52 protein-coding genes are annotated in these 56,972 nt (G+C 63.3%); 37 read left to right on the top strand and 15 right to left on the bottom strand.

Going from position 1 to position 56,972, the window contains the following annotated elements:
• Nucleotides 1–94: 94 nt before the first annotated feature.
• The 3 genes from GWK18_RS04690 to GWK18_RS04680 all read right to left on the bottom strand — a co-directional run bounded on the left by GWK18_RS04690 (nucleotide 95) and on the right by GWK18_RS04680 (nucleotide 3,921).
• Nucleotides 95–1,513 carry a hypothetical protein gene (locus GWK18_RS04690; RefSeq protein ID WP_123824332.1) on the bottom strand — a complete coding sequence of 473 codons (1,419 nt, stop codon included), beginning with the start codon at nucleotides 1,511–1,513 and terminating at the stop codon, nucleotides 95–97.
• 136 nt (nucleotides 1,514–1,649) lie between these two features.
• The gene (locus GWK18_RS04685; protein WP_166833546.1) at nucleotides 1,650–3,305 is read right to left on the bottom strand and encodes a lipid II flippase MurJ; all 1,656 of its coding nucleotides are present in this window, start codon (nucleotides 3,303–3,305) and stop codon (nucleotides 1,650–1,652) included.
• A gap of 115 nt (nucleotides 3,306–3,420) precedes the next feature.
• Complete coding sequence (locus GWK18_RS04680; RefSeq protein ID WP_166833544.1) at nucleotides 3,421–3,921, bottom strand: NUDIX hydrolase; 501 nt, start codon at nucleotides 3,919–3,921, stop codon at nucleotides 3,421–3,423.
• A gap of 95 nt (nucleotides 3,922–4,016) precedes the next feature.
• Between GWK18_RS04680 and GWK18_RS04675 the strand changes: the two genes are divergently transcribed.
• From GWK18_RS04675 to GWK18_RS04635, 9 genes are all read left to right on the top strand, one after another.
• A complete protein-coding gene (locus GWK18_RS04675; protein ID WP_166833541.1) occupies nucleotides 4,017–5,480 on the top strand; it encodes a CCA tRNA nucleotidyltransferase in 1,464 nt (487 codons plus the stop codon).
• On the top strand, nucleotides 5,477–6,853 hold the full coding sequence (locus tag GWK18_RS04670; RefSeq protein WP_166833539.1) for a glycosyltransferase 87 family protein: 1,377 nt from the start codon (nucleotides 5,477–5,479) through the stop codon (nucleotides 6,851–6,853). The genes GWK18_RS04675 and GWK18_RS04670 overlap by 4 nt, the downstream gene beginning before the upstream one ends.
• Nucleotides 6,846–8,102, top strand: a complete 1,257-nt coding sequence (locus tag GWK18_RS04665; protein WP_167739285.1) for a glycosyltransferase 87 family protein — start codon at nucleotides 6,846–6,848, stop codon at nucleotides 8,100–8,102. The genes GWK18_RS04670 and GWK18_RS04665 overlap by 8 nt, the downstream gene beginning before the upstream one ends.
• Before the next feature lie 15 nt (nucleotides 8,103–8,117).
• Complete coding sequence (locus GWK18_RS04660) at nucleotides 8,118–9,329, top strand: hypothetical protein (RefSeq protein WP_123824337.1); 1,212 nt, start codon at nucleotides 8,118–8,120, stop codon at nucleotides 9,327–9,329.
• A 138-nt stretch (nucleotides 9,330–9,467) separates the two neighbouring features.
• Nucleotides 9,468–9,809 carry a 30S ribosomal protein S6 gene (gene rpsF, locus GWK18_RS04655; RefSeq protein ID WP_123824338.1) on the top strand — a complete coding sequence of 114 codons (342 nt, stop codon included), beginning with the start codon at nucleotides 9,468–9,470 and terminating at the stop codon, nucleotides 9,807–9,809.
• A gap of 102 nt (nucleotides 9,810–9,911) precedes the next feature.
• Nucleotides 9,912–10,538, top strand: a complete 627-nt coding sequence (locus GWK18_RS04650; protein ID WP_166833537.1) for a single-stranded DNA-binding protein — start codon at nucleotides 9,912–9,914, stop codon at nucleotides 10,536–10,538.
• A gap of 146 nt (nucleotides 10,539–10,684) precedes the next feature.
• On the top strand, nucleotides 10,685–10,921 hold the full coding sequence (gene rpsR / locus GWK18_RS04645) for a 30S ribosomal protein S18 (RefSeq protein WP_047688597.1): 237 nt from the start codon (nucleotides 10,685–10,687) through the stop codon (nucleotides 10,919–10,921).
• Between the two features lie 20 nt (nucleotides 10,922–10,941).
• Nucleotides 10,942–11,391: a 50S ribosomal protein L9 gene (gene rplI, locus GWK18_RS04640; protein ID WP_166833535.1), complete on the top strand. Its 450-nt coding sequence runs from the start codon at nucleotides 10,942–10,944 to the stop codon at nucleotides 11,389–11,391.
• A gap of 201 nt (nucleotides 11,392–11,592) precedes the next feature.
• A complete protein-coding gene (locus tag GWK18_RS04635) occupies nucleotides 11,593–12,054 on the top strand; it encodes a nuclear transport factor 2 family protein (protein WP_166833533.1) in 462 nt (153 codons plus the stop codon).
• Between the two features lie 152 nt (nucleotides 12,055–12,206).
• Here GWK18_RS04635 and GWK18_RS04630 read toward each other — a convergent pair whose 3' ends face one another.
• The 3 genes from GWK18_RS04630 to GWK18_RS04620 form a co-directional block, all read right to left on the bottom strand.
• Nucleotides 12,207–12,914, bottom strand: coding sequence for an FMN reductase (locus GWK18_RS04630; protein ID WP_166833531.1), 708 nt, complete (start codon nucleotides 12,912–12,914; stop codon nucleotides 12,207–12,209).
• Complete coding sequence (locus GWK18_RS04625; RefSeq protein WP_166833529.1) at nucleotides 12,911–14,080, bottom strand: LLM class flavin-dependent oxidoreductase; 1,170 nt, start codon at nucleotides 14,078–14,080, stop codon at nucleotides 12,911–12,913. Before GWK18_RS04625 ends, GWK18_RS04630 begins: the two co-directional genes overlap by 4 nt.
• Nucleotides 14,081–14,236: 156 nt before the next feature.
• Complete coding sequence (locus GWK18_RS04620; protein ID WP_123824351.1) at nucleotides 14,237–14,758, bottom strand: MarR family winged helix-turn-helix transcriptional regulator; 522 nt, start codon at nucleotides 14,756–14,758, stop codon at nucleotides 14,237–14,239.
• 122 nt (nucleotides 14,759–14,880) lie between these two features.
• Between GWK18_RS04620 and GWK18_RS04615 the strand changes: the two genes are divergently transcribed.
• From GWK18_RS04615 to GWK18_RS04590, 6 genes are all read left to right on the top strand, one after another.
• Nucleotides 14,881–15,243 carry a hypothetical protein gene (locus GWK18_RS04615; protein WP_166833527.1) on the top strand — a complete coding sequence of 121 codons (363 nt, stop codon included), beginning with the start codon at nucleotides 14,881–14,883 and terminating at the stop codon, nucleotides 15,241–15,243.
• A gap of 451 nt (nucleotides 15,244–15,694) precedes the next feature.
• Nucleotides 15,695–18,037 carry a replicative DNA helicase gene (gene dnaB / locus GWK18_RS04610; RefSeq protein WP_166833525.1) on the top strand — a complete coding sequence of 781 codons (2,343 nt, stop codon included), beginning with the start codon at nucleotides 15,695–15,697 and terminating at the stop codon, nucleotides 18,035–18,037.
• A gap of 42 nt (nucleotides 18,038–18,079) precedes the next feature.
• Complete coding sequence (locus tag GWK18_RS04605; RefSeq protein WP_166833522.1) at nucleotides 18,080–18,916, top strand: nucleotide-binding protein; 837 nt, start codon at nucleotides 18,080–18,082, stop codon at nucleotides 18,914–18,916.
• A 746-nt stretch (nucleotides 18,917–19,662) separates the two neighbouring features.
• A complete protein-coding gene (locus GWK18_RS04600; protein WP_166833520.1) occupies nucleotides 19,663–20,586 on the top strand; it encodes a hypothetical protein in 924 nt (307 codons plus the stop codon).
• Between the two features lie 295 nt (nucleotides 20,587–20,881).
• Nucleotides 20,882–21,253, top strand: a complete 372-nt coding sequence (locus tag GWK18_RS04595) for a hypothetical protein (protein ID WP_166833518.1) — start codon at nucleotides 20,882–20,884, stop codon at nucleotides 21,251–21,253.
• Between the two features lie 105 nt (nucleotides 21,254–21,358).
• Complete coding sequence (locus tag GWK18_RS04590) at nucleotides 21,359–22,153, top strand: hypothetical protein (protein ID WP_166833516.1); 795 nt, start codon at nucleotides 21,359–21,361, stop codon at nucleotides 22,151–22,153.
• Between the two features lie 55 nt (nucleotides 22,154–22,208).
• Here GWK18_RS04590 and GWK18_RS04585 read toward each other — a convergent pair whose 3' ends face one another.
• Together GWK18_RS04585 and GWK18_RS04580 are read right to left on the bottom strand one after the other, a co-directional pair.
• Nucleotides 22,209–23,921 (bottom strand): BCCT family transporter, encoded by a 1,713-nt coding sequence (locus GWK18_RS04585; protein WP_166833514.1) that lies wholly within the window; start codon nucleotides 23,919–23,921, stop codon nucleotides 22,209–22,211.
• A 30-nt stretch (nucleotides 23,922–23,951) separates the two neighbouring features.
• Nucleotides 23,952–24,929, bottom strand: coding sequence for a flavin reductase (locus tag GWK18_RS04580; protein ID WP_166833512.1), 978 nt, complete (start codon nucleotides 24,927–24,929; stop codon nucleotides 23,952–23,954).
• Between the two features lie 128 nt (nucleotides 24,930–25,057).
• On the opposite strand from GWK18_RS04580, the gene GWK18_RS04575 reads away from it, so the two are divergent.
• From GWK18_RS04575 to GWK18_RS04545, 7 genes are all read left to right on the top strand, one after another.
• Entirely contained in the window at nucleotides 25,058–25,753 is a 696-nt protein-coding gene (locus tag GWK18_RS04575) for a GntR family transcriptional regulator (RefSeq protein ID WP_166833510.1), read from the top strand.
• Nucleotides 25,737–26,381 (top strand): amino acid synthesis family protein, encoded by a 645-nt coding sequence (locus GWK18_RS04570; RefSeq protein WP_166833508.1) that lies wholly within the window; start codon nucleotides 25,737–25,739, stop codon nucleotides 26,379–26,381. The genes GWK18_RS04575 and GWK18_RS04570 overlap by 17 nt, the downstream gene beginning before the upstream one ends.
• The gene (locus GWK18_RS04565) at nucleotides 26,378–26,929 is read left to right on the top strand and encodes an amino acid synthesis family protein (RefSeq protein WP_123824361.1); all 552 of its coding nucleotides are present in this window, start codon (nucleotides 26,378–26,380) and stop codon (nucleotides 26,927–26,929) included. Before GWK18_RS04570 ends, GWK18_RS04565 begins: the two co-directional genes overlap by 4 nt.
• 5 nt (nucleotides 26,930–26,934) lie before the next feature.
• On the top strand, nucleotides 26,935–27,669 hold the full coding sequence (locus GWK18_RS04560; protein ID WP_166833506.1) for an alpha/beta fold hydrolase: 735 nt from the start codon (nucleotides 26,935–26,937) through the stop codon (nucleotides 27,667–27,669).
• Between the two features lie 25 nt (nucleotides 27,670–27,694).
• Nucleotides 27,695–29,176 carry an aldehyde dehydrogenase gene (locus GWK18_RS04555; RefSeq protein WP_123824363.1) on the top strand — a complete coding sequence of 494 codons (1,482 nt, stop codon included), beginning with the start codon at nucleotides 27,695–27,697 and terminating at the stop codon, nucleotides 29,174–29,176.
• 6 nt (nucleotides 29,177–29,182) lie between these two features.
• The gene (locus GWK18_RS04550) at nucleotides 29,183–29,392 is read left to right on the top strand and encodes a tautomerase family protein (RefSeq protein WP_166833504.1); all 210 of its coding nucleotides are present in this window, start codon (nucleotides 29,183–29,185) and stop codon (nucleotides 29,390–29,392) included.
• A 74-nt stretch (nucleotides 29,393–29,466) separates the two neighbouring features.
• Nucleotides 29,467–30,513 carry an LLM class flavin-dependent oxidoreductase gene (locus GWK18_RS04545; protein ID WP_166833502.1) on the top strand — a complete coding sequence of 349 codons (1,047 nt, stop codon included), beginning with the start codon at nucleotides 29,467–29,469 and terminating at the stop codon, nucleotides 30,511–30,513.
• A 67-nt stretch (nucleotides 30,514–30,580) separates the two neighbouring features.
• Here GWK18_RS04545 and GWK18_RS04540 read toward each other — a convergent pair whose 3' ends face one another.
• On the bottom strand, nucleotides 30,581–31,030 hold the full coding sequence (locus tag GWK18_RS04540; RefSeq protein ID WP_166833500.1) for an alpha/beta hydrolase: 450 nt from the start codon (nucleotides 31,028–31,030) through the stop codon (nucleotides 30,581–30,583).
• A gap of 64 nt (nucleotides 31,031–31,094) precedes the next feature.
• Between GWK18_RS04540 and GWK18_RS04535 the strand changes: the two genes are divergently transcribed.
• Nucleotides 31,095–31,463 carry a MerR family transcriptional regulator gene (locus GWK18_RS04535; RefSeq protein WP_123824367.1) on the top strand — a complete coding sequence of 123 codons (369 nt, stop codon included), beginning with the start codon at nucleotides 31,095–31,097 and terminating at the stop codon, nucleotides 31,461–31,463.
• Here the strand turns inward: GWK18_RS04535 and erm are convergent.
• The gene (gene erm, locus GWK18_RS04530; RefSeq protein WP_166833498.1) at nucleotides 31,453–32,226 is read right to left on the bottom strand and encodes a 23S ribosomal RNA methyltransferase Erm; all 774 of its coding nucleotides are present in this window, start codon (nucleotides 32,224–32,226) and stop codon (nucleotides 31,453–31,455) included. The two genes, GWK18_RS04535 and erm, sit on opposite strands and share 11 nt — an antisense overlap.
• Before the next feature lie 413 nt (nucleotides 32,227–32,639).
• Between erm and GWK18_RS04525 the strand changes: the two genes are divergently transcribed.
• Genes GWK18_RS04525 through GWK18_RS04515 form a run of 3 tightly spaced genes read left to right on the top strand, consistent with a single transcriptional unit; the run spans nucleotide 32,640 to nucleotide 36,330 of the window.
• A complete protein-coding gene (locus GWK18_RS04525; protein WP_166833496.1) occupies nucleotides 32,640–34,073 on the top strand; it encodes an SLC13 family permease in 1,434 nt (477 codons plus the stop codon).
• 59 nt (nucleotides 34,074–34,132) lie between these two features.
• Entirely contained in the window at nucleotides 34,133–35,389 is a 1,257-nt protein-coding gene (locus tag GWK18_RS04520) for a CaiB/BaiF CoA-transferase family protein (RefSeq protein ID WP_166833494.1), read from the top strand.
• Nucleotides 35,386–36,330 (top strand): hydroxymethylglutaryl-CoA lyase, encoded by a 945-nt coding sequence (locus tag GWK18_RS04515; RefSeq protein ID WP_123824371.1) that lies wholly within the window; start codon nucleotides 35,386–35,388, stop codon nucleotides 36,328–36,330. The genes GWK18_RS04520 and GWK18_RS04515 overlap by 4 nt, the downstream gene beginning before the upstream one ends.
• On the opposite strand, the gene GWK18_RS04510 is transcribed toward GWK18_RS04515, so the two are convergent.
• Complete coding sequence (locus GWK18_RS04510; protein WP_166833492.1) at nucleotides 36,327–37,124, bottom strand: IclR family transcriptional regulator; 798 nt, start codon at nucleotides 37,122–37,124, stop codon at nucleotides 36,327–36,329. The genes GWK18_RS04515 and GWK18_RS04510 overlap by 4 nt on opposite strands.
• Nucleotides 37,125–37,166: 42 nt before the next feature.
• Nucleotides 37,167–37,931 carry an SUMF1/EgtB/PvdO family nonheme iron enzyme gene (locus GWK18_RS04505; protein WP_245192849.1) on the bottom strand — a complete coding sequence of 255 codons (765 nt, stop codon included), beginning with the start codon at nucleotides 37,929–37,931 and terminating at the stop codon, nucleotides 37,167–37,169.
• A gap of 142 nt (nucleotides 37,932–38,073) precedes the next feature.
• Between GWK18_RS04505 and GWK18_RS04500 the strand changes: the two genes are divergently transcribed.
• Both GWK18_RS04500 and GWK18_RS04495 read left to right on the top strand, forming a co-directional pair.
• A complete protein-coding gene (locus GWK18_RS04500) occupies nucleotides 38,074–38,826 on the top strand; it encodes a 3-hydroxybutyrate dehydrogenase (protein ID WP_166833490.1) in 753 nt (250 codons plus the stop codon).
• Nucleotides 38,827–38,898: 72 nt separating this feature from the next.
• Nucleotides 38,899–40,008 (top strand): alcohol dehydrogenase catalytic domain-containing protein, encoded by a 1,110-nt coding sequence (locus GWK18_RS04495; protein ID WP_166833488.1) that lies wholly within the window; start codon nucleotides 38,899–38,901, stop codon nucleotides 40,006–40,008.
• Here the strand turns inward: GWK18_RS04495 and mmsB are convergent.
• Together mmsB and GWK18_RS04485 are read right to left on the bottom strand one after the other, a co-directional pair.
• Nucleotides 39,989–40,921 carry a 3-hydroxyisobutyrate dehydrogenase gene (gene mmsB / locus GWK18_RS04490; protein ID WP_166833486.1) on the bottom strand — a complete coding sequence of 311 codons (933 nt, stop codon included), beginning with the start codon at nucleotides 40,919–40,921 and terminating at the stop codon, nucleotides 39,989–39,991. The genes GWK18_RS04495 and mmsB overlap by 20 nt on opposite strands.
• 54 nt (nucleotides 40,922–40,975) lie before the next feature.
• A complete protein-coding gene (locus tag GWK18_RS04485) occupies nucleotides 40,976–42,370 on the bottom strand; it encodes an MFS transporter (RefSeq protein ID WP_166833484.1) in 1,395 nt (464 codons plus the stop codon).
• A gap of 162 nt (nucleotides 42,371–42,532) precedes the next feature.
• Here GWK18_RS04485 and GWK18_RS04480 point away from each other — a divergent pair, with 162 nt between their 5' ends.
• The 3 genes from GWK18_RS04480 to GWK18_RS04470 are packed head-to-tail and all read left to right on the top strand — an operon-like array spanning nucleotide 42,533 to nucleotide 44,797.
• A complete protein-coding gene (locus GWK18_RS04480) occupies nucleotides 42,533–43,444 on the top strand; it encodes a LysR family transcriptional regulator (protein WP_166833482.1) in 912 nt (303 codons plus the stop codon).
• Nucleotides 43,445–43,490: 46 nt separating this feature from the next.
• On the top strand, nucleotides 43,491–44,078 hold the full coding sequence (locus GWK18_RS04475; RefSeq protein ID WP_166833480.1) for a flavin reductase family protein: 588 nt from the start codon (nucleotides 43,491–43,493) through the stop codon (nucleotides 44,076–44,078).
• Nucleotides 44,075–44,797, top strand: a complete 723-nt coding sequence (locus GWK18_RS04470; protein ID WP_166833477.1) for an MOSC domain-containing protein — start codon at nucleotides 44,075–44,077, stop codon at nucleotides 44,795–44,797. The genes GWK18_RS04475 and GWK18_RS04470 overlap by 4 nt, the downstream gene beginning before the upstream one ends.
• A gap of 12 nt (nucleotides 44,798–44,809) precedes the next feature.
• Here the strand turns inward: GWK18_RS04470 and GWK18_RS04465 are convergent, their stop codons facing one another.
• Nucleotides 44,810–45,328, bottom strand: coding sequence for a pyridoxamine 5'-phosphate oxidase family protein (locus GWK18_RS04465; protein ID WP_166833475.1), 519 nt, complete (start codon nucleotides 45,326–45,328; stop codon nucleotides 44,810–44,812).
• 96 nt (nucleotides 45,329–45,424) lie between these two features.
• Between GWK18_RS04465 and GWK18_RS04460 the strand changes: the two genes are divergently transcribed.
• The 6 genes from GWK18_RS04460 (at nucleotide 45,425) to GWK18_RS04430 (ending at nucleotide 56,903) form a co-directional block, all read left to right on the top strand.
• On the top strand, nucleotides 45,425–45,865 hold the full coding sequence (locus tag GWK18_RS04460) for a VOC family protein (RefSeq protein WP_166833473.1): 441 nt from the start codon (nucleotides 45,425–45,427) through the stop codon (nucleotides 45,863–45,865).
• A 1,270-nt stretch (nucleotides 45,866–47,135) separates the two neighbouring features.
• Nucleotides 47,136–49,193, top strand: a complete 2,058-nt coding sequence (locus GWK18_RS04450) for a class I SAM-dependent DNA methyltransferase (protein WP_166833469.1) — start codon at nucleotides 47,136–47,138, stop codon at nucleotides 49,191–49,193.
• On the top strand, nucleotides 49,190–50,476 hold the full coding sequence (locus GWK18_RS04445; protein WP_166833467.1) for a hypothetical protein: 1,287 nt from the start codon (nucleotides 49,190–49,192) through the stop codon (nucleotides 50,474–50,476). The genes GWK18_RS04450 and GWK18_RS04445 overlap by 4 nt, the downstream gene beginning before the upstream one ends.
• A complete protein-coding gene (locus GWK18_RS04440) occupies nucleotides 50,473–53,598 on the top strand; it encodes a type I restriction endonuclease (protein ID WP_166833465.1) in 3,126 nt (1,041 codons plus the stop codon). Before GWK18_RS04445 ends, GWK18_RS04440 begins: the two co-directional genes overlap by 4 nt.
• Nucleotides 53,599–54,950: 1,352 nt before the next feature.
• Nucleotides 54,951–55,766, top strand: a complete 816-nt coding sequence (locus GWK18_RS04435; RefSeq protein ID WP_166833463.1) for an NAD-dependent dehydratase — start codon at nucleotides 54,951–54,953, stop codon at nucleotides 55,764–55,766.
• A gap of 102 nt (nucleotides 55,767–55,868) precedes the next feature.
• Nucleotides 55,869–56,903, top strand: coding sequence for an NAD(P)-dependent alcohol dehydrogenase (locus GWK18_RS04430; RefSeq protein ID WP_166833461.1), 1,035 nt, complete (start codon nucleotides 55,869–55,871; stop codon nucleotides 56,901–56,903).
• Nucleotides 56,904–56,972 lie beyond the last annotated feature (69 nt).

Here is a 56,972-nt window from a genome sequence, read left to right as displayed (position 1 = left end):
ATTTCCGCGCTTCCAAGGGGTCAAACCCTGCGCGGTGTCGATCTATTCCGTTGCGGAAGGTCGCCGACCGGCGGCCACAGGAGCGCGTCCTGGGTCAGGAGACGGTGATGTCGCTGATGCGCAGGCCGTAGTTGTAGCCGGCGATCGGTTCGGTCAGGGTGGGCAGTTCGGTCCACTCGACGATGAGGTACTCGTGTTCCTCCGACTGGGCCGCCTCACCGAGTTCCACGGTGGTCTGTTGGCCCTGGAACGTTCCCTTGCCCACCTCTGTGGCGTTCTCGAGGGAGGGGTCATCGGCCACGTACACCGTGAAGGAGCCGCCCGTACCCGATTCCTGCGAGATCGAGACCCGCTGCATCCGGGTCGGTTCTTCGAAGCGCACGCCGAGGCTCACGGAATTCGCGAGCTGGCTGAAGTCGGGTGAATCGAAGCCGTAGCTGACCCAGGCGCTGGAGGGGTCCTCGTCGATGACCTGGTTCAGGGTGGAGTCCTGATCGGCCATGAACGTGGGATTGTCCGGGACCAGCCGGATCGCCGACGCGGGCTCGGCCACCGGCACTTCCTGCGTGGCGCTTTCGGCCGGGGAGGCGGATTCGCCCCCGCCCGGGCCGCCGGCGTTGGTGAAGAGGTTGCCGAGGCCGCCGAAGATCAGGGCGGCACCGAGTGCCAGGACGGCCAACAAGCCGAGCAGGAGGGCGATCAGGCCGCCCTTTCCACGGGAGTTGCCGCTCTCCTTCCGGGACCGGGTGCTCGAGGACGAGCGCTGGCCCGTCGTACGGTTCGCGTTCTGCCACGGGCTCGCGGTGGCCGCGGCACCGGCGGCACGGCCCTTGGACCCGGAGGTGTACTCGTATTCGTAGGAGTCGTAGCGGTTGTCGCCGTCGTAGGTCGGATCGATGCGGTGAGTGTCCCGCACCGGGGTCTTCTGCGCGGAGCTGCCGCGTCCGGCGGCGGCGCGGTCGAACAGCGTGGCGCGGGTGGAGGACTCGGGGGCGCGGCGCGCGCGACCCATGTGCTTCTCGACCTCGGGCGCCGCGGGGGCGGAGTCGATCTCGTCGTCGTCCCAGTTGTCGTAGAACTCCTCGGAGGTTTCCTCCCCCTCCGCTTCCGGTTCGCCGTCGTCGACGACGTACGTGCCCGCTGCGGTGGCCGAGCGAGGCCGACCGAAGATGTCGTCGGAGAGCGTCTCGTCGTCCACCGACCCGGGTTCGGCCAGCAGCTCTTCGATCAGGATCGACGGGGCCGCGAAGGATGTGACCAGGTAGGTGGTGTTGCCCGACTGGCCCAGGTCCAGGATGTGCAGATCCGCGTCCACGGCACCGATGGCCATGGCGCGTGCGTTCTCGACGACGCGGGACGTGTGACGTTCCGAGGGAACAAGAATGGTGACCTCACGGCCGAGGATCTGGTCCTGGCCCCCCAGGACGTGGTCCTGTTCGGGTGTCGTGAGCACTTCGTCCAGCACCTTGTAACGACCGCCCAGAACGGTCCCGAGACTGATCGGCTGGGGCACTTGTTCTCCTGAAGTGTTGGGTGTCCTCGCGGGGGACCCTGAGGGGTTTCGGCAGTGACTCTGACGTGTAGTGCGGACTGTCGCAGTGTACCCGGGACAGTGCCCTCCGGACCGGCGATCCGACGGGTCGGGGCGCTCAGCGCTTGAGGCGCGCGAGGATCGGCCGCGCCAGTTCGGGCAACTCCTTGAGGCCCAGCACCTTGAGCATGATCAGGTAGACCACTGCGGTGACGATTCCCAGTACGGCCAGCGTGGACAGGGCGGTGAACAGGTTGCTCCACGGCCAGCCGTCGGTGCTCCAGCCGCCCATGAGCCACAGCACCCCGGTCCCCAGGCCGGCGGCAACGACGGCTGCCCCCAAAGAGCGGACGTGGGTGTCCAACACCTCACCCAGTCCGTAGTCGCCGATCCGGCGCACGGCCAGGAAGTGGTAGATCACGGTGGACAGGATGTTCTGTCCTGCGTAGCACGCGGCGATCGCAAAGATCATGTGGTTGGGCGCCACCCAGTGCTGGATCGCGAGCGCGGCCGCCACGGTGAGCACGGAGATGAACAGCTGCACGGCGAACGGAGTGCGAGCATCCTCCTGCGCGTAGAAGACACGCCCGAACAGGAACGCGCAGGTCAGGAAGGGTGCTCCGATCGCGATCACGACGACGACCTGCCCGATCACCGCACCGGATTCAGGGATCCCACCCGAGAACAACATGCCGAGCGGGCCCGCGTAGGCGATCAGGCAGGCCATGAAGAACACATTGGCGATGCCCGAGTACCGCAAGGCCTTGGACAGAGCGGCGTTCACGCCCGCGGTGTTGCTGTCCGCGGCGGCCGCGGCCATCGTGTTGAACAGCACCGTGGCGATGGACAGCCCGATCACACCGTGCGGCAGCGCGTAGAGCATGGTCGCGGTGTCCAGGGCGAAGTTGCCGGCGATCATCTGAGGCGGATCGGCGTCCAGGTACTGCTGTGTGTACCCGTTGGGGATGTTGGCGGTGCGTGCCAGGGCAAGGAACGCCAGGTTGGCCACGACGCCGGTGACCAAGGTCCACCCGGAGAGCTTGGCGGCCTGGGAGAGCCCGATGCCCCGCCACCCGAACTTGGGCCGGATGTCCAGCCCCAAACGGCGCAGCGGCCAGATCAGCACAACGGCCTGCGAGGCCACGCCCACGGTGGACATCGTCGCCAACCAGAAGGTCTGGCCGTTGGTCCATGTGTCCACGCCATGCTGCGCCTCGGCGTACGTCCCGAACTGCTGGATGAAGACCAGCAGGCCCAGGATCGCGATGACGTTGTTCAGCGCGGGGGCCCACATGAACCAACCGAAGGCGCCCTTGGCGTTGAGCACCTGCCCCATGACCGTGTAGACGCCGTAGAAGAAGATCTGCGGCAGCGTGAAGGAGGCGAAGGTGATGGCCAGGGACCGCTGAGCCTCCCCCCAGCCGGGAGTCATCACAGTCATGATTGGGACTGTCAGCAGCACAATCACGACCGTGATCAGGGCCATGGCCAGCACGGCCAGGGTGGTGAGTCGGGAGATGTAGTCGGCGCCGTCGTCGTCGGAGTTCTTGGAGGCCTTGATGACCTGCGGTACCAGGACCGAGTTGAAGACGCCGGCGGCGATCAGCACGTAGAGCAGGTTCGGCAGGTTGTTGGCCGCGTTGAAGATGTTCGACGGGTCGGTGGTGCTGCCGATCGCCACGGCGATCAACATGAGCTTGACGAAGCCCAGGATGCGGGAGACCAGGGTTCCCGAAGCCATGATGGCGCTGGAAACCGCACCTGAGCGTGCCATTCGCGTTCCTTAGAGTTCTGCTGAGCGTGTCCGTGAAACAACCCGCGCGAGTACGCGGCCCCATGCAGGGTATATGCGTAGGTGCGGGTGTCACGGCCCCGCCGCGGGTCAAAGCCTAGAGCTGGTGAATGATGTACTCACGAGCGATGTCGGCGATGCGCCGTTCGTTGGGAAACGACAGCTTGCGGCCCAGATCGTCGATGTTGACCCAGGCAACGTCGACCGCCTCGTGATCGGGGTCCTTCTCCGTGGTCAGGAAGCCCCCGACGGCCTTGAGCAGGAAATGGTGCACGGTCTTGTGCACCCGGTGCCCGGACACGGAGAACCAGTAGTCGATGCTGCCCAACGGTGACAGGATCTCCCCGGCGATGCCGGTTTCTTCCTCGATCTCACGGACGGCCGCCTGCGCGTCCGTCTCCTCGCCTTCCGGATGTCCCTTGGGGAGGCACCATTCCAGGCGACCACCACGGTTGACCCGGGCGATGATCGCCACCGGGTGACCGGGGGTTTCGAGATCAACCGCGACCCCGCCTGCCGAGACCTCTTCCACCGTGGGCAGCGCCGTCGACGCGGCCACCGGCCGCTTCTTGGGAGCGCTGGGAACGGGGAAAGTCATGCCAACCAGCCTATCCTCACTCGACGGGCAGACCTCTGAAGGTGTGAGGCCCAGCGCGCGTGAACGGGGGCCGGGGTCTGGAATGATGGGCGGCGATGACCCAGTTGCTCGATACCTCCGCCGTGCCCGATGTGGTGCTCGAAGCCGGGCGCCTCTTTCAGGCGGCCGGGCACGACCTGTCCCTGGTGGGCGGTCCCGTTCGTGATCTGTTCCTGGGGCGTGTTTCCACGGACCTGGACTTCACCACCGATGCCACACCGGACCAGACGCTAGCCGTGATCAAGGGCTGGGCCGATGCCGTGTGGGAGATCGGCCGCGAATTCGGCACGATCGGTCTTCGTCGCGGTGACATGCAGCTGGAGATCACGACCTACCGTGCCGAAGCTTACGACCCCGCTTCGCGGAAGCCCGTGGTGGCCTTCGGGACGGAGCTGGCCGATGACCTGGTCCGCAGGGATTTCACGGTCAACTCCATGGCGCTGCGTCTGCCGTCCCTGGAGCTCGTGGACCCCCACGGCGGCGTCCGAGACCTCCACGCCCGGTTGCTGCGAACCCCGGGGACCCCGCAGTCCTCCTTTGACGACGACCCGCTGCGCATGATGCGCGCCGCCCGCTTCGCCTCCCAGCTCCGGATGGACGTGGCCCCCGAGGTCTTGGCGGCCATGACGGACATGGCCGCGCGCCTGGAGATCGTTTCCGCGGAACGGGTGCGTGACGAACTGGTCAAGCTGATCAACGGGGCTGACCCGCGCCGCGGGGTCGAGATCATGGTCGACACGGGACTGGCCGACGTCGTCCTGCCCGAAGTTCCTGCCTTGCGGCTGGAGACCGACTCGGCCCATCACCACAAGGACGTCTACCAACACTCCTTGACGGTGATGGAGCAGGCCGTGGACCTCGAACGGCCGGGGGGCCCGGTGATCGGTCCCGACTTCCCGCTGCGGTTCGCAGCGCTGATGCACGACGTCGGCAAGCCCGACACGCGCCGCTTCTCCGACGACGGCGCCGTGAGTTTCCGGCATCACGACGTGGTGGGCGCCAAGCTGACGCGTAAGCGCATGAAGGCCCTGCGCTTCGACAACGAGACCATCAAGACGGTGACGCGCCTGGTCGAACTGCACATGCGGTTCTACGGCTACGGGGAGGCCGGATGGACCGATTCGGCGGTCCGCCGCTACGTCCGTGACGCCGGCGACCAGCTCGACCGACTCCACCTGTTGACCCGATCGGACGTCACCACAAAGAACAAACGCAAGGCCGGACGCCTGGCCCGGTCTTACGACGACTTGGAGCGCCGCATCCTGGAGTTGGCGGAGCAGGAGGAACTGGCGGCGGTCCGTCCCGAACTGGACGGGCAGCAAATCATGGAGATCCTGGGGATCGGGCCGTCGAAGACCGTGGGTGAGGCCTACAACTTCCTGCTCGAACTCCGTCTGGACGAGGGCGAGATCGGCCGTGAGTCCGCGGAGGCGCGGTTGCGTGAATGGTGGGCGGCCAACCGCCCGGATGACGATTCCGCGAAGAACGCAGCGCCGAACGAGAGTGAGACAGGTCTGTGAGTACTGGTACTGGCGCGGTCGTAGGCACGGAAGCACCGCTGGGTAACACCTCGCGGTTCTGGACCTGGTCCTTGGTGGGTCTGGCCGTGTGGACCATGGCCGTGGCCTGGTTCCTCCGTCTGCCGTGTCACCAGATGAAGTGGAGCGGGAACATTCCTTACCAGGGAGCCTGCTATTCGGACCTCCCGACGCTGTACAAATCGACGGGGATGATTGACGGGAGTTTCCCGTACCTGTCCCCGGACGCTCTCTTGGAGTATCCCGTCCTGCAGAGCCTGATCGCCACGCTGACCGGGGTGATCGCCTGGGCCATTACGCCGGTGACAAGTGTGCATGTTGCTCAGAGCATATACTTTGACGTCAATGTGGTGACCCTTGCCGCGGCCTGGGTGGTCACGGTGCTCTTGCTGTCCCGCCTGGTGGTGGCCCCGCGCTACGCGGTGGTGGCAGCCTTGGCCCCTGCGGTGGCCGCGACCGGCGTTATCAACTGGGATTTGTGGCCGGTACTGACCACGGTGGCCGCCCTCCTGTGTTTCCGACGGGACCGGTGGATCCTGGGCGGTGTGTTCCTCGGCCTCGGGACCGCTCTCAAGCTGTGGCCGTTCCTGATCCTGGGTGCTCTGATCGTCCTGGCCCTGCGCCGCCGGGAATTCGGACCTTTGTTCCGTACGGCATTGGCTACGGCGCTCACGTGGTTGGCCGTCAACGTGCCGTTCATGCTCCTGGACCCGACGCAGTGGGGGTACTTCTGGAGCTTCTCCTCGGAGCGCGGTGCCGGCTTCTCCTCCGTCTACCACGTGTGGAACAGGGCCCTCGCTCCCGCGTTCGGTATGGGTGAGCTCAGCCCACACACCATCAATCTGATCGCCTACGGGGTCTTCGCACTGTGCTGCGTGGGAGTCCTGGTCATCGGTCTGCTGGCACCGAAGGCGCCGACCATCGAACAGTTGAGCCTGTTGATCGTGGCTGCGTTTGTCGTGACCAACAAGGTCTACTCACCACAGTTCGTGTTGTGGTTGGTGCCGCTGGTGATCCTGGCGCGACCGCGGATCGTCGAGTTCCTGGTCTGGCAGGTCATCGAGGTCTTCCACTGGTTCGCCATCTTCTCGTGGCTCTACGCCAACGGTGCGCAGACGCCCACGCTCGGGATGTGGACCACCGTCTACGTGGGGGCCGTCCTGCTTCACGTGGTCGCCGTCGTCGCGATCTGTGGTGCCACGGTTGGGGACATCCTGCGCGGCCGCGCCCCCCGGGACGTGGCCGGTGAAGCCGCTAATCTGAGCCCGGAACAAGCGTCACCCGGCGGACTGGATTCGTCGGCTGAGGGCGTTCGGGGACGGAATCGCAGGCAAGGGGAGGTGACGCATGGCTGAGGGAAAGAAGGGCAGACGCGGGGCCAACGGATTCGTGGTCTTCGTGATCGGCATCCTGGCCGTCCTGCTCTCCTTCCTGCTGCGCGTCCCGTGCCGGGTCCCCGAGTGGAACGTCTCCGAGCGCTTCCCTGGCCTGTGCTCGGCCCAGCTGGATCCGGGTGATCTCAGCGTCACTCCGAACACGATGCTCGAAGGGTTCTTCACGGGCGGGCCCTCGGGGGACCAGCCGATCGTGGTCGGCATGTTCACCTCCGTCCTGGGGTGGATGACCACGGGCCTGGCACAGGCCTTCAACGTCGAACTCAGTGCCAACACGGTGCTCGACCTGACCGTGGTGCTCACCGCCCTGGTGTGGGTGGTCATCATCGCCACGGTGGCCGGGCTCTCCGGCAAGCAGCCGTCCGACCCCGTGGTCATGGCTTTCGCGCCCACCGTCCTGCTGGTGGGGTTCAGCGCCTGGGACCTGTGGGCCGTGATGTTCATGATGCTCGCGGTCGCCTCCTACATCCGCGGGTCGCCGGGTATCGCGGGACTCTGGATCGGACTGGGAGCCACGGTCAACCTCCTGCCGGTTCTGGTTCTGGTGGCGATCCTGTTCATGGCTGCCCGGTACCGCTACATCGGCGACTTCTTCATCGCGCTGCTGTCCTCCGTGATCTTCTTCGCCGCGGTCAACGGGCCGTACATGGTCACGGAGTTCGACCGGTGGCGGGAACAGTTCTCCGGCGCCTTCGACGGGCCCGCGGAGGGCACCACCGTCTGGGACGTGTGGAACACCGTGCTGGCCGGACCCACCGGCCTGTCGGTGGACACCGCGGCGGTGGAGAACCTGTCGCTGGTCGTGGTCCTGCTTGCCGTCGTCGCCGTCCTGCTGGTCACCGTGCTGGCGGGCAAGGACCCCAGCATCGTCCAGGTGCTGTTGTTGCTGCTGCTGGTCTACGTCCTGTTCGGCCGGGACTGGTCTCTGCTCCAGTCCGTGTGGCTGGTGCCGCTCGTGGTCCTGGCGCGGAGGTCGTGGATCGAGTTCTTCGTGTGGCAGGCCGTTGAAATCGGGTACTGGGCCACGCTCAACGCCCCGGGCGGCGGCTGGGAGACCCAACCGGTGTTCCAGCAGTGGGGCTGGACCCCTCAGGATGCGTTCGCCGTGCTGCGCGTGCTGGTGCTCCTGTGGTTCCTGATCGCCGTCAGCGTGGACATCCAGCGCGGTAAGCGTGCCCTGTTGATCGGTGTGCACGCCAAGAACATGTGACCGGTCGAGCGTTCGATGAACCCTGGTCAGCACGACGAGCACGAGGACGGCCATCACGCGTGGTCCGTCCTGCCCAAGCTCGTCGCGCTCGGGGACAAGGAACGGACGCGGAAACTGCGCCGTTCCCTTTGGGGGTGGTTGGCGGTGGTCGTCGTCGTCGTGACGGTGATTGGTGTGGTGGTCAACTGGACCCTGGTGGACCGCAACCCCGAGGACCCCGTGGAGAACTGGCTGGATTCGATGGTCGACGGCCGGTCGCGTCAGGGCCTGGCCACGTTCTCCACCGGATTCGGGTACTCCGGCGCGGATGCCCTCCCCAACCGTGCCTACCGCGCCGCCCAGGGCCGGATCGAGCGCTGGGAGGTCACCGATGTGGCGGTCAACGGGAACACCGCCGAGATCAGGGCGAAGGTCTGGTGGGCCGAAGGTCAGGTCCCGGAGGGCAGTACGCAAGGCGAGGAACACACCTGGAAGGTGGCCAAGGAACACCGGACGGGACCGTTCAACGACGCCTGGGTGATGCAGGACCACGAGGCCGCCACCCTGTCCGTTCGGGCGCCGGGAGTGGCGGAGATCGCGATCAACGGAGAGACCGAGCGACTGAATCCTCGGGACCGTGCTGCGGCCGACGGCACCGGTGGAGTGTGGGACTGGGAGGCGATGCCCGGCCGGTTCACGGTCGACCTCCCGGAGGACAGCGACTACGTCCTGAGTGATCCCGTGCAGCCCGTGACCGTTGACCTCAACGATCCCGGCCCACACGAGGTGATCGTCGCCGTCGAACCCTCCCCGAAGCTGTGGGAGGAGGTCGACGGCCAGATCCGCGCCGAGATCGAGGAGTGCATGGGCTCGAACTCCGTGGCCCCGGAGGGCTGCCCGAGTTCGAAGCGATGGGCCGAGGGCAACGTGCCCGACGCGCAGGCGCCCGAGAGCCCCATGGCCACACCGAGCGGTGGCGGCAAACCCACCCCGCTCGAGGCCCCGAAGCGCGGTGCCGAAATCAAGGACGTCGAGTGGGAGCTGGTCTCCCGTCCCGCTCTGTGGCTGGTCCCGGACGAGGACAGTGACAGCCCACTGGACTGGAAGGCCTCCGAACACAGGGCCGCCGAGGCCAAACTCACGTACTACGAGGACGGGCGCCGCGTGGAGGAACTGATCGACTTCCCCGTGCATGTGGATGTGACCTCGGACGGAAAAGCCGCGGAGACCACCGTCAGCCTCGACTGAGCACGGGCACCTGTAGTAGCGTTGCCAGGTCTGTGTGCCGAGGCTGCCCGAACGGGTGGGGCGCGGCGGCAGGCACGCATTGAACCTCCTGCTGTGGAAACGCCACAGCCGCTTAGCCCGAAGGAGGTGGGTTCTTACATGCGTGAGTACGAGCTGATGGTCATCATCAACCCCGAGGTTGACGACCGTGCGGTCGACCCGACCCTGAAGAAGTTCCTCGAGGTCGTCACCCGTGAGAACGGCACCGTCGACAACGTCGACATCTGGGGCCGTCGTCGCCTTGCCTACGAAATCCAGAAGCAGTCCGAGGGCATTTACGCCGTCGTGCGCTTCCACTCCGAGCCCGCTACCGCTCAGGAGCTTGACCGCGTGCTGAACCTCAACGAGGCCATCATGCGCACCAAGATCATCCGCCCTGAGGAGCAGCGCATCCACCCCAACCACGACGTCAACGGCGAGCCCGTTCCCGCCGAGGCCTGAGGTTTCGACTGACGCCCCTGTGGCGTCGGACCACGGTGTGATGATGGGCTGGGAACAGTCATCGTCATCACCCCAACTGCGACTCGATCCGGAGGAACCCCCATGGCTGGCGACACAGTCATCACCGTCATCGGCAATCTGACCGCAGACCCCGAACTGCGCTTCACCCCGTCGGGTGCGGCCGTTGCGAACTTCACGATCGCCTCGACCCCGCGCCAGTTCGACCGCCAGTCCAACGAGTGGAAGGACGGGGAGACCCTGTTCCTGCGCTGCTCGGTGTGGCGGGAAGCGGCGGAGAACGTTGCGGAGACCCTGACCAAGGGCACGCGCGTGATCTGCCAGGGCCGTTTGCGCTCCCGGTCCTTCGACACGAAGGAAGGCGAGCGGCGCACGGTCATGGAGCTCGAGGTCGAAGAGGTCGGCCCGTCGCTGCGCTTCGCCTCCGCCAAGGTCAACCGCAACTCCCGCGGGGGTGGCGGCAACTTCGGCGGTGGTCAGGGTGGCCAGGGCGGCGGTTACGACGACGGCGGCTTCGGTGGGAACCGCGGCGGCCAGGGCGGCAACCAGCAGGGTGGCTTCAACCAGTCCGGTGGCGGCCAGGGCGGCTTTGGTGGGAACCAGGGCGGCCGTGGACGCCAGCAGGCTGCACCGCAGAACGACCCCTGGGGCCAGTCCTCCGGCGGCAACTACGACTGGGGAACCGGCCAGGACGACGAACCGCCGTTCTGATCGGTGGCCCGCCCGGGACATCACTCCCGGTTGGGCGGACACCGGCCCGGTGCCCGTCGTCGCCGATCCACGGATCGAAGATCCGCATCAATCCATTCCATCCCGCAGGACACCTGCGGGCTCCACGCTTCAGAAGGAGCACCAAGATGGCGAAGAACGAAATTCGCAAGCCCAAGCCGAAGGCTAACCCCCTCAAGGCTGCAGGCGTGACCGAGATCGACTACAAGGACGTTGCGTTGCTGCGCAAGTTCATTTCCGATCGCGGAAAGATCCGCGCCCGCCGGGTCACCGGCGTGTCCGTCCAGGAGCAGCGCAAGATCGCCCAGGCGATCAAGAACGCCCGTGAGGTCGCTCTGCTTCCCTACGCCGGCTCCGGCCGCTGATCGGAAAGGAAACAGAACTCATGGCAAAGATCATCCTGACTCACGAGGTCTCCGGGCTCGGTTCGGCCGGTGACGTGGTCGAGGTCAAGAACGGCTACGCCCGTAACTTCCTGTTCCCCCGCGGGTTCGCAACCCCGTGGACCAAGGGTGCGGAGAAGCAGGTCGAGTCGATCAAGGCTGCCCGCGCTGCACGCGAGCTCGCTTCCCTGGAAGAAGCTCAGGAACTGGCCGCCAAGCTCAACGGCTCCACCATTCAGGTTCCGGCCAAGACCGGCACCGAGGGTCGTCTGTTCGGCTCCGTCAAGGCCGAGCAGGTTGCCGACGCGGTTGAGGCCGCCGGCCTGGGCTCGATCGACAAGCGCCGCGTGGAGATCCGCGAGCAGGTCAAGACCGTTGGCACCTACTCCGCCAACGTCCGCCTGCACGAGGACGTCAACGCGACCGTCCAGTTCGAGGTTGTCCCCGCCTGATTTCAGGCGATCGACTGACGGAAGTGCCCCCGACCTCTGATGGTCGGGGGCACCTCTGCATCTGCTTCCCCCCCGCCGAGTTCGGGGTTGTTCCGCCTATTCGGCCGAATAGGCGGAACAACCCCGAACTCGGCGGTAAATTAGGTGAGGGCGGGACCGCGGAGTCCCGGATGAGGTGACGGAGTCCAGGAACGGGGCGACATGATCTACGCGATGATGGTCGAGAAGAAGGTCCGGCGAACGTTCGAGGCCATCAACGACGGAAATTATGGCGCCATGCTCGACGGGTTGGCGGGAAACTTCACGTACCACTTCCACGGCAAACATGCGCTGGGCGGGCGCCGTCGTACCCGGACATCAATGGAGGCGTGGTGGCAGCGCGTGTTCAGACTGTTGCCAGGTGCCATCTTCGATGTTCGGGAGGTTTTTGTCTCCGGGGGTCCCTGGCGCACCAGGGTGGTGGTCAACTCTCGGGTCCAAGGCGATCTGCCGGACGGGTCGACATATCGGAACACCGTCTTGCAGCTCATGACACTGCGTTGGGGCAAGGTGGTCGACGTCGAGACCTTGGAGGACCTTCAAGAACTCGAACGTGCCCTGAACGTGGTTTTCGACTACGGGAATCCGGAGGCCAGGGCGGAGCCCATCGAGGATGGACTGTGATGGCTACGGTCGACACTGCCGGGCTCAGCTGACCGATTAAGTGTGGCCGCCCTGTCCGCGACGTGCCGATTTCGGGGTTGTTCCGCCTATTCGGCTCTATAGGCGGAACAACCCCGAACTCGGCGGAGGGGTAGGGGCCGTGGCGGATGGGGTCAGGAGCCGTCGTGGCCGGCCAGGAGGGTGGAGAAGTCGGTGACGGCCGGCTTCAGGTCCACACCGGAGGTCCGCGAGCTTGCGCTGCCCGAGCCGGACGACGACGCCCCGCGGTCCGCGGGTGCCGCACCCAGCCCCTCCTGCATGAACCCGGCGACGCCGGTCTGCGTGGACACCATTGCGGTGGCCAACTCCCTGGCGGCCCGGTTGATGCGCCGCTCCAGCCCGGCTTCATCCGAGCCGAAGTCCTCCGTTGCTGCGAAGACACCCGTGGGCAGCACCGTGGCGTGCATGTACGTGAACAGTGGCCGCACCGCGTGGTCCAGGACCAGGCTGTGCCGCGGTGTACCGGCGGTTGCCGCGATCAGCACGGGCATGTCCACCAGGGCGTCCTGGTCCAGGACGTCGAAGAAGCTCTTGAACAGCCCCGCGTAGGAGGCCTTGAACACCGGGGTCACGGCGATCAGACCGTCTGCGGCCGACAGCTTGCGTTTGACGTCGTCCAAAACCGGGTCGGGGAGCCCGCCCGTGGTCATCGCATGGGCCAGGTTGACGGCAAGATCGCGCAGTTCGACGTATTCGACCTCCACGCTCTCACCCCGTCCACCCACCTGCGCGGTGACGGCCTCGGCCAGGCGTTCACCCAGCAGGGACGTGGTGGACGGGTTGGACAGTCCAGCGGCCACGACGACGAGGTGGCGGGTCATCGGGATACTCCTTCGGTCTGGGACGACGCGGCGGTGGCGTCGTCGTCGGATTCGGGGACCACGGCGTTGATCACCTTCCGGTGCGAGGACTCCGGACCTTCGGCGACCAGCGATGCGTGGGTGGGCGGGTCCGAGGGCACGTGGGCCGGACGACGACGCTCGAACTCCGTGCGCAGGACGGGGGCGATCTCCTTGCCCAGGATCTCGATCTGCTCCAGGACCAACTCCTCCGGGAGGCCGGCGTGGTCCAGGAGGAACAGCAGTCGCTGGAAGTCACCCACCTGATCGGCGTAGCCCAGGTAGCGCTCGATGATCTGATCCACGGTGCCCACGGTGAGCGGGGTGGCTCGCGTGAAGTCCTCCATGGACGGGCCATGGCCGTAGACGGGGGCGTTGTCGAAGTACGGGCGGAAGATCCGCTTGGCCTCGGCCTCCGTGTCCGCGGCGAAGAACTGGCCGCCCAGACCCACGATGGCCTGATCGGCGGAACCGTGCCCGTAGTGCTCGAAGCGTTGGCGGTACAGGTTGACCATCGCGGCGGTGTGCTCGATGTTCCAGAAGATGTTGTTGTGGAAGAAGCCGTCACCGTAATAGGCGGCCTGCTCCGCGATCTCCGTGGAACGGATGGAACCGTGCCACACGAACGGAGGCACGCCGTCCAGGGGGGCAGGGGTGGACGTGTAGTTCTGCAGCGGAGTGCGGAACTTGCCCGACCAGTTGACCACGGGCTCCCGCCACAGCTTGCGCAGCAGGTGGTAGTTCTCGATGGCCAGCGGGATGCCGTCCCGGATGTCCTTGCCGAACCAGGGGTAGACCGGGCCGGTGTTGCCGCGACCCATGGTCAGGTCCACGCGGCCGCCGGAGATGTGCTGCAGGAACGCGAAGTCCTCGGCGATCTTGACGGGGTCGTTGGTGGTGATCAGCGTGGTGGCCGTGGAGAACTTGAGGTTCTTGGTCTGCGCCGCCAGGTACCCAAGGTGGGTGGTGGGTGACGACGGCACGAACGGCGGATTGTGGTGCTCGCCGGTGGCAAAGACGTCCAGGCCGACCTCTTCAGCCTTGAGGGCGTACTTGGTCATCGCCTGGATGCGGCGAGCTTCCGAGGGGGTGGTGCCGTTGGTCGGGTCCGTGGTGACGTCGCCGACGCTGAAGATGCCGAACTGCATGATGTCTACTCCTTGATCAGACCCGCCACGTTCGGGCCCTGTGGTCCGTCTGTGCCAATACGTGACGTATCACGTATTACTATGGACCTGTATAGGTGATATGTCAACCAATGGTGGTGGGGTGAATGTCTGTGCTGGTCAACCCTGGGGAGGCGGTCAGCCGCGACGGGCGAGCCCGCACTCCTGGGCATTCAGGTGGTCCGAGATCAAGGCGGTGATGCGCCCGAGTTCGGCGGCGTCGTCGTCACTCAAGGCGTCAAAGAGCACGGAGCGGACGGCACGGACATGGCCCGGGGCTGCGGCCTCCAGGGCGGTTCGGCCGGCGTCGGTCAGTTCGACGAGCTGCGCGCGCCCGTCGTCCGGGCAGGCTCCGCGACAAACCAGGCCCCGCTTCTCCATCCGGGTGAGGTGGTGGGACATGCGGGAGCGTTCCCACTCGAGCAGGCCCGCCAATTCGGTGATCCGGCAGGAACTGTTGGTGGCCTCGTTGAGCGTGACCAGGACCTCGTAGTCCTGCAGCGAGAGTCCGGAGTCCTGCTGGAGCTGTTGGCCCAGGCGTGCCGGCACGCGCGAGCTGGCGGAGAGCCAGTTGCGCCAGATGCGCTGTTGGCCGTCCGTGAGCCAGGCGGGTTCCGGGGAGGTGCCGGGGGAGTCTTCGAGGGGAGTTGCTGCGGCCATGCACCCAGTCTAGTAATAAGGTGACATGTCACTCAAGGTGATCTGTCAACAAGCTGGTAGATGACGGCTGACTGCCGCTGCGCTCCCGTCCACGCGGTGAGCCGTGTGTCAGGATGCAGGGCGTGAGCCCTTCCCGCCCCATGATCCGCAAGAACGACGCCGGTCACCGCTCCGGCGCGCGCCGCCCTCGAAAGCCCGAGCAGCGGCTTTTTCCGATCTCTCTGGGGCTGTGGGTGCTGGCGTTGGTGAGTTTCGTGTTGGCATTCGTGTTGGGGAACACGGGATCCGGAGCAGTGATGTCCCTCAGCTTCATCGGGGGTCTGCTGCTGTCGACCCTGGCGGACGTGGGTGCGTTCCTCACGGCGCTGGCCAGCTCCGTGACCTACCGGAAGCACCGTCCCTGGAACATCGTTCTGCTGCTGGCAACCGTGCTCATCTCCCCGGCCACGTTGCTGGTGGTGCTCCAGGCTGCTCTGACCATGTAGTTGCCGGCCTGGCGCCTGTGGCTCGTGGCCTGGGCCTTGTGGTGGGCCTTGCACTGGGGCATGTAATCGAGCTTGTACTCGGGCATGTGGGAGTTTTCCGCAGATCAGGATCAGCCTTGTGGACAAACCCTGTGGAAAGGTGGGGGACAGCCCGTGGTTTCGGGGCCGACACCGGTGTGACCTGCGATTTCATGTGTTTCAAGCCCCGGTTGAGGCCTGGGTTTGTCCACAGGCGTCCACATGTTGTGCACCGTCTACCCACATCTGACCGCGGCGATCCCCACACGTGTTCCACAAGTTGTCCACAGGCTGTGGGTATTCATTCGAGTCGATCGAGTTCCGGGGCTGCATTGAGTCCCCGACGGTCATTGTGCGGTCGGTGCCGTGGTCCACAATGGTGGTCTGACCGGCGCGCGTCGTCGTCGATCCCGAACCCCTCGAAAGGTCCAGCGTGTCCGAAGATCTCGTGCGCACACCCCCGCATGACAACGTGGCCGAGCAGTCCGTGCTGGGCGGCATGATGCTGTCCAAGGACGCGATCGCGGATGTGGTCGAGGTCGTGATGGGGGCGGACTTCTACCGGCCCGCGCACGAATCCATCTACGAGGCGATCGTGAGCCTCTACGGCAAGGGTGAGCCGGCCGACGCGATCACCGTGGCCGACGAACTCACCAAGCGCGGCGAGCTGGACAACGTGGGTGGTGCGGCCTACATCCACTCCTTGATCTCGTCCGTGCCCACCGCGGCCAACGCCGGGTTCTACGCGGAGATCGTGCAGGAACGGGCTGTGCTGCGGCGCCTGGTGGGGGCCGGGACCAAGATCGTGCAGCTGGGGTACTCGCAGGACGGCGAGGTGGAAACCCTGGTCAACGAGGCACAGTCCGAGATCATGACCGTGGCCGAACGCCGCAATTCCGAGGACTACGTGGCCCTCAAGGAGGTCGTGGAGTCGACGGTCGAGGAGATCGAGGCCGCCGGTGGGAAGTCGGGCATGCAGGGCGTGCCGTCCGGTTTCACGGAGTTCGACGAGCTCACGCACGGTCTGCAGGGCGGGCAGATGATCGTGGTGGCGGCCAGGCCGGCCATGGGCAAATCGACGTTCGCAATCGACATCGCCAGGTCAGCGGCCATCAAACACAACATGACCACGGCGATCTTCTCGTTGGAGATGGCGCGCAACGAGATCGCACTCAAGATCCTGTCGGCCGAAGCGACCCTGAACCTGCAGGATCTCCGCAAGGGCACGTTGCGGGACGAGCAGTGGCAGAAGATCGCCTCCACCATGGGCAAGTTGGATTCGGCGCCGCTGTTCATCGACGATTCCCCGAACATGTCGCTCATGGAGATCCGGGCCAAGTGCCGACGGCTCAAGCAGCGGCATGACCTCAAGCTGGTGGTCCTGGACTACCTGCAGCTCATGAGTTCGGGCAAGAAGGTCGAGTCCCGCCAGCAAGAGGTCTCCGAGTTCTCCCGTGCGCTGAAGCTGTTGGCCAAGGAGCTGGACGTCCCGGTCATCGCGTTGTCCCAGCTCAACCGTGGTTCCGAGCAGCGCACGGACAAGCGGCCGATGGTGTCGGACCTTCGTGAGTCTGGCTGCTTGACCGGGGACACTCGAATCCTGCGGGCAGACACGGGTGCTGAGACCACCATGGCGGACCTGTACTCCTCCGGCGCTCGAGATATTCCCGTGTGGACTCTCGACGACGACATGCGCTACGTGGAGAGGCCGCTCACGCATGTGTTCTCGACCGGGGTGAAGCCGGTGTACAAGCTCACAATGACCTCCGGGCGTGAGATTCGCGCGACGGCGAACCACAAGTTCTTCACGTACGAGGGCTGGATGCCCCTGGCCGAGTTGGAGTCAGGTACGCGCTTGGCCGTTCCGAGGCACGTTGACGGACCGTCGGAACGGGCACATTGGGATGACCAGGAAGTCAAGGAGTTTGCGCGCGTCGTGGCTGTGGGTGGGTCTAACGCAAGAGGCCAACTTGGGTCTATCGCTGCATTACCGAAGGCACAGATTGCAACGTTTGTGCGGGAGGTGGCAGAAGCTGTTGGATCCACTGACGACGACGCCCTCAGCTTGGTCTTGCCCGATGCTGAGATTGCTAACGCTCTGGCCATGGTCCTGCTTCGCTTTGGTGTCATGACATCGATCCGACATACGGCGCCTGCTCCTCGGTGCGAGGTGGTGCCCAGGACTGATGACGACGGATCGAGGCTTGCAACTGTCCTTGGCCTGGAATCAACAGGGCACGAACCACGTGTCGCTAGCTCGACAGAGTCTGAAGCACCCATGGTCCAGGGGCCGTGGGCCGAAGTTGGTCGGATTCTGGCGGAACCACAAACTCAGCACAGGCTGCCCGATTCGGTTGGGACAGCAGCTTCGAATCAGGTCGTATCCAGTGTGGCCACTGAACCTTCCCGTCAGCGCCTGGCCCGCATTGCGGAAGTGCTCGACTCGGAGGAGCTCGAGGTCGAGGCGACGAATGACGTGTTCTGGGACCAGGTCAAGGCCATAGAACTTGATGGAGAGGAAGAGGTCTTCGACGCCACGGTGGTCGGGACGCACAACTTTGTGGCCAATGGCATCACCGTTCACAACTCGATCGAGCAGGATGCGGACATGGTGATCCTGCTGCATCGCGACGACGTGTACGACAAGGAGTCGCCGCGGGCGGGAGAGGCGGACGTGATCGTGGCCAAGCACCGTAACGGCCCCACCAAGACCATCGTGGTGGCGTTTCAAGGGCACTACTCGAGGTTCGCGAACATGGCGCACGAGGGGTTCTGACCGGAATGATGCTGAAGAAGAGCTGAAGAAGGGAATATACACATGGTCGCAAAATTGGTCCAAGATCCCCAAAAGCTACGAGAGTTGCTTAATCAAGCAATTCAGCAAGGGAAAAATCTCCTGGAGTATGAATCAAGTGATGCTGAGGTGCTCCGTGACGGCTATGAATCTTGGAATAGGAGAAATGAAATACTCTTAGACTCTGCATTTGAAGCGGGCGGGTTCCTCGATCCCACTCCCAAGAGTGACTACTCAGATTTTCGCGGCTTGAACTATTTCATGGGTACACTCAATCTCGATGGCGAGATTGATACCGGAAAGCTCCGCTCTGATATAAAAGTTCGCTCAGTTCGCCTTATAGATATTGCCAAAAATATTGATATCTATCCCCTAAAGGAACGTGAACAGATGGATTCAGGGGCTAGGAAAGACATCCAAAAGAACAAAGCCTTTATTATTCATGGACAAGAAGAGCTACCTAGGTACATGGTGCTAGACCTTCTTCGCCGTGCAACGGATGTCGAACCTGTTGTCCTGGTGGACCAGCCCAATTCAGGGCGAACCATTATTGAAAAACTGGAAGACTCTCTCGGAGACTCTGCTGCGTATGCAGTTGTGATCATGTCTGCAGATGACGTAGGTGGACGAAGAGACGGCCATCAATCGCCCAGGGCACGTCAGAACGTGGTCCTAGAACTGGGGTATGCTATGGCTCGCCTCGGCAGACGTAATATAACAGTCCTGCATGGACAGGATGTGGAAATACCATCGGACATTCAGGGCGTTGCCTATTATCCATTAGATGACGGATCCTGGCAAAACAGACTCCTTGGGGACCTCAAGGCGGCAGGATTTGATGTTCATTTTGATAGGCTGTAAAAGTTTCTGAATAGACGGAAAAACATGCCATGTTCAATTCCGAATCCTTTGTATAGTCCGCCGCGGGTATCCTCCTGAGCACTTACAATTGGTACGATTTGGAGTAGTATTTTCCTTATTGTGATGTATCTTGTTCGCGTGTCTCTTTGCAGTCAATAAGAGACACGTCCTGGAAGATATTAATATTTCCAGAACAACCAGCCATAGCGCCCACTACTTATCCCACCACACTATTGAGACATCGCAATTCATCCAGGATAACTCGGACCAAGCTATCTGAAAAGTGAAGGGTGTCTTCTGAGAGCTGGGTTAAAGTAGGATCCACAAGTTCGGCCCTTATCATCCCACTCGTCCATCAGGGAAATGCTAACATGTTTAGGATCAATTATTTGGAGCAAACCCGAGGAGGGTGTAAGTAGTTGAAAACTACTCGCATTCGGAATCTAGTAAAGCATTTGCCCATCTGGCTCGAGCGTATCTTCATAGGGGATGAAAGGCCTGTAGATGAGGGCAGTGAATCATCCGGGGATGATCGAAAGACTAGTCAAGAGCGAATTTTACGGATGGGGCGGATGCTTGAAGAGTACGCGAGCAGCTCCCGTAGATGGCGATTTATACTTTCAGTTGTGCTAACAGCATACGTTTTCCATTACTATATTCTAGTCTTGCTTAACGGGTCGGATAGGATTTCAAATCTGTGGAGTATTGGCTTATCAAATGACATGGTTCGCGTTATATACTCGGGCATGAGCCGGGAGGCAGTGCTATCTGCTCTTTTGTCTTTTCTTGGCGTCCAGGCTGCGGTAGTTCTTTCTACTGTATTAATTGATACGAGATCGAGCGAGAAGAACGTTGTTCTTCAGGAGAACGAGACCCATCTTGAAGGAATTCAGTTCATCATCGGTGGTTTACTCACATTTATCGGGGCGTACCTTTCGGCTGTTGATATCCATCGAAGCATCATGGCAATTGCGCATAACCGTTGGGATCTCGTAGTTATATTTCCCGCTTTGTTGTTTGGAGTGATTTCGATAGTTGCTGGAGCCCTCTCTCAACTACGCGGCGGGTTTCTGAGAAGTGCCGTCGAGGGCTGGAGCGACCTTAATCTTTCGCTGAGTCGTTTACGCAGGAGTTCAATTTCTTACACGAGAAGATTTTTTATTCGATCCAAATATATTAGATTAACCTATTTCATTTTTTCAGGATGGAGGATGTGGATACTGCAGGGCACATCTTTCGTTTTCGTTTTTACTTTTCTTATCGTGAATAATAGCAATTTGGTAGTTGCCATCGCTTTGGGGTTGGCAGTAGAATGTGCGATCGCAATGTGGTGGTTTATATGGAGATTCTACGGCACAAGTAATCTGCCATCCAGTAAGAAGCGCATTGATAGAATTGGTGATACCATCATCCTGATAATGTTCAGCAGCGCCTTGGGGCTTATTCTCGTATTTGTGATGGCATCTTTTATTGAACCGCTAGGTTTTTGGTTTGCAATGACTCTTGCATGGCAAATGATTATGGCGTTTCTTGCTGCACTCTTTCATAATCGATTCAATTTTGTGTTTTACAAGCGGAATATTGCTAGAGCCGTGCATGAAGAGTCTGTTATCCAGAATAAGATGATGAACATTGAAAAGTGGGTAGATTTCGCAATGGAGAGTACATGAAATAATATTAGGCGCGGGAGAATATGCTGTAAGTTGATATAGTCTAGCTCCGGCCCTAGGTCAATTGGTGGCTGTGGGTAGAATTTCACATGGAGCCTTAGGTCTGCAGCGGGCTTATCGATGCAAGAGGGGCGACGAAGTATTTACCTGGAAAACGGACCATAAATTTGGAAAAAAATCTCTGATATTCGTGCAGTGGCGGATAATTACTTATACCAAATTGGTGATATTCCTTTGTTAGCTCAATTGACGAAACCAGGCCTCGATCATCGTTGCCCTGACCTAGCATGAAGGTATGCGCAACAAGGTCACGATCACCCCCGAATCCCTGGTTGTCGAAACGATCGGTCTGGACAAGCTCTGGGCCGTCAAGAAGTCCCTGACCGTGCCGTGGGCACACGTCCGCGGCGCGGCGCACACCCCCGAAGTCAAGGACCAGGCCAAGGGCTGGCGCGGTCCAGGGCTGCGTTGGCGCGACAAGTTGACCGGGACGTTCCACGCGGACGACGCCCGACAGTTCTGGAACGTCAGCGGCTACCAGGACGCGATCACGATTGACCTGGTTGATGAACCGTATTCGCAGGTCATCATCAGCATCGACGATCCCGTCGGCACCGCCGAGCGGATCAACACTGCTGCTCACGGCGCGGGCGTGAGCGAGGCCTGAGGCCGGACACCCAAGACCGACCCCCAGCACAATCGCGTGACTACGAGCCCCGGGGACCAGGCCCACTCAAGGCGAGCCGCGCCGTCGTTGGCGTAGTCTCGCCCGGTGGCCACATCCCCCGAACCCCAATCGACCGAACCGCCGGCGCCGGAACCAACCACCCGCCCCGACGACCACGACGACGCCCCACCCCTGGGCAGTCGCTACCAACGTCTGGATGCGGCTGCCGTCAGGCTCTCCACCGCCACGCTCCAGGACCGCATCCGTTCGCGCTTCCCGGATCGCGGCCTGTGGGAGGTCTGCGGCGAGCTGCTGGCCATGGTGGACGAGGTCAGCACCGACAGCGGGATCAGCCGTCGTCGTGTCCGCCTGGCACGGGTTCTTTCCCGGCTGGGGGTCCTGGCACTGGTGGCGTTCATGGTGGGCGCGATCGGCCTGGCCGCGGCCGACATCATGTCCACGCCGGACGCGCTGACACCCGTGGACTGGCTGCCGCTGATCGAGACGATCATCAACGACCTGGTCTTCGTGGGTATCGCCGTGTTCTTCCTGGTCGCAGTCCCCGAACGCTTGGAGCGTGCCCGCGTTCTACGCCTGCTGCACCGGTTGCGCTCGCTGGCCCACGTGATCGACATGCACCAACTCACCAAGGTCCCCGAACGGCTCGAACGCGGTTCCAGGGCCGATGGCGGCCTGGACCTCACTCGCGGGGAACTCACGCACTACCTGGACTATTGCACGGAGATGCTCTCCCTGGTGGGCAAGACAGCCGCGCTGTTCGCCGAGGACACCACGGACGGTGACGTGCTCGACGCCGTCGAAGGCATGGAGACCCTGACCTCGGACATGGCCCGCAAGGTGTGGCAGAAGATCGCGATCATCCAGACCCAGGGGGCCTGAGCACGGGGCCCGGATCCACGACGACGGTGGTCCGGGCCCCTCTGGCAGTTTGGGATCACTCCGGGAGATCGACCTTTCGAAGCGATCCCGTCCGGAGGTCCTCCCGACGGACCACGCGGTATCGGTCGAACCGTCGGTCCTCACGCAGCTGCAGGATCAGGGACACTCCGAGCAGCGCCACGATGATCGTGAAAGGCAGGGCCGAGATCATCGCCGTCTGTTGTAGGGCCGTGAGCCCGCCGACCAGGAACAGGAACAGCGCCACGATTCCGGTCAAGGCACCCCACACGGTCAGGACGGGACGGGTGGGTTCCAGGGTCCCTCGGGACGTGAGCATGGAGAGCACGAACGTGTTCGCGTCGGCACCCGAGACGAAGTACAGGATGACCAGGATGATGCCGATCACCGAGGTCACCTCGACCAGTGGCAGGTGTGCCAGCGTGTCGAAGAACGCCTGATTCGGATTCTCCAGGGCGGCCTTGCCGATGGCGCCGTCGCCGTCCATGTCGAACTTGATCGCGGTGCCGCCGAAGATCGTGAACCAGATGAAGAACACCAGGCTGGGAACGATCATGACGCCCAACACGAATTCACGGATCGTGCGCCCCCGGGAGATCTTGGCCAGGAACACCCCCACGAAGGCGCCCCAGCTGAGCCACCAGGCCAGCATGAAGTAGGTCCACCACTGGTACCACTGCACCTCGTCCGGGGAGGCAGGGGTCATGAAGCTGACCTTGAAGAAGTCGTTGACGTACTGCCCCGAGGCCTCGAAGAAGATGTTGGAGATGAAGTTCGTGGGGCCGGTGACCAGCACGAACAGGGCCAGGCCAACGGAGAGCACGGCGGTGCTCTGGCTCAGGAACTTGATGCCGCGGTTCACACCGGACAGGGCGGAGAGCGTGAAGATCACCGTGATCCCGGCAATGATGGCGACCTTCACGAACGTTGTCTCCGGGATTCCCAGCACCCGGTTGATGCCTTCGGCGATCTGCGAGGCACCCAGCCCCAAGGACGTCGTGGTGCCGAACAGCGTGGCCAACACGGCGAAGATGTCAATCACCTTGCCCGCCCAACCATCCATCGCCGTGCCGAAGATCGGCTTGAGCATGGGGGAGACCAGCCCCGTGTTGCCGCGGCGGTGGGTCGAATAGGCGATGGCCAGACCGAAGACGCCGAACACGCCCCAAGCGTGCGGGCCCCAGTCGAAGTACGAGAACTGCAGCGCGCGCACGGCGGCTTCGTGCGTGCCGGTGTCCGCCAGTCCGTGCGGGGGAGACGCGAAGTGGCTGATCGGCTCGGCCACCCCGTAGCTGATCAAACCGATTCCCATGACGGCAGAGAGGATCATGGCCAGCCAGGAGAAGGTGCTGAACTCAGGCCGCTCGTCGTCGGAGGCGCTCAGTCGGGTCTCCCCGAAGCGGCTGAAACCCAGGAAGACCATGAGCGCAATGCACCCGAAGGACACCAACAGGTAGGTCCAGCCCACGCTGCCGGCCACCCAGTTCATGATCCCGGTCAGGGAGCCGCCCAGGCTCTCCGGGGCCAGGGCCGCCCAGGCGGTGAAGGCCAGGACGAGGACGATGGAGATCCAGAAGACGGTGCCCGGACGGTGCCGTAGGCGATCCGCCTCCAGGACAGCCGGGGTGGGGCCGGACTCCGGTTCCAGCCCGTGTCCAGCGAATTCAGGCTCGTCCGGGTGTGCAACGTAGCCGGGGCCGTGCCCGTCCCAATGGATCCGGTGCCGCTTCTGGGGCGTGAGGTCGTCCATGATTTCATCCGTTCCTGTGGATCCGATGCCCTAGTCCAGGGGATCGAGATTTCGGCTGTCGAAGAACTTGCCGGCCTTGTAGATGATGGGTTCGTCCTTCGAGGTCTCGGCGTGGACCACCCGCCCGATGAACACGGTGTGGGTCAGGGCCTGGAAGCGCTCCTTGACCTCCACCTCGACCGCGGCGGCCGAGCCGTCGATCAGGGGTGAACCATTGGGGCCTTCGTGCCACGGCACGCGGGCGAACTTGTCCTTGTCCTTGGAGGCAAAGACCCCGAGCGTCTCCCGCTGTTCACAGCTGAGGATGTTGATCCCCAGGTGCTTCCCGCGGAACAGGGACGGGTAGGTGGAGGAGGTCTTCTGCACGCAGAACAGCACCAGGGGCGGGTCCAGGGAGACGGAGTTGTAGGAGCTGACCGCCAGCCCCTTGGGGGTGCCGGTCTCGTCCAGGACGGACACCACCGTCACACCGGAGACGAACTGGCGGTTGAAGGCCTTGAGCATTTCTCGGTGCGGGGTGCCGTCCAGGTTGTCGACGACGGGGTCGACGGTGTGTTCCTCGAATGCCGAAGCCAGGGAGGACAGACCCAAGTCGTTCAACAGCTGTGTTGCATCCCAGGTCACGTCCTCGGAAATGATCTTTCCGTCCTGGACCGTCACCAGGTTCGACCCGTAGGTCTCCACGGTGCCGCCCGTGGGTGGGACACCGTTGAGGGACTCGGTGAAGGTGCCCGTGGAGTGCCAGTACACGGCGGCGCAGTCGCCTTCGACCAGGATCCGGTCGATGGAGGTGTGGAGATCGGGCAGGGCTTCACGAATCTTGAGGATCTCGTCCTTGACTTCGTCGATCCCGGACCTGAGCCCGGAGTTAGTGAGGCGCCGGACGTAGTCAGGGCTCACTATTTCGTCCAGGGCATTGACGTTTCCGGAGTCCCAGGCCTTGCTCCAGGCGGATTCGATGTCGCTTCGGAGTGTGTCTTTGAGGTGTGAAATGCCGGTCTCTTGCATGCAAGGAAGGCTAGGGATGTGATGCCCGTTACGTCAAGAGGGCACCGAGAATCCGGATGTATGCCGAGATCACGGCACTTGTCATGTGATCGTTGACACTTCAGGCGGGTAAGTCGTACGGTTCTTGTATGCAAGAAACGAATCAAAGCTCCGCGGTCAAGATGACTGACGTCTCGCTGCTTGACAGGGTGCGTGACCTGGTCCTCGGGGGCGAGTACGAGCCGGGTGACCTGGTGCCGGAGCAGACGCTGGCCGAGCAGTTCGGGGTCAGCCGTACCCCGGTCCGCGAGGTTCTCAAGCAGTTGCAGAACGAGGGCCTGGTTGAGATTCGTCCCCGCGTGGGGACCTTCGTCCGCCACCCATCCCAGCGAGAGATCGTTGAACTGTTCCAGCTCAAGGAAGCACTGGAAGGTTTGGCGGCCGGCCTGCTGGCCCAACGGGGTGCTGTTCCGGAACTGCATAGTCTTGAGGAGAATCTGGTGGCCTCCGATCGCGCTGCCTTGGACGGAGACAGTCAGCGCTATGCCGAACTGGTCCACGAATTCCACTGGACGATCGTGCGTGGCTCCGACAACCAGAAACTGCTCGAGCACTACCAACGGCTCATGAACCAGTTGGCGTATCACCGGATCGTGACTCGCACCGTTGCGGATCCCGCCCGGCTCATCAACTCCAACAGTGAACACCACAAGGTGGTTGACGCGATCCGCAACAAGAACGCGGTCAACGCCGAGTTCAGCATGCGCCAGCACGTCAACGCTTCGAGCCAGGCGGCACTGGTTTCCCGCGGGGACGAAGGGTCTAGTGATGACGTCACAGGCTGACCAGTCCACCACCTTCGAATCTCTCGGCCACCAGTTGGGTGTCCGCAGGATCTTCACCGTGCTCCAAGAAGTGCGGGAGGAGGGTGGCCACCCCTTGGACCGCCCCGTGCGTCAGGCCGCAGCGGTGGCTGTGTTGAGCAACCCTTGGTCCGGTACCGGCGTGGACCAGGACCTGGGGGAGCGAACCCGCGACGTCGCGCCCGTCCTGGCCAAACTGTTGACGGACCGCCTGCTCGTAGCGCTCGGCGGCAAGGACGCGATCCAGACCTTCGGCAAGGCCGCCCTGGTCGGAACCGACGGCGAGCTGGAACACGCGGCTGCACTGATCCATACGCCCTACTTCGGCAACCTGGTCCGCGAGCTGCTGGGGGGTACCGCGATCATCTGCTTCACCGACGGTCGTTCCGAACCCGGTCCGGACCTCAAGGTCCCGCTGTGGCACAAGACCACGGCGGGATTGCGCGACTACTACCAAACCATCGACCTGCACCTGCCGGATGCCCCCCACCCGGACGAGATTTGCGTAATCGCGGCCGCCTCCGATGGCCCCAGACCGTTTCCCCGCATCGGGGACCGACAAACCGACCCCGACGTCGACACCACCATCCTGAAAGGACTCCTGTCATGAGAATCCGCAAAGTCACCACGATCGTCGAAGAGATCCTGGGAGAGGGCGGCCGGGAGGTCGACCCGACCGCGCGCGTCGCCGTCGTGGCCGCTGTGATCGATAATCCCTGGGCCGGAGAGGGATTCGTGGAAGATCTGGCCCCGGGAATCGACGCCGTGGCCTCTGATCTCGGAGCTGTCCTGGCTCCCCGTGTCATGGAGGCTCTGGGCGCTCCGCTGGAGGCCTACGGCAAGGCCGCGATCGTGGGTATCGACGGCGAGATCGAGCACGGCTCCGCGTTGATCCACACCCTCAAGTTCGGCAACCACTTCCGGGACGCCGCCAACGCGAGCACCTTGCTGCCCGCCGTCGAAAAGCGCGGACTGGCCGGAGCCACCTTTGACATCCCACTCAAGCACTTCACCGACGCCACGATCCGGTCCCACCACCAGACCACGGAAGTGCGGATCGCCGACGCGCCGCACCCGCATGAGATCGTGATCGCGCTCGCTGGGGCCACACGTGGCCGTCCGCAGCAGCGCCTGGCGGATCTCTCGACCGAGCGGTAGATCTCATGGCCGGCAATGACTCGTCGACTCCCGTGGTCCTGCTGCACGGGGTGGGCTTGGACCGGACGATCTGGGCCGAGCTCGAGGGGCTCTTGGACCGCCCCGTGCACGCTCTCGACCTTCCCGGACACGGTGAGCAGCCGCCCTTGACGTCGGAGACCACACTCGCGGAGCTCTCCCAGGACGTCTTGGACCGGCTTCCGGAGGGCAAGGTCCACCTGGTGGGGTTCTCGCTCGGTGCGCTGATCGCCATGCACATCGCTGCCCATCACCCCGAGCGGGTCGAGACCTTGGCCCTGCTCAGCGCGGTGTGTGAGCGCACGGAGGAGGAAGCTGCGGCCGTGGCCACGCGGTTGACCGCAGCCCGTCAGGACTTCGCGGGAAGCATGGCAACGGCACTGGACCGCTGGTTCCCGGAAACGACGGCGAACAGCGCGGTGCTGCGGGAGAGCACCCGTTCGATGCTGTTCGCCAATGACCCCGGGTCCTACGTGAGGGCCTACGAGGTCTTTGCCACGGGCGATCGGCAGATCGCCGGGGACCTAGCCCTGATCCAAGCCCCGACGCTCATGATCACCGGTGCGGAGGACCCTGGCTCCACACCGGACATGAGCCACAGACTCCACGACCGGATCCAGGAGTCCACCGTGACGATCATCCCCGATGCCCGCCACATGATCCCCGTTACCCACCCCCGGGTGCTCGCCCGTGAACTCACGCGGCATTTCGCCCAGGGGTAAGCCCCAGAACAGGAAGGACAGCGTGATGACTGAACTCATCAACCACTTCATCGGCGGCGAGCACGTTGCCCCCAGTTCCGGTGAATACATTCCCAGCACGAACCCCGCAACCCTGGACAAGTTGTACGAATTCGCCCGGGGCAACAAGGCGGACGTCGACCGGGCGGTTCAGAGCGCCAAGACCACGTTCGAGTCCTCCGCCTGGAAACGCACGACGGCAACCCAGCGCGGTCACCTGCTCCGTCGCCTGGCCGATCTGGTCGGAGAGAACACCGAGGAACTGGCCCGCAACGAAACCCTGGACAACGGCAAGCTGCTGAGGGAGATGGTGGGGCAGCTCAAGACCCTGCCGGAGTACCTCTACTACTACGCCGGTCTGGCCGACAAGGTTCAGGGTTCCCAGATCCCCACGAACTCGCTGGACATCATCAATTTCACGCAGCGGGAGCCCCTGGGCGTGGTCGGTGCGATCACCCCGTGGAACTCTCCGTTGACGCTGACGGTCTCCAAGCTGGCCCCCGCGCTGGCTGCCGGGAACACGATTGTCATCAAGCCCAGCGAGTACACCACGCGGAACATCGTGCGGCTCGCGGAACTGGCGTACGAGGCAGGGTTCCCGGCCGGTGCCGTCAACGTGGTGTCCGGAACCGGAGCGGAGGCGGGTGCTCCGCTGGTCGATCACCCGGACATCGCCAAGATCTCCTTCACCGGATCGACCGCCACCGGGTCTGCCATCGGTGCCTCAGCGGGTGCCCGCTTCATCGGGTGCACGCTGGAACTCGGTGGTAAGAGCCCCAACATCGTGTTCGAGGACGCGGACGTGTCCAACGCAGCCATGGGTGTGGTCGCGGGGATCTTCGCTGCGGCCGGTCAGACGTGCATTGCCGGTTCCCGGGTGTTCGCGCACCGAAGCGTGTACGACGAACTGCTCGCGCGGGTCAGCGAACGGGCCGCGACCATCAAGATTGGTGACCCGTTGGAGCAGAGCACGGAGCTGGGCCCGCTGGCTTTCGAGTCGCAGCTCGAAAAGGTCAGGTCTTACATCGACATCGGCGTGGGTGAGGGCGCCACGGTGTACTCGGGAGGCAATCGCCCCGAAATCGACCTCCCCGGGTATTTCCTGGAGCCCACCGTGCTGACCGGCACCACCAATGACATGCGGGTGTGCCGGGAGGAGATCTTCGGCCCCGTCGCAGCGGTCATGCCGTTCGACACGGAGGAGGAGGTGCTGCGGCTGGCCAACGACACGACCTACGGTCTGGCGGCGGGCGTGTGGACCTCCAACCTGCAGCGGGCCATGCGGATGTCCCAAGGGCTTCAGGCCGGGACGGTGTGGATCAACATGTATCGCGCCATGTCCCCGCAGTCCCCTCGGCAGGGGTTCAAGACCTCCGGGGTGGGTATCGAGCACGGACTGGAGTCCATGAACGAGTACACCAAGCTCAAGTCCGTGTGGATCAACACGGACGAAGGGCCCATGGCCGATCCCTTCGTGATGAGGGGCTGATCGCGCATGCCGATTATCGACATCTCCATTGCCAAGGGTCGCACCCCCGAACAACTGCGAAACCTCATCGACGGCGTTCATCGGGTCGCGGAAACGACGACGGGCGCCGCTCCGGAGAACATCACGGTTCTGGTCCGTGAGGTCGAGCCCAGCCTGTGGGCCCGGACCAACCAGACCATCACCGAGCGAACCAGCACGACCCGTACACAGTCCTGACTGCGGAACTGACCACAGAACTCACGAAATCGCGACGTCGCCGAGGACGTCGTGGGATCCGGAAGGGAGCAATCATGCGATTCTCACTGTTCATCCACATGGAGCGTTGGGACGACTCCGTGAGCGAGAAGGAGCACTGGGACAACCTGGTCGAACTGGTCCAGATTGCCGAGAAGGGCGGTTTCGGCACCGTATGGATCGGGGAGCACCACTCCATGGAGTACACCGCCTCGCCCAACCCGATGGTCCAGCTGGGATACCTGGCGGCCAGGACCGAAAAGATCCGCCTGGGTGCGGGAACGATCGTGGCTCCGTTCTGGAACCCGATCCGCGCGGCCGGTGAGACCGCCCTGCTGGACGTCATCAGCAACGGCCGCGCCGAGGTGGGTGTGGCTCGCGGTGCGTACCAGTTCGAGTTCAACCGACTCTGCGGCGGCATACCCGCAGCCGACGGTGGCAAGTACCTCCGCGAACTGGTTCCCGCCATGGAGCAGCTGTGGAACGGGGACTACGAACACGACGGCGAGATCTGGCGGTTCCCGGTCTCCACCTCCGTTCCCAAACCCCTCAACCCCTCCAACCCGCCGATCTGGATCGCCGCGCGCAGCGAGGAGACCCATCACTGGGCCGTGGAGAACGGCTGGAACGTCCAGGTCACGCCGTTGATGAAGGGCGACGAGGAGGTCCAGGACCTCATGGACAAGTTCAACGCCGCCGTCGCAGCTCATCCGGAGGTGGAGAAGCGCCCGGAGATCATGGTGCTCAAACACACCTATGTCCACGCCACGGAGGATGCCGAGGGGTGGCGGCCCGCGGCGGATGCCATCAATCGGTTCTACCGGACCTTCCAGTCCTGGGCCTTCGGCAAGGACGAACCCGTCAATGGCTTCAAGGATCCGGCACCTCTGGAGGCTGTGGCCGAACGTCCCGAGTTTGCGGCTGACTCCCTGCACAAGACCGCGATGATCGGCACCCCGGACGAGGTGTCCGAACGGATCCAGCGGTACCAGGACATGGGCTACGACGAATACAGCTACTGGACCGACAACGGGATGACGCACGAGGAGAAGAAGCGCTCCCTGCAGTTGTTCGTGGACCAGGTGGTTCCGCGGTTCCAGTGAGGACAACTGCCTGACCGGCATCGGGCGGACAGTCGCTGAGGAGGCGGCTGCCCGCCCGGTGTCGTCGTCATGGGTGCAGAACCTTGAGTACGGCGGGCAGTTCGGTGACGCCGTCGTCGTCCAGGAAGTGACCGGCGCCGGGCACCACCCGAGCCTGGATACCTAGTTGATGTGCGAAGTCGTCGCTGAGGTCTGCCGGAACCAGCGCATCGTTGTCTGAGCGCAGGACTGCGCTCCGGCCCAGGGCGGGCCGAACCGCCGACAGATCCAGACTGCGGGCGACGACGGCGGTGCCGGCTTCAAGCTGCCCGATGGCATCGACCACCCGTGGGATCCAGGTGGCGGCATCAGGACGCTCGGGATCGGGGAGAGAGACCACGTTCGCGTGGGGGATCCGATCCGCAAGCCAACCGAACCAGTGGTCGTGGGCCGTGGCGCCGAAGCCGTGGACGATCACGACCTTGTCCGGGAAGCTGATTCGATCGGTGCCAGCGGGAATGTGGTTGGTCGATGTCATGTTCGGGAGGTTAGACCTTGACGCCAGCGTCAGGGTCAAGTGCTGGCGTGGTGGGAGGAGAGCGGTGCAGATCGGGGAGTTCGCCGAACGGGCGGGTGTCAGTGCGCGGGCACTGCGGCATTACGAACAGCGGGGATTGCTGACGCCGCAGCGGTCCAGCGGCGGCTATCGGCAGTACACCGGTGACGACCTGGCGGATGTCGCACGAATTCGAGTGATGATCGAGGCCGGGTTGAGCACCGAGGCGGTGGGCCGCTATCTGGACTGCGTTCGCACGGGTGCCGATCGAACGGAGATTGAGCTGTGCCCTGCACTTGAGCGGGAGCTGAACGACGTGGAACGTCGCTTGTCGGCGGGCATGGAGCGCCTCACGCGTACTCGCGAGGCGCTCCATGCCTTGACCCGTGCCGTTGTTCCTGAGGTCAGCGACTGACGGTCCTGCCCAGGCTCGTCCACAGCGAAGCCCACTGGTCGACGGTCAGGTCTCGCGGCAAGCTGCGGTGGGGGACACCGGCTCTCACGATGGCGCGTCGAATTACTGGCATCTGGTGCCCGGTCGCTTTACAGAGAATCTGGGCCAAACTCCGGCCCCGGCCGGTGAACGACCGGTGCACGAACTGTTCGTACGCCACGCGCTCGCGGCCGGGGACCAAGGGCGGTCCTCGCCGGATGATGCTCAGAATGCCCCCGTCCACGCTGGGCATGGGCCTGAAGGCGGTGGCGGGGACGCGGCCCTCCAAGCTGAACTCGAACCACGGCGCGGCCTGCGCGGTCATCATCGTGGATCCGCCGACTCCCGCGCGCTTGCGCGCCACTTCCCACTGCGTGAGCAGAATGGCTCGATTCCATTCGTCTGCCTCCAGGAGTCTTCGCAGCAGGGGAGTGGTCAGGTGGAACGGGATGTTCCCGACGACGACCGGTGAATCCAGCGGATACCGCATGGCGTCCGCGCATTCGACCTGAACCGTCGGGAAGCGGTTGGCCAGACGGCGGGCGCGGTGTTCGTCGATGTCGATCGCAGTAAGTGGTCGGTTGAGTTCGACCAACCGGCGCGTGAGGGCGCCGTCGCCGGCACCGATTTCCAGGATGGGTCCCGACGTCGCCGAAACCAGGTCGACAATGCGGGCGATGGTCGGTGTGTAGGTGAGGAAGTTCTGGCCCAGTTCGTGGCGTCCGCCATGGCGAGAACGTGGCATGAGTGCGCTCCAGAGATTAGGTGTGGAGCACCTCGGGGAAACGGGATCACTCAAGCGGGTACGGCTCAGTGGCCCCACCGAGGTGCCTTGCATCTCGGTGGTGACGGCGCGCTACAGCGAAAGAATCTGCGACGACGCCGTCAGTGGCGGCGGTCGCGATACGTGAAGAAGCGCCCCATCACGGGCGCTGAAACCAGTGTTCCCATGGGTCAGGACGATAGCAGAGGATTCGTGACAGGTCTGTTGCGACAGCAAAATCCCGCCCGTGACCAGCAATGGCGCCGATCGGAACGGATCAACCCCAGATTTCCATTGCTCACTATGTGGTGTGTGACCTACATTGTGGGCTACACGAAGAAGTGATCCCGCCCACATCGAGTGATGGCTGCGGGTGGAACAGAAGGTGGGAATCAATGGCTGATTGGCTGACCCTGACCATTACCGGCGTCGTGATCCTGGGGATCGTCGTCATGATCGTGAAAATGCGGATCAACCCCGTGGTCTCGTTGGTCATCGGAGCCGCGGTGCTGGGGTTGGCCACCGGAATGGGTGCCGCGGGTACCACCGAGACGGTCATGCAGGGCTTCGGGGACATCATGTTCGAAGTCGGATTGTTGATCGCCTGGGGAGTCCTGATGGGGTCGATCCTCAATGAGATGGGGGCCATCCATCGCCTGGTCGACGGTCTGCTGCGCATATTCGGGCCGCGGGGGGTGCCATATGCCTTTGGCCTGACCCTCGGAACCTTGTTGCAGTCCATCTTCTTGGACGTCCTGTTGGTCATGAGCGCACCTCTGGCTCGGAGGATGGCACCTCACCTGGGCAAATACGGTACGGCCAAAATGGCGACGGCGATGGCCATCAGCCTCGAATGCGGCATCGTCCTGATGGTGCCGGGGGTGGCGACCTTGGCGCTCGCGGGGTTGTTGAGTGTCCCGTTGGGCAAGATGCTCATCTTCGGCCTGATCGTCATTGTTCCGACGATCATGATCTCCATCGCCATCATGAACTTCTTCATCCCCCGCGGGCTCTGGAAGATCGAACAAGATCAGGAGTCTGCGGACGACGGCGAATCCGAACTCGCCGCGACGGACAGCGACTCCTCTCCGGCTGAAGCCAAGGACGGACTGGTCGACGGGCACGGGACCCGCGTGGGTCTGCTCCCGCATCAAGTCCACCAGGGTGTGGCGCGCCAGGCGAAGGAACCGCCCCTGATCCTGCTGTTCACCCCCATGCTGTTGGCGCTTGTGCTCATTGCCAGCGGCGCCATGCTCGAAATGGTGGGGCTCTCCAGCCCGCCGATGGACTTCCTCTCGTCCCCCGTGATTGCTCTGCTCATCAGCCTGTTGGGGACCAGCTACGTCGGAAGGTTTACCATCGGCCGCAAGCGCGTGGAGTCGGCGGTGGTCGACGGATTCCGGGAATCCGGGCAGATCTTGATCCTGACGGGAGCGGGTGGCTCATTGGCCGCTGTGGTCGCGGGAAGCGGCATGGGAGACATCTTGGGTCAGTACTTCTCCGCCGGTTCCTTTGCTCCGCTGCTCACCGTGTGGGCCATCGCTGCGGTCCTGCACATCGCGGTCGGATCCGTGTCGATTTCGGCCATCACCGCAGCCGGTCTCTTGGCCCCGGTGGCCCCGCAGATCGGCCTGGATCCGGTCCTCATCGCACTGGCAGCCGGGGCGGGGTCACTGTTCCTGGTGCACGTCACGTCCAACACCTTCTGGCTGCTGCAATCCATGCTCGGACAGACCACCAAGGGGACGTTGAAGTCCTGCTCGCTGGGGGTATCGGTCGCGTCCGTGGTGGCCCTGTGCTGCACGTTGGTCCTGGGGCTGTTCATCTGACGCGATGCTCCGGGCCGCTGCCCGTCGTCGTACGCATACCGACTTCTGGAGGAGAACTCATGACTGACACTTCGATCAAGCCCTTGGACGGGGTCCGTGTCCTCGAACTGGGCAACTACATTGCAGCTCCTACCGCCGGGCGCCTGCTCGCAGACTTCGGGGCGGAGGTCATCAAGATCGAGCGCCCCGGCACGGGAGACGAACTGCGGAACTGGCGTCTCTACAAAGGCACCACGTCCATGCTCTTCCGCACGATCAACCGGAACAAGAAGTCCGTGACGCTGGACCTTCGGTCTGAAGCAGGGCGTGAAGCGGTCAAGGGCCTTGTTGCAGAAAGTGATGTGTTGCTGGAGAACTTCCGGCCGGGAACGTTGGAGAAGTGGGGCCTGGGCCCCGACGTGCTCAACGAACTCAACCCGGAACTGGTCATCAGCCGCATATCGGCGTTCGGGCAGACGGGTCCCCTGTCCCAGAGACCCGGGTTCGCGGCCGTGGCCGAGGCCTATGGCGGATTCCGCAACTTGGTGGGGGACCCGGACCGTGCACCGGTACGCGTCGGTGTGTCCATCGGTGACTCCATCGCGGGTCTTTACGCTGCATTCGGCGTCGTCATGAGCCTGTTCCAGAGGGAGGTGCGTCGTGGCCCGGACAGTTCCTCCCAGGGCGTGCCGCTCAGGGAGCGGATCATCGACGTCGCCCTCCACGAAGTCATGTTCTCGATGATGGAATCGCTGATACCGGACTACCAGGCTTACGGGATCACTCGTGAGCGTCTTGGTGGGCGGATGGAAGGCATCGCGCCGTCCAACGCCTATGTCTGCTCCGACGGGGCGAGCATCGTGGTGGCTGGCAACGGGGATTCGATCTACCAGCGGTACATGACCACCATCGGTCGTCCGGATCTCGGAGCCGATCCGCACTTGCAGACAAATGCTCAACGGTGGGCACGCCGCGAAGAACTCGATGCGGCCATCGGGGAATGGGCGGCGGCTAGGACCTCCGTGGAGGCCCTCGAGGTCTTGGACGCCGCAGGTGTTCCCGCGGGGCCGATTCTCACGGCTGCCGACATCAGCGACGACGAACAGTATGCGGCTCGCAACATGATCCAGAAGATGGACGTCTCAACCGGGGACGAGACGCTCACCGACGTCGGCTTCCCGGGCATCGTGCCCGTCATCGGTGAGGAGTCGCTGCCCATCGACCACCTGGGCCCGGATCTCGGCGCGAACACCCACGAGGTCTTGGGAGGTCTTCTGGGCCTCACCGCGGAGCAGATCGCTGCCGCATCCACCACCGAAGAGAGGCTTTCGGCATGAACTCCACCCACGAACACCCTGTTGAACTGCGCGATGTGACCCTCCGGGACGGACTGCAGCTGACGGGCAAAGTCCTCCCGACCGACAGGAAGGTCGAGGTGGTGCGGGAGCTCATTCGACTGGGCGTACCGGAAATCGAGCTGGGGTCGATGGCTCGCCCTGACCTGGTGCCGCCGATGGCCAACACCTTGGAGGTGGTCGAAGCCCTGACTCCGGAGGAGCTGGAACGCTGCTGGATCTGGGTGGCGACCCCCCGGCACGTCGCAAAGGCCGCAGCAGCGGGCGCGCGGAACTTCCAGTACTGCTTCTCCGTCACCGATTCCCACAACCAGGCGAACATCGGCCGCACGACTGAGGCCAGCTTGGAGGCTCTTCCCGAGGCTGTCCGACTGGCCCAGGAAGTGGGCGGGAAGATTCAGCTCTGCCTGGCGACGTCGTTCACGTGCCCGTTCGAAGGGCAGGTGGATCCTGAGCGGGTCCTGGCCATCGCGAACGACCCCCGCGCGGAGGGAACCCAGGACATCGTCATCTGCGACACCTTGGGGCAAGCCGTCCCCTCCGAAGTCAGTGCGTTGATCTCACGTGTCCAGCAGGAAACGCCGCCCCGACGCATCGTCTTCCACGGGCATGACACCTGGGGTCTGGGGGTGGCCAATGCGTTGGCAGCCGTGTCTGCGGGGGCGAGCGTCGTCGACGGTGCACTCGGGGGTCTAGGAGGCTGCCCGTTCGCCCCCGGTGCCAGTGGCAACACCGCCAGTGAGGATCTGCTCTTTGCAACCCGGCCCGAGTGGTTCAAGGCTGAGACCCTGTGGAGTTTGGTCGACCTCTCGGAGGGACTGCTCGATGAACTCGGGGAGCCCAACCGTTCCCGGACAGCACAGGGCGTCCATTCGAATGCCCCGGCGTTCAGGTGGACGAAGGCCAGCGGCACGGCCGCTTAAGAACCGGCTTCGTCGGGGAATCTGCCGCCCATCAGCCGGGTCATGCGTTCGGCAGTCGACAGGAGTGATTCGACCCAGCCTTCGCACACCGAACGCGGCATCCTCAAGGTCGGACCGCTGATGGTCACCGCCCCGATCAGAACACCGGAGGCATCGAATACGGGCGCAGACAGACCCGAGGCGCCGTCATCTCGTTCACCCACCGTGATGGAAAAGCCGTCACGGCGGGTCCGTCGAGCCGCGGCCTCAAGGTCCTCGGAACTGGTGATCGTGAACTCCGTGAGCGGTTGCAGCGGTGAGCGAAGGATCCTCTCCAGCAGTTCCGGGCGCCACGCCAACAGCACGTGGCTTGCAGACCCGGCATGCAGCGGCAGGATCCGACCGACGTGCATCTCGCGGCGGAGCGCGTGGCGGGTCTCTGCCAAGGCGACGCAGACCCTGTACGCCTCTTCGGCTTTGAAGAAGGCGGTTGTCTCACCCGTGAGGTCGCGGAGGTCTTTGAGCAGAGGTGTGAAGAGGTCGAGCATTTCGATGCCGCGGGTCGCCGGAGCGGCCCAGTAGGCCATCTTCATCCCGACTCGGAAGGAATCCTCTTCACGGTCGAGGAATCCTTGCGCCACCAGGTTGGTGACCAAGCGCTGAACGGTGGACGTGGGCATGCCGGTTGCCTCACGGATTTCGGTCAGCGTCAAAGTTGGGCGGCTCAAGGTGAACGCGTCAAGGATTGCGCTGATCTTCCCGAGGACCAGGAGAGGGTTGTTCGGCCCCTGGGGTTTTGTGTCCGACGCTGCCATGGGTTCACGCTAACCCAAGCCGACGGCGGGCTTCCTGATCGGTCAGGTCGGAAAATCGGACAGGGGTGTCCATCCGAAGGGGATGAACCCCTTGACGCGGGCACGCACCCTGTCGGCGTCGTCGGACCAGCCCTGGAAGGCAGCGGTCCTGGAGTCGGACAACGGAGCGGCCCCTCTGGCCGGGCGAAAGCCGATGTCCTCGATCACCGCATCGGGAGCGGTGGAGCGACGAACCGAGGCGCGGCAACTCCAGTGCGGATCGGCCCAGCCGCCACCTCGAATCGTGCGGTAGCGACCGTATCGAGCCGGGTCGGCCAGGTCCCAGCACCACTCCCACACATTGCCCAGGGTGTCGTGCAGCCCGAAAGCGTTCGGCTGTTTGAGCCCCACCGCCTGTGGGCCCGCCAGGTCGTCGAGAGCTGTCCAGGCGATGTCCTGCAACGGTCCGTAGGTCGGACCCGTGGTGCCTGCTCGGCAGGCGTACTCCCATTCGGCTTCGGTAGGGAGCCTGTAACCCGGGGAGGTGGTGTCCCACCAGGCCCAATCATTGGTGAAGTCATAGGCAGGACTCAAGCCCTCTTCGAGGGAACGTCGGTTGCACCATGTCAGGGCGTCGTACCAGGTCACGCCTGTAGCTGGCTGTTCGTCCTGGCGCGTTGACTCCGAGTGGCCCTCGAACTGGGCAACGGTCACCGGGGTGGATGCGATGCTGAACGGGTGCAACTCAACGGTCGACTTCTGTTGGTTGCGGGCGTCCGCCATGGTCAGCGATCCGGCCGGTATCTGGACCATGGGTGAACGGAGCATGGTGTGAGTATCCACGGTTCGTCCAGCCAGGCGCCAACCCCTGCGTTCGTTCGCCGCACGCCCCTCAGCCGCGTCCCTGCGCATCACCTATGACCCGCATACTGTGTGAGACGTACATCACTCATGACCCAGGAGCCGTGGCATGTCAGAACACACTCTCAAGGACAAGCGGGCGCTTGTCACCGGTGGCGCGAGCGGTATCGGTGCCGCGGCGGTTCACACACTGGCCCAGCGCGGGGCCCACGTGATCGTGGCGGACATCGACCCTGAAGCAGCCGAGAGTGTGGCGCAAGAGGTCGGCGGCGAGTCCTGGGCCGTTGACCTCACGGAGACCTCAGCGCTCGCGGACCTGAGCCTGGACGTGGACATCCTGGTCAACAACGCCGGTATCCAGAAGGTGGCCCCCATCCAGGATTTCGACCCGGCGGACTTCCACCGGATCCTGATGCTCATGCTGGAGTCCCCCTTCCTCCTGATCCGTGCTGCGTTGCCGCACATGTACGAACAGGGGTGGGGCCGTGTGATCAACGTGTCCTCCATCCACGGCCTCCGCGCATCGGCCTTCAAATCGGCCTACGTGGCCGCCAAACACGGGTTGGAAGGCCTGTCCAAGACAGTGGCGTTGGAGGGGGCGCCGCACGGGGTGACCAGCAACTGTGTGAATCCCAGCTACGTGCGAACGCCTTTGGTCGACCGGCAGATCAAGGATCAAGCCGCCACGCACGGAATTCCGGAAGATGAGGTGATCGAGAAGATCATGCTCACCGAATCCGCCGTCAAGCGCCTGGTGGAGCCCGAGGAGGTCGGCGAACTCATTGCCTTCCTGGCGGGGCCATCGGCGGGCATGGTCACGGGCGCCGCCTACACCATGGACGGCGGCTGGACCGCCTCCTGAGCAACCCCCGACGACGACCGCAACAGGGCCCCACAGGACAGACGCCCTGGGGAACTAGGGACAGGAGTCAGCATGAAGATCACCGGAGCCGTGCTCGAGGAGATCGGCCTGGAACGTCCGTACGCCACCTCGGAACCACTGAAGATCGTGGAGTTGGACCTGGACGACCCGGGCCCTGACGAGGTCCTGATTCGGATCCGGGCCGCGGGTCTGTGCCATTCCGATCTTTCCGTGGTGGACGGCAACCGAGAACGTCCCACTCCCATGCTCTTGGGCCACGAGGCGTCCGGCGTCGTGGAACGGGTGGGGTCGAACGTGACCGATCTGGAGGTTGGTCAGCAGGTCACCACCGTCTTCCTCCCGCGCTGCGGCGAGTGCAGGAACTGCCTCACCGACGGCAAACTCCCCTGCATTCCGGGAACGGCGGCCAACAACGACGGCGTCTTGTTCGGCGGCCACCGGCGACTGCACCGTGCGGGACACGACGTACACCACCACCTGGGTGTGTCCGGTTTCGCGACCCACGCCGTGGTGAACCGGCGGTCCGTCGTCCCGGTGGATGCGGACGTTCCGGCGGAGATCGCCGCCGTTCTGGGCTGCGCGGTCCTCACCGGGGGAGGTGCCGTCCTCAACGCCGGGCAGCCGGCAGACGGGGACACCGTGATGGTCGTGGGTCTGGGTGGAGTGGGCATGGCGGCTCTGCTCACCGCCATCTCGCTCGGCAAGGGGAAGGTGATCGGCGTCGACGCGAACCCGGACAAACTGGCTCGCGCCCAGGAACTGGGCGCCGACGCGACGTTCACGCCCGCCGATCTGGCCGAACAGGGTGTCAAGGCACCCGTGGTCATCGAGGCCGCGGGGCACCCGAAGGCCTTCGAGACGGCCGTGGCCGCGACCGACGTCGGCGGCACCACGGTGACCGTGGGGCTTCCCTCGCCCGAGGCGCTGTCGACCATCTCACCGCTGGTCCTGACTGCGGAGGCCCGCACGATCGTGGGGTCCTACCTCGGTTCCGCCGTGCCGTCGCGGGACATCCCGATCTACGCCCAGCTGTGGCGCGACGGAAAGCTGCCGGTCGAGGAACTCATTTCCGGGCACATCACCCTGTCGGAGATCAACAGCTCACTCGATCAACTCGCGGACGGTCGGGCGGTTCGCCAGGTCATTCTGTTCGACCGGTGACCTCTGGGTCCCATCCGCGGATCTTCCCGTCGGGGGCCGCGTACTTGGCGATCAGGCTGCAGTCCAGGTTGCCGTAGCCCTCGTCGATCAGTTGCTGGAACCGTTGTGCGGCGATCTCCGCGGCGGGCAGATTGACGCCGGTCTGTTCACCGGCCGCCAATGCCAGACCTGCGTCCTTTGCTGCAAGGACCGCCGAGAAGGTGGCCTGGAAGTTGTTGTTGGCCGCTGCCGAGTCGATGAGCCCGGGGGAGGGGTACCAGGTCTGGAGCGCCCACGAATTGCCGGAGGACACGGAGGCGATGTCCCAGAACACCTTCGGGTCCAGGCCCAGCCGGTCGGCCAGCACGGACCCTTCCGCGCAGGCCTCCAGGCTGATGAACAGCATCATGTTGTTCACGATCTTGGCGGCCTGACCGGTGCCCGCCTCCCCGGTGTGCACGATCCGCCCCGCCATGGGCTCGATGTACTCCTTGGCCTTCTCGACGACGTCCTCGGCACCACCCACCATGAACGTCAACGTGGCGGCCGCAGCACCGCTGATCCCGCCGGACACCGGTGCGTCCAGGAAGTCGAACCCCGCCTCGGCTGCCTTCTCGTGCAGGGCCACCGCCGTTTCGACGTCGATGGTTGAGCTGTCGATCAGCAGGGCGTCCTTGGGCGCGAGGTTCAGGACGCCCTGGTCACCGAGGTAGACGGCCCTGGAATGTTCACCCTTGGGGAGCATGGTGAAGACGACCTCGGCCCCTTGCAGGGCTTCAGCCATCGAGCTGCAGGTCTGGACGCCCAGAGCCTGAGCGGCTGCCATGGCTTCCTGACTGAGGTCGAAACCGCGGACCTTGTGGCCCGCCTTGACCAGGTTCGCGGACATGGGGCCGCCCATGTGGCCCAGGCCGATCCAGGTGATGGTGCTCATGATCGATGTCCTTTCGACTGTTTCCAGGGGTCGTCGGGTTCTGTCGGGTCCGGGTCAGGCGCCGGCCGTGCGCTCCGCGTCGAGGCGTCGTCGGTCCTCGGCGTCGATCGACTGCAGGGAAATCCCCTTGGTCTCCCGCAAGGTGACGACGGCGATCAGCGTGATCAGGCAGGCCACGGAAATGTAGATGGAGATCGGGACCCAGGTGCCGAACTGGCGCAGCAGGGTGGTCGCGATGATGGGTGCCAGCGAACCCGCGATGATCGAGGTGACCTGGTAACCCAGCGAAACTCCGGAGTAGCGCATGCGGGTGGGGAACATCTCGGCCATGATCGCCGGCTGACCCGCGTACATGAACGCGTGGATGACAAGCCCCAGAACGACGGCGGCAAGGATGATCAATTCGTTCTGCGTGTTGAACATCGGGAAGGCGATGAAGGCCCACACGATGCCCAGGACAGCGCCGGCCGCGTAGACGGGGCGGCGGCCCAATTGGTCGGTCAGGCGACCCATCAGCGGCACCAGGATCACGTGGACCACGTGCGCGATCAGCAGGAGCAACAGGATGTTGGAGGTGTCCATCTTCAGCTGCGTGGACAGGTACGTGATCGAGAACGTGACCACGACGTAGTACAGGATGTTCTCGGCGAAACGCAGGCCCATGGCGCCGAATACGCCGCGGGGATAGCGGCGGAACACCTCGGCAACGCCGTAGGCGGCGCCCTTGGCCTCGATGACTTCCTTCTGGGTCTCCTTGAAGATGGCCGCGTCGGAGACGTGGGTGCGGATGTAGTAGCCCACGGCCACGATGATCACGGAGAGCCAGAAACCAACGCGCCAGCCCCAGGCCAGGAACTGGTCGTCGGAGAGCGTGCGGGACAGGATCAGCAGCACGATGGTGGCCAGCAGGTTGCCCAGCGGAACCGCGGCCTGGGGCCAGCTCGCCCAGAATCCGCGTTCCTTGTCGGGAGAGTGCTCGGCCACCAGGAGGATGGCCCCACCCCACTCGCCGCCGACGGCGAAGCCTTGCGCGAAGCGCAGGATGACCAGAAGCGTGGGTGCCCAGTAGCCCACCTGGTGGAACGTGGGCAGGCAGCCCATGAGGAAGGTGGCTGCGCCGACCAGGATGATCGCCACCTGGAGGAGGTGCTTGCGGCCGTACTTGTCACCGAAGTGTCCAAAGACGATGCCGCCCAGGGGGCGGGCGATGAACCCGACGGCGTAGATCAGGAACGCCTTGATGATCCCGTCCAGCGGGTTGCCGGTGTCCACGAAGAACAGCGGGCCGAACACCAACGTGGAGGCGGTGGCGAACAGGAAGAACTCGTACCACTCGACCACCGTGCCCGCCATGGAGGCGGCCACGACCTTCTTGAGGCCGCCCCGGTTCTCCGGGGTGTCGTTCGGGTCGAGTTCAGCTGCGGGGGTTGCCGGGTCCGCAGTGCTCATGGGCGTCTCCTGTTCGTCCTGAATTGTGACCGCGATCACGCCGCAGTGGCACCAACGTACTGTCCGCAAGAGAGTGCTTCAATGACCAGAACCTGGCTGGCCCTGTGCAAAAATGCACATCCGATCTGAATCGGGTACGCGGACGAAGGGGCCGAGAGCTGCATGGGGCACGACGTCGACAACCTCCTGCTGCTCCTCTCCGTGGTGCGCCACGGGTCCTACGCCGGTGCCGGTGCCTCTCTCGGCCTGAGCCACACGACCGTTTCCCGCAGGATCGCCGCCGTGGAGAAATCCGCCGGCGCCCGGTTGCTCGTGCGCGCCGGTGGCGTGTGGGAGCCCACCGAACTCGGCCGCGAGTTCATCGCCGCGGCGGAGGACATCGAACACACCCTGGGATCCCTGACGTCGGGCGTGGGTGGCCAGGGTGGATCGGTTCGCGGCGTGGTCCGTGCTCTGGTGCCCGAAGGATTCGGAGGCCTGGTCATCGGCGAGGCCATGCGGCGTCTGGGTGAGACCCACCCGTTGGTGCGGCTGGAGATGATCAACGCGGCCAGGCGCGCCCGGGCCAACCTGGTGGGCATTGATTTCGAGGTGGTGGTGGGCCGCCCGGAGGTCTCCAGGAACGAGGCATTCCACCTGGCCGCCTACTCCCTGGGCCTGTACGCGGCGCCGTCGTACCTGGGGACGCACCAGGCCGTCACGGAACCGGAGCAGGTCCAGGAGCACCCGCTGGTGTACTTCGTGGAGTCGATGCAGGACGTCCCCGAGCTCACCAACCCCGTGCGCCACCTTCCGCGGATGCGGCAGTCGGTGGGTGCGACGTCGTCCATGGTTCACGTGGAACTCACGCGGGCCGGTGCCGGGATCGGTCTGCTGCCCTGCTACATGGCCGAACGTGCCGGGGGACTGGTCCGCCTGTTCCCGGACGACCTGACCTTCCCCGTTTCCTACTGGGTGGTGTCCCGCCCGGACTTGATGCGCCGCCCTGCGGTTCACGCGGTGCTGGACGCCATCCGAGGGACGGTGGACGACATGCGCGACGAGCTGATCGCGGCGCCGTCGAAGGGTGCCTGACTCGCGGCCGAAGGCCAGGTGGAGGTCCCGTCGATACACTCGCCGCATGGCCTACCGCACCTTCACCATGTCCGAGCTGGAAGGCCGGGCGCCCTATCGGTTGCTGACCGGGCTGGTCATCCCGCGGCCGATCGCCTGGGTCAGCACGCTGGATGAGCGCGGGGTTCTGAATCTGGCGCCGCATTCCTTCTTCACCGTGGCCTCTGCCGATCCCCCGGTGGTGCAGTTCACCTCCGTGGGCCGCAAGGATTCGCTGCGGAACGTGGAGGCCACGGGCGAGTTCGTGGTCAACCTCGCCTCGCGCTCGCTGTTGGAAGAGATGAACACGACGGCGACCACGGTGGGTCCCGACGTCGACGAGTTCGACCTGGCGGGACTCACACCCGAGCCCTCTGTGCACGTTCGCCCGCCCCGAGTTGCCGAGGCCCCGGCCGCGTTGGAGTGCGTGGTGCACGACGTGATTCCCGTGGGCAACTCATTCGTGGTGATGGGGCGGGTGGTGGCCGCCGTCGTGGACGAGGCTGCGCTGGATGGCGACCGGCCGCGTGAGGACGTCGTGGATCCGCTGGGTCGCCTGAGCGGATCCCGCTACGTGACGTACGGGGAGACCGTGACGCTCCCCAGGCCCGAATGACGCCGCGGGTCGAGCAGCTGGGGTTCGCCCTGGTCAAGGGCCTGTCCTGGACTCTGGCTGACACCGTGCAGGTCACGCACGACGGCGTGGTCGGTGACCGCCACTGGTCCCCGGTCACCCCTGATCTGCGGTGCATCAAGGCCACGGACTTTCCGGAGATGGTGGGGCTGTCTGCTTCGGCGGTCGATCTGCCCACGGAGGGCGACGCGCTGTTCGATGGTGAGTCGCAGACTGTTCGCTACTACTCGCGGCCGGTGCGTGCTCGCGTGTTCGGCGGTCGGTTGGCGGACCGGATTTCCGAAGCTGCCGGTCAGCGTTTGTATCTGGCCCAGGCTCCCGGGCCGGGCAGCTTCCTGTGGTCCTCCCCGGTGAGCGTGCTGTTGCGTTCGGAACTGGACGGGCTTCCCGGCGACGTGGGGCGGTACCGCGCCAACGTGGTGGTGGATGACCGGGCGGATCTATTGAGGCTGGCTCCTGGCGCGCAGCTGTCTCTGGGGGATGTGCTGTTGGAAGTGGAGCGGGAACTCGAGCGGTGCGTGATCGTCAACCACGACCTGGTGACCGGTTCGCAGGACGCGTCCCTGCTGGGTGACCTGCGTCCGGGGGTCCTGCTGGGGTACGGGTGTCGGGTGTTGCAGTCTGGTCGGGTGAGTGTCGGCGATGCAGTGGAACGCAGGAGTCCCCGCGCGCACCGTTCACGCGCGGGGACTTCCAACTGATCGGGCGTGGTGTCAGGGAAGGTCGACAGTGGTGGGGCCGCCCTGGTCGCCATCGTCGTTCTTGTTGCGGAGGGCGCTGATGGTCTTCACCGCGGTCCCGGCCAGGGACTTGCCGCCCCAGTACGTGGCGGTGTCCCCGTTGACCTTGAGGACCACGTTGTCCTGATTCTCCGGGCCACCCTCCATGAACATGCCTGCGCCCTTGGACCAGAGGGTCGCGACCAGGTCCCGGTCGTGCACCACGGTGGCTGCCCCGGAGAGCGAAACCCACGCCTTGTTGGACGCGTAGGCGACGTTCACGTTGGGGTTGGCGCGGACGTCCGCCGCCACGGAGCTGGAGGAGCGGACCAGGAAGAGGACGTCACCGTCCTCGGCCACCTGCGTGGAGAGCGGGCGGCTGACCAGGCGGCCGTCACCGGACGCGGAGTCCGCGGTGGTCAGCATGGCGATGTCGGTGCTTTCCATGAGGTCGTGAACCTTCTTGACCTCGGCGGGATCGGTGGTGGACTGCTGATCGTCAGTATTAGTCATGCTGCTTACTGTATGGGTGGTGCCGGGGAGGGCGCGAGGGGTTCTCGTTGGTTTGCAGGTGTGTAGCCTGACGTGACGATGACCTGAGGAGGAGCCATGGGCGCACCGGTCCAACCGCAATTGCGAGCTGTTGTTCTGGACACCGAGGATGCTCTGGGGCTCGCGGAGTTCTACCACCAGCTGTTCGGGTGGGAGTACGTCACGGACCTGACCACGGCCGACGCGGAAAACTGGTGCACGCTCCAAGGACCCTCCGGCGTGCGAGTCTCCTTCGAATGCGTGGATCACCTGGAACGTGCGCAGTGGCCCGATCCGAAGCGACCTCAGCAGGTGCATTTGGACTTTGTGGTGTCATCCGGCGAGGAGCTTGAGGCCTTCCACCAGAGAGCCGTGGGCTTGGGCGCCGAAGTGTTGGCGACTGAGACCGATGAACCGGACGAACAGATCTACATCTACGCGGACCCGTCGGGGCATCCATTCTGCGTGTTCGTGCCGATGGACGAGGATCCTGGGCTGTCGCAGGGTGGGCGGGCTTAGGGGGCATGTGTGACTGCTGCTGGGGTCTTGCTGTGGTCCTGGGGGATGTGTTGATCGTCCGTTACCCAAGTTGAGTGATGGTCGGCCGACGGCCTGGGGTGATACGTCACGCAATGTTGCCTACGCGCGCCGTAGGCATGCTAGTGTCAAGCCAATCGTTCAGCCCGCCCGGATTCATCCGGTGTGGGCTGGATCTCTTTGTGGCATCGTTGGACTATGCCAAAGCCCATCAAGGACTTCCTGGAGATCGACGAGCAGATCAACAAGCTTCGATTCCGGGGGATGTCCGTGCCTGTGCATTCCGATGCGCAGCGTTGGCTCACGGCAGTGAACTACTACCGCCTGAGCGGGTACTACTACCCCTATAGGCGGCTACTCCCAGGAACTCGTAGTGATACTTCGCGTCGAAGCGACACGTTCGAGTCTGGAACGTCTTTTGATTCGGTCACAGCCCTGTACGAGTTCGATCGGAAGCTCCGCTCCCTGGTCTTGGATGGGTTGGAACGGTTGGAGGTGGCTACACGCAGCACCGTGAGTCACCATCTGGGCAGACGGGACCCGCTGGCACATGAAAACTCCGCATTATTCCGGCCGAGTTTTGATCACGCAACGTGGTTGCAGACTGCGGAGCGGCGGCTCAGGCGGGCACGACGGCATTCGGAGTTCGTCAAGCACCACGAGCAGGAGTACGGCGGAAAGGTCCCCATATGGGTCCTTGTGGAGGTGTTGGACTTTGCCGATGTCTCCAAGTTGTACGATGCCATGCCAACCGCTGGCCAGTACGCAGTAGCGGAGGCTCTTGGTATCCGGTTGGATCCGTCCACGCTGAGCAAGCGGCAGCGCTCTAAGGCGCTCAAGGCCCACCCGTTTGCTCGATGGCTCGAGCAGTTGACCGTGGTGAGAAATACAGCGGCCCATCATGGACGCCTGTGGAATCAAACATTCCCTCCGGCCAGCACGGCGGCTTTCCAACCCCTACCGGGACTGGAAACTCTCCCAGACGGGCAGAGCGAACGTCTCTACGGAGCACTATGCATGATCGCGTTTGCGTTACGCGTGCTGTCGCCGGGGTCCAAGTGGTCAGTCAAGGTCTCCAGTCTGATTCGCCAAGACCTCCGGAGTATCCCTGGGCGAACTGAGGCCGAGATGGGATTCCCAGATGGGTGGGAGGATCAGACGTTGTGGTGTACGGACTCCAGCTCGAGATAGGGCCGACAGGTTTGGCCTCTACTCGGGAACTGGCACTCCAGCGCACCACTGTCTGCTTACGATGAACCGCACGACTGCAGCCCACTCAACAGCCTCCGGACAGCGCGCAAGCAGCGCTTGCCGCAGCACTCAACCCAAGGCAGGCACCCCCACCGTGTTCAACCACGCATCCTTCATCTGGTCCGCCGCCGATCTGCTCCGCGGCACCTACAAGCAGCACGAGTACGGGGACATCATCCTCCCGTTCACGGTGCTCGCTCGCCTGGACGCCGTGTTGGCACCCACCAAGGACGCGGTCCTTCAGGCCATCGCCAAGAGCCCTGGTGATTCCGTGCCGAGCGCCCCGATGCTGCGCGCCCGCTCGGGCCATGAGTACGACTTCTTCAACGTCTCCCAGCACAGCCTCAAGACCCTGCAGGGGGATCCGGACAACCTGGAGCAGAATCTCCGGGACTACGTGCTGGCCTTCTCGCCCAACGTCCGTGAGATCTTCGACAAGTACAAGTTCGAGGAAACCGTGGCGCTGCTCGGCGCCAACGATCTCCTTCTTCAGATCCTTCAGCATTTCGCCAAGGCCAACCTCCACCCGGACAACGTCTCCAATGAACAGATGGGCCACATCTTTGAAGAGCTGATCCGCAAGTTCGCGGAAGCCTCTAACGAAACGGCCGGTGAGCACTTCACTCCGCGCGAGGTGGTGGACCTAATGGTCACTCTCCTTCTCACCAATGAAGAGGACCTCTCCACCCCCGGCATCACCCGCTCGGTCTACGACCCCACCGCAGGTACCGGCGGCATGCTGTCCACCGCCGCCGACAAGATCACGGCCTACAACGAGCACGCCGCCGTCGAACTCCTTGGTCAAGAGATCAATGCCGCCTCCTATGCCATCTGCAAGGCGGACATGGTGGTCAAGGGCCAGCCGATTGAGAACATCGTCCACGGAAACACGCTGACCAACCCCGCCTTTGATGACCGCCAGTTCCACTACGGTCTCTCCAACCCGCCGTTCGGTGTGGATTGGAAGAAGGAGAAGGTCTCCGTGGACCGTGAACACCAGGTCATGGGCCACGCGGGCCGCTTCGGCCCAGGTCTTCCCCGCGTCTCAGATGGCTCACTGCTGTTCCTGATGCACCTGATCTCCAAGCTGCAGGACCCCAAGGGTGACCAGAAGGCGGGGCGCGGCGCGATCGTTCTCAACGGCTCCCCGCTGTTCACCGGCGGTGCCGGCTCCGGTGAGTCCAATATCCGCAAGTGGGTGCTGGATAACGATTACTTGGAGGCCATCATCGGCCTGCCCACGGACATGTTCTACAACACCGGCATCAGCACCTACATCTGGGTGCTCAACAAGCAGAAGGACCCGGAACGTAAACGTAAGGTCCAGCTGATCGACGCCACCCAGATGTTCCGCAAGATGCGCAAGTCCGTGGGCTCCAAACGCAAGGAGCTGGGGCCGCAGGACATCAAGCGGATCGCCAACGTCTTCCACGACTTCGACACTGCCGATTCCGAGCACTCCAAGATCTTTACCGTCGAGGAATTCTTCTACCGCACCATCACCGTCGAGCGCCCACTCAAGCTCAACTACGCATTCACCCCGGAACGCGTGGAGCGCGCCCTTGCGCTCAAGGCAGTCACCAAGCTCAACGACGACGACCGCTCCCGCCTCCGCACCGCCCTCACCTCCGCCAAGAACGACGACGGCCTGGTCTCCACCAACCGCCAGCGGTTCCAAGCCGAGTTGATGAACGTCCTCAATGAGCAGAACCTGGCGCTGAAGTCGGCCTTGGTCCATGCCTTGGTCTCCGAGCTTGGCGAACACGACGACGACGGCGAACCCGTCACCAAAGCCGGCAAACCCGAACCGAACACCGCCCTGCGGGATACGGAGAACGTGCCGTGGGACCAGGACATCCACGAATACCTGGAACGTGAGGTCAAGCCTTTCGTGCCCGATGCCTGGATCGACGAATCCAAGACCAAGGAAGGCGCCGAGATCCCCTTCACCCGGCACTTCTACAAATACGTCCCACCTCGCCCGCTGGAAGAGATCGACCGCGACCTTGACGAAGTCCTCGGCCGCATCCGCGCCCGCCTGGGGCAGGTGAAGGCGTGATGCTGGTGAAAATTGGGAGTGCATGGCCTGATTCCTTGCCCCAAGGTTGGGCATTTGAGCGAATCGGTCAGTTATTCGAGTTGAGGAATACGTCAACGACTAGCTTGCTGGACGCGCCTTTGTCCGTAACCAAGGCGGGAGTTGTAGAGCAACTTGATCAAGTTGCTCTATCTGTGGATGGTGCGCCTAAGAAACTCGTCAAACCTGGCGATATTGTGATCAATAGTCGATCTGATCGTAAGGGGTCTGCGGGTGTCGCGCCGCGACGCGGGTCCGTCTCCGTTATCAGCACCGTTCTGATGCCCAGGAGCATCGACGCGCGGTATGCGCATCATGTCATGCGTAGTGTTCCGTTTCAGGAGGAGTTCTACCGCTATGGATCAGGAATAGTTGCCGATCTCTGGTCAACAAGATGGTCTGAAATGAAGTCCATACGCCTGCCTGTGCCAAATGCTGCTGAGCAGCGAGCGATCGCGGACTTCCTCGACCATGAAACCGCCGAGATTGACGCCCTTGTGCGGGATCAGGTGAGATTTCAAGAACTTACAGTTGAACGAGATCAGGCTGTAATCTCGCGGCTCGGACACTGTGCTGAACGTACTATTCCATTGAGGAGATTGGCTTCAGTAACTCTCGGGAAAATGATTCCTACAGGTGACTGGACGCAGCAACTGGGGGCAGACTCTTTGTTGATGCCATACCTGCGGGCAGCGCACGTTCAACCTGGCGGTCTGCTGGTTTTTGAAGATGATGTGAAGAAAATGCCATTCTCGCCGTCCGAGGCATCCTTGCTGAGTATCTCCCGGGGGGATGTCGTTGTGGTCGAGGGTGGTGCCGGGTTCGGCCGCAGTGCAGTCATCGAGAGTGACATGAATGGATGGGGTTTCCAAAACTCCATAAATCGAATTCGAATGAACCAAGCGGAGATGGAGCCGTGGTTTATTCATCTAATTCTGCGGGGTCTGCTCGAACGGGGTGATCTCGCCATCATGACGAACCAGGCGACAATTCCTCATCTGACTGCAGAAAAACTCGCGGCGGTTCCCATCCCCTGGGTTCCTTATGTGGAGCAGCGCCTTCGTCTGGAGCAAGTTCGAGGTCAGCTGGACGACAGCAGCGAGCTGAGAAACTTCAGTCGAAATGTGGTCGCCCTCGCCAAGGAACGACGCGCGGCGTTGATCTCGGCCGCCGTGACGGGCCAGATTGATGTGACAGCCAAGCGGAAGCCTGCCGCTGAGCAGTTGGAAGACGACATCGCCCAAGGAGTGCACACGTCATCATGAGCGCCGTCCACCAGGAGAAGTCCTTCCAGCACGAGATTGCCGAGTACTTGGAGCAGCACGGGTGGCTGCATTCGCCGAACTCGCAGGGGTACGACAAGGAACGTGCCCTCTACCCGGAGGACCTTCTGGGCTGGTTGGAAGATTCTTCACCGGAGGATTACGCGCGGATCGTCCCACCCCAAGGCACGGAAGCGCAGCAGGACAAGGGGCGGCGTCGAATCCTGGACCGGGTGGTGTCTCGTCTGTCTGCCCGCGAATCAGACGGGGGCGGCACCCTCAACATGCTCCGGAAGGGCTTCAGCGTTCCGGGTGCCCGACGTCCCTTCGACATGGCGGGGTTTCCGCCCCAGGATGGGCTGAATCCGAACGTTGTCGTGAAGTACAGAAAGAACCGCCTGCGTGTGGTGCAGGAGGTGGTCTATTCCACCAAGAAGGCCGACCGGATCGATCTGGTGCTGTTCCTCAACGGGCTTCCGATGGCCACTGTGGAACTCAAGACCGATTTCACTCAGGGACTGGAGGATGCCAAGCGGCAGTACCGCCGGGACCGAGTGCCCAAGGGTGAACCTCTGCTCACGGAATTCCGTGGTGCGTTGGTCCACTTTGCGGTGAGCAACCAAGAGGTGGCCATGACCACCAAGTTGGCAGGAGAGAGTACGTTTTTCCTTCCTTTCAACAAGGGGCATGAGAACGGGAAGGGAAATCCGCCGGTGGAGGGCGGGACGGCGTCGTCGTACTTTTGGGAAGACCTCCTGGACCGGGATGCCTGGCTGACGGTGCTGACCAAGTTCGTCTACGTCAAGCACGAGAAGAAGGTGGACCCCACCACCGGGCGGGACAAGACCACGGCTTCCACTCGGTTCCCGCGCTATCACCAGTGGCGTGTGGTCAACCGCATGACGGCGGATGCACGCGAGAACGGGCCGGGCAACAAGTACTTGATCCAGCACTCGGCGGGGTCGGGGAAGACGGATTCGATTGCGTGGATTGCTCACCGCCTGGCGTCACTCCACATGGAGGACGGCCAGAAGGTCTTTGACACCGTGGTGGTCATTGCTGACCGGCAGGTGCTGGATCAGCAGTTGCAGGACGCAGTGGACCAGCTGGTGACTCGCACGGGGACGTTCCATGCAATCACCCGCGGTGGTGAGGGATCCAAGGCACAGCAACTCACGGACGCTTTGGCCAGCGGTGTGCCGATCATCGGTGTCACGCTGCAGACGTTCCCATACGCGCTGGAGAAGATGCGCGAATCTAACGGTGAGTTGGCGGGCAAGCGCTTTGCGGTGATTGCCGATGAGGCGCATTCATCCCAGTCAGGTGAGTCCTCTAAGGCGTTGAAGAAGTTGTTGTACCTGGCTGAGCCCGCGTCGTCGGTGGAGGCGGAGGACCTAACGCCGGACGAGGATCAGGATGCGCTGAACGAAATGGCCTCCACCGTGGACGAGGACGGACGCATCAGCTTCTTGGCGTTCACGGCGACGCCCAAGGAGAAGACGTTGCAGCTGTTCGGTCGGCCGGGTGCCAGCGGGCAGCCGGAGCCGTTCGACCTGTACCCGATGAAGCAGGCCATTGAGGAAGGCTTCATCCTGGATGTGCTGCGTAATTACACGACCTACGACATGGCGGCACGCATCGGCCAGAAGGTCGACGACGGCGGGGCCGAGGTTGAGGTCGACATCCGCAAGGGCACGCGCACGCTCATCAACTTTGTGGAGCTGCACCCGACCAACGTGTCGACCAAGGTATCGGTGATTCTGGATCACTACCGGGGGACCGTCCAGCAGCACTTGGGTGGGCAGGCGAAGGCGATGGTGGTGACCTCGTCGCGGGCTCAGGCCATCAAGTATCAGCGGGCGTTTGAGAAGGCCATTGAGGAGGGGAACTACCCGCTCAAGACGTTGGTGGCCTTTTCCGGCGAGGTTCCGGACCCGGATATTGAGGCCCTACCTGGCGGTGAGGTCCCCAAGGTCACGGAAGCCTCCATGAATCCGGACTTGCATGGGCGCGATCTGGCCAAGGTCTTTGGCCAGGACGATCAGAACATCCTGGTGGTGGCCAATAAGTTCCAAACCGGGTTCGACCAGCCCCTCCTGGTGGCGATGTACGTGGACAAGAAGCTGTCCGGGATCTCCGCGGTCCAGACGTTGTCCCGATTGAATCGCGTGAAGCAGGGCAAGACGGACACCTACGTCCTGGACTTTGTGAACGACGCCGAACAAATTGAAGCCGCGTTCCAGGAGTACTACGAGGATGCCAGGGTGGAGAAGGAGTCCGACCCTGACCTGGTGATGCGTCTGATGGACAAGTTGCTGGCTCAGAACATCTTCACGGAGGCTGAGGTGGACTCGGTGTGGCGTGAGTGGAACTCGACCAGTGGGCGCAATACGCGACTGTCGGGGTTCTTGGAGCCTGCTGTGGAGCGGTTTGGGTACCGCTGGAAGGAGGCCGTCTACGCATCCGATGCCGCTGATCTGGAGGTCCTCGACGAGTTCCGTGGCAACCTGCGCGACTACGTGAAGGCCTACGCCTTCTTCTCCCAGATCCTCCACTTTGGTGATCCGCGTTTCCTGAAGCTGTCAGTCTTTGCGGACCTCCTGGCCCGTAAGCTCCGCGACTTCCGTGACGACGACGCCGAAGCACCCAACGTGGACGTCTCTGACGTAGTGCTGACGCACTACCGCCTGACCAAGTCTCTGGAGCAGCACGAGATGCAGCTGGTCTCCGATGGTGCGGCTGGCCTGGTGGGTCTCACGGAGGCCGGGATGAAGCGGTCTCATGAAGCGCAACGCGCTGGCTTCGCCGACGTGATCGAGAAGGTCAACAAGTATCTGGGTGACCTGGCGGTGGATGACCAGTACAAGATCGACGGCATTGGGCAGCTGATTGGCGAGATGGCAGGCGAGGAGCAGTTGGCGCTCCAGGCCAAGCACAACAGCTCCGTGGAGTTCCGCTACTCACCGACCGTGATCCGCATGGCTGAGGACGCAGTGTGGCGCCAAGAGGAAGCCAGCGCGGAGCTGGTGGACTACTTCCGCAAGATGGACTCCCGACGGCTCGTGGACATGCTCATGGACTTTGGGCTGTACGACACCCTACGCGAGCGGGGGACTGCGGGTTAGGGATGATTTTAAATGGTGAATAGGCAATCAAGAAGCGATGATCGCCCAAAGTACGAACGTGGGATTTCAGCCGGGATTGAACGGCACCTGCTGGCCACGCCCGGTAGACGGGATGATACTGACACTCCACCGCCCTGGGAGCGTCGAGAAATTCAGGAAGCAATAAAGTCGCTTAATGATGAGCAAGGTGAAACTCTAGGTGGAACCCGCTCAATTGGGTACGGCGTCGGCGTTCTATTGATCTGTCTGATTGTTCATGGAGTGGCGGCGTATATCGCAGGTGGGGCATCGAGTTGGCAAGGGTGGTCAAACTTTGAAACTATCTCAATGTATAGATTGATAATCTATTCACCCCTAGAAACCTCAGGTGCTATATCGATACTCCTGTCTGCACTCGGAATTCAAGTCTCGCTTGTCGTTGTGACGTCACTCCAAGAATCAAGGTACTTCAATTACGATCCTTGGCAGGAGGGAAACCGCTGGGCCTTGCACCTACTTCAGGCCAACTTAGGTCTGGCCTTGTCGTTCATATCTGGATATTGTCTTGTTTTGGAGGCTCACTATTCCATACTTAGCGCTCTGCACTCTAGGGCCCATGAAAGTGGGATCTTTCCCACTATGACTTTCATGTTTATACTCTGGGTTGCTATCGTGCTTATGCAGATGAGGGGAACTGCGGCGGCGGGCGTAGCTGCTGATTGGCGTGAGTGGGAATTGGCGCGCCAACGCCTGCGGGAGAGCAGGCAGGCGTTCGTGGCGCGATGGGACCCTCCTACGCGGTGGCGCCGGTGGCTGTCCAGGGTAATTCTCCACAGGGGCGCGTCAATTGCACTTTTCTTAATTTATGTCGGTATTCCTATCGTTCCCATATTCACACCGGGCGGAAATCTTGTGCCAAAAATCGTACTTGTTGGACTCTTTGAGTTACTGTTCTTGATTTGGGCGGGAGCGTCGCGATATCTTAATACGATTGGATTGCCAACGAGTCGCACAAAAGCTAGTAGATTCGTTGATGACTCCATGAGTATGGTGCTACTTGTTTGTTTAGGTACTATCCTGGTTGTGATTCTAGTTTACTATGTATTTGTTCTTGGGTGGTATTGGGCGGCGCTTCTTGGAGTTCAGGTGGCCACGGCCCCGATAGTTTCGCTGGTTCACCAGCGGGGTGAATCTAACGCTCGGAGCAGGGTGATGGATAGGGCAAGGGCGGTAGATAGAAGAATTGCAAGAAATCAATATGAGATCGAAAAATATCTACAATTGACAATGCATAATGAATCGACGAATGGCGTTGGAGGTTCTTAAAGTTTTGAAGACTGCTACTCGTCACTAGATTCTTGTTTCAGGACGCCATGACCCACCATCACCTTTTACTCGCCGGCTGCGGCGACCTCGGCACAGAACTTGGCCTCCGGATGGCCCGGAAGGGCTGGACCGCCACCGGTATCCGCCGCTCCGCGGACAAGCTCCCGCAATCCATGACGCCTATCGCCATGGATCTCACCGAACCAGGGGATCAAGCACTCCCGCCCGCGGACGCCGTCGTCATCACGTTAACGGCGGGGGTCCGGGAGGTCGATGAATACCGCCGTACGTACATCGGCGCACTTCACGGCCTGCGCAGCGCCCTGGATAGAGGCGGCAGTGACCCGCAGCGTGTGCTCCTGGTCTCGAGCACCGCAGTACTCGGTGACCCGGACGGACAGACCCTCACGGAAGACGCGGTACCCAGCCCCGAAAGGCCCACCGCCCAGGTCCTCCTGGAAGCTGAACACATTGCCAAGGACCTGTTCCCCAACCTGAGCATCGTCCGCCCGGCCGGGATCTACGGGCCCGGCCGCGGATCGTTCATCGGCCGGGTGCGCAACGGTGAGCCCATGAACCACCGCAAGATCACCAACCGCATCCACCGGGACGACCTGGTGACGGTTCTGGAGCGAGTTCTGGAAGCCGACCGGCCGCCGTCGTTGCTGCACGCCGTGGACACCGAACCCGCACCCATGGGCGAGGTGGCCGCCTATGTCGCCAAGAAGCTCAACGTCCCCGTCCCGCCGGACAAACCCGGAGGACCGCAAGGCAAGGCCCTGGACAGCACCCGGATGCAGGAACTCGTGGGCACTCTCCGCTACCCGACCTACCGGCAGGGGTATGACGCGCTGCTGACCTGAGCGGTTGCCATCGGGGCCGTCAGATTGCCGCATCTAAACCGCGCCGGACGGCCCCAGGAATATCCTGGAATCACCATCGAGTGAACCGTCAAGGAGGACGAGATGCGCGCCCTGCAGTACCTGGAGATCGGCAAACCTCCGCAGGTGGTGGAGATCGACAAGCCCACGCCCGCACCGGGTGAGGTCCTGCTCAAGGTCACCGCCGCGGGTGCCTGCCACTCGGACGAATTCATCATGTCCCTGCCGGAAGACCAGTACATCTACGGCCTGCCGCTCACCCTCGGCCACGAGGGTGTGGGGGGCGTTGAGGCGCTCGGCGAGGGTGCCACCGGCGTGAAGGTGGGCGACGCCGTCGCCGTCTACGGCCCCTGGGGCTGCGGCACGTGCAAGAAGTGCCAGGAGGGCCACGAGCAGTACTGCCCGCACGCGGCGGAACTCGGCATCGCGCCCCCGGGGCTCGGCAGCCCGGGGTCCATGGCGGAGTACATGATCGTGAAGTCGCCGCGGCACCTGGTCCCGATCGGTGACCTGGACCCCGTGGCCGCCGTGGCGCTCACCGACGCCGGTCTCACCCCGTACCACGCGATCAAGGCCGTCATGCCGCGCCTGTCCGGGGCTTCGTGGGTGGTCACCATCGGCGCGGGCGGCCTGGGGCACATGGCGATTCAGCTGCTCAAGGTCATGACCGGCGCGTCCGTCATCACGCTGGACGTCAACGAGGAGAAGCTCGCCTTCGCCCGCGAGATGGGGGCGGACTACACGGCCCTCTCGGACGAGAACGCCCCCGAGGAGATCCGCAAGATCACCGGCGGCGCAATGGCCGACGTCGTGTTCGACTTTGTGGGCATCCAGCCGACCGTGGAGACGGCCGGAAAGTGCGTGCACACGGAATCGGAGATCGTGATCGTCGGCGTGGGCAACGGAGCCCTTCCGGTGGGAATCTTCACCCTGCCGTACGAAACCGTGGTGCGTGCGCCGTACTGGGGCTACCGCCAGGAGCTGGCCGAAGTCGTTGACCTGGCCCGCCGCGGCAAGATCCACGTGGAGACCGAGACCTTCCCGCTGGACCAGGGCTTCAAGGCCTACGAACGCATGCACGAAGGCTCGCTACGCGGCCGCGCCGTGGTGGTGCCGTAACGGTACTGCCAGGGGGAACGGCGACGGCGGAACGTGAGTTCCGCCGTCGCCGTTCTGTCATCCGTTGCT

Origin of the sequence: Kocuria sp. JC486, from assembly GCF_011602805.1 — a bacterium.
Taxonomy (GTDB): domain Bacteria; phylum Actinomycetota; class Actinomycetes; order Actinomycetales; family Micrococcaceae; genus Kocuria; species Kocuria soli.
Note: the sequence above shows the minus strand (reverse complement) of the source record. Positions and strands in the feature narration are given on the sequence as shown.

Coding starts and splice junctions, on each gene's coding strand:
- GWK18_RS04510 (WP_166833492.1), bottom strand. CDS start 37,124: ATGGCAGCGTCGGACACAAAACCCCAGGGGCCGAACAACCCTCTCCTG.
- GWK18_RS04540 (WP_166833500.1), bottom strand. CDS start 31,030: ATGACATCGACCAACCACATTCCCGCTGGCACCGATCGAATCAGCTTC.
- GWK18_RS04480 (WP_166833482.1), top strand. CDS start 42,533: ATGGGGCACGACGTCGACAACCTCCTGCTGCTCCTCTCCGTGGTGCGC.
- GWK18_RS04625 (WP_166833529.1), bottom strand. CDS start 14,080: ATGCAGTTCGGCATCTTCAGCGTCGGCGACGTCACCACGGACCCGACC.
- GWK18_RS04435 (WP_166833463.1), top strand. CDS start 54,951: ATGACCCACCATCACCTTTTACTCGCCGGCTGCGGCGACCTCGGCACA.
- erm (WP_166833498.1), bottom strand. CDS start 32,226: ATGCCACGTTCTCGCCATGGCGGACGCCACGAACTGGGCCAGAACTTC.
- GWK18_RS04660 (WP_123824337.1), top strand. CDS start 8,118: ATGAACCCTGGTCAGCACGACGAGCACGAGGACGGCCATCACGCGTGG.
- GWK18_RS04585 (WP_166833514.1), bottom strand. CDS start 23,921: ATGGACGACCTCACGCCCCAGAAGCGGCACCGGATCCATTGGGACGGG.
- mmsB (WP_166833486.1), bottom strand. CDS start 40,921: ATGAGCACCATCACCTGGATCGGCCTGGGCCACATGGGCGGCCCCATG.
- GWK18_RS04650 (WP_166833537.1), top strand. CDS start 9,912: ATGGCTGGCGACACAGTCATCACCGTCATCGGCAATCTGACCGCAGAC.
- GWK18_RS04555 (WP_123824363.1), top strand. CDS start 27,695: ATGACTGAACTCATCAACCACTTCATCGGCGGCGAGCACGTTGCCCCC.
- GWK18_RS04505 (WP_245192849.1), bottom strand. CDS start 37,931: ATGCTCCGTTCACCCATGGTCCAGATACCGGCCGGATCGCTGACCATG.
- GWK18_RS04515 (WP_123824371.1), top strand. CDS start 35,386: ATGAACTCCACCCACGAACACCCTGTTGAACTGCGCGATGTGACCCTC.
- GWK18_RS04470 (WP_166833477.1), top strand. CDS start 44,075: ATGACGCCGCGGGTCGAGCAGCTGGGGTTCGCCCTGGTCAAGGGCCTG.
- GWK18_RS04570 (WP_166833508.1), top strand. CDS start 25,737: ATGACGTCACAGGCTGACCAGTCCACCACCTTCGAATCTCTCGGCCAC.
- GWK18_RS04605 (WP_166833522.1), top strand. CDS start 18,080: ATGGTCGCAAAATTGGTCCAAGATCCCCAAAAGCTACGAGAGTTGCTT.
- GWK18_RS04680 (WP_166833544.1), bottom strand. CDS start 3,921: ATGACTTTCCCCGTTCCCAGCGCTCCCAAGAAGCGGCCGGTGGCCGCG.
- GWK18_RS04620 (WP_123824351.1), bottom strand. CDS start 14,758: ATGGCCGCAGCAACTCCCCTCGAAGACTCCCCCGGCACCTCCCCGGAA.
- GWK18_RS04465 (WP_166833475.1), bottom strand. CDS start 45,328: ATGACTAATACTGACGATCAGCAGTCCACCACCGATCCCGCCGAGGTC.
- GWK18_RS04500 (WP_166833490.1), top strand. CDS start 38,074: ATGTCAGAACACACTCTCAAGGACAAGCGGGCGCTTGTCACCGGTGGC.
- rplI (WP_166833535.1), top strand. CDS start 10,942: ATGGCAAAGATCATCCTGACTCACGAGGTCTCCGGGCTCGGTTCGGCC.
- GWK18_RS04520 (WP_166833494.1), top strand. CDS start 34,133: ATGACTGACACTTCGATCAAGCCCTTGGACGGGGTCCGTGTCCTCGAA.
- GWK18_RS04635 (WP_166833533.1), top strand. CDS start 11,593: ATGATCTACGCGATGATGGTCGAGAAGAAGGTCCGGCGAACGTTCGAG.
- GWK18_RS04665 (WP_167739285.1), top strand. CDS start 6,846: ATGGCTGAGGGAAAGAAGGGCAGACGCGGGGCCAACGGATTCGTGGTC.
- GWK18_RS04440 (WP_166833465.1), top strand. CDS start 50,473: ATGAGCGCCGTCCACCAGGAGAAGTCCTTCCAGCACGAGATTGCCGAG.
- GWK18_RS04485 (WP_166833484.1), bottom strand. CDS start 42,370: ATGAGCACTGCGGACCCGGCAACCCCCGCAGCTGAACTCGACCCGAAC.
- GWK18_RS04460 (WP_166833473.1), top strand. CDS start 45,425: ATGGGCGCACCGGTCCAACCGCAATTGCGAGCTGTTGTTCTGGACACC.
- GWK18_RS04475 (WP_166833480.1), top strand. CDS start 43,491: ATGGCCTACCGCACCTTCACCATGTCCGAGCTGGAAGGCCGGGCGCCC.
- GWK18_RS04685 (WP_166833546.1), bottom strand. CDS start 3,305: ATGGCACGCTCAGGTGCGGTTTCCAGCGCCATCATGGCTTCGGGAACC.
- GWK18_RS04580 (WP_166833512.1), bottom strand. CDS start 24,929: ATGCAAGAGACCGGCATTTCACACCTCAAAGACACACTCCGAAGCGAC.
- rpsF (WP_123824338.1), top strand. CDS start 9,468: ATGCGTGAGTACGAGCTGATGGTCATCATCAACCCCGAGGTTGACGAC.
- GWK18_RS04565 (WP_123824361.1), top strand. CDS start 26,378: ATGAGAATCCGCAAAGTCACCACGATCGTCGAAGAGATCCTGGGAGAG.
- GWK18_RS04595 (WP_166833518.1), top strand. CDS start 20,882: ATGCGCAACAAGGTCACGATCACCCCCGAATCCCTGGTTGTCGAAACG.
- GWK18_RS04495 (WP_166833488.1), top strand. CDS start 38,899: ATGAAGATCACCGGAGCCGTGCTCGAGGAGATCGGCCTGGAACGTCCG.
- rpsR (WP_047688597.1), top strand. CDS start 10,685: ATGGCGAAGAACGAAATTCGCAAGCCCAAGCCGAAGGCTAACCCCCTC.
- GWK18_RS04575 (WP_166833510.1), top strand. CDS start 25,058: ATGCAAGAAACGAATCAAAGCTCCGCGGTCAAGATGACTGACGTCTCG.
- GWK18_RS04525 (WP_166833496.1), top strand. CDS start 32,640: ATGGCTGATTGGCTGACCCTGACCATTACCGGCGTCGTGATCCTGGGG.
- GWK18_RS04545 (WP_166833502.1), top strand. CDS start 29,467: ATGCGATTCTCACTGTTCATCCACATGGAGCGTTGGGACGACTCCGTG.
- GWK18_RS04550 (WP_166833504.1), top strand. CDS start 29,183: ATGCCGATTATCGACATCTCCATTGCCAAGGGTCGCACCCCCGAACAA.
- GWK18_RS04560 (WP_166833506.1), top strand. CDS start 26,935: ATGGCCGGCAATGACTCGTCGACTCCCGTGGTCCTGCTGCACGGGGTG.
- GWK18_RS04450 (WP_166833469.1), top strand. CDS start 47,136: ATGAACCGCACGACTGCAGCCCACTCAACAGCCTCCGGACAGCGCGCA.
- GWK18_RS04600 (WP_166833520.1), top strand. CDS start 19,663: ATGAGCCGGGAGGCAGTGCTATCTGCTCTTTTGTCTTTTCTTGGCGTC.
- GWK18_RS04630 (WP_166833531.1), bottom strand. CDS start 12,914: ATGACCCGCCACCTCGTCGTCGTGGCCGCTGGACTGTCCAACCCGTCC.
- GWK18_RS04675 (WP_166833541.1), top strand. CDS start 4,017: ATGACCCAGTTGCTCGATACCTCCGCCGTGCCCGATGTGGTGCTCGAA.
- GWK18_RS04430 (WP_166833461.1), top strand. CDS start 55,869: ATGCGCGCCCTGCAGTACCTGGAGATCGGCAAACCTCCGCAGGTGGTG.